Here is a 56,260-nt window from a genome sequence, read left to right on the forward strand (position 1 = left end):
GCAGGGCGGAGCGATCATGGAACTCGCGGGCTGGCACGAGGTCCGCACGGTCGAGACCGACGGCCCGTGGAGCATCGACCTGGTCGCGGCGCAGCTGAAAGCAGGTGTCTAGCCATGGCGCGGGAGAGCTACGCACTCGGGATCGGCGTCGGCGAGGACCATCGGGCGCTGGCCGACGCGGTGGCCGGATTCGTCGAGCGCACCATCACCGCCGACCTGGTGCGCGAGGCGGTCGAATCGACCGAATCGGGCAAACGGCTGCCCTTCTGGGATGCCCTGGTCGGGCAGGATCTGCTGAGTCTGCATGTCCCGGCGGAGTCGGGCGGGCAGGGCGCGGGACTGCTGACCCAAGCTGTCGCACTCGAGCCGATCGGCCGGGGCCTGCACACCGGATCGTACGTACCGACCGTGCTGGCGAGCGCGGTGCTCGCCGCGGACGGCGGCGCCTATGCCCTGGCGCAGCTGCCCGCGCTCCTCGACGGCTCGCGCACCGGCGCGGTCGCGCTGTCCGCCGACCTGACCGGGGAGCTGCGCGACAGCGCCCTGGTCGTTGACGGCACCGCCGATGGTGTCGTCGGCGCGGCATCGGCCGATGTCGTCCTGGCGCCGGTGACCGTCGACGGTGCGCAGCGCTGGGTCGCGTTCGACAGCGTCGAGCTGACCGTCACCGACCAGGACAACGTGGACGTCCTGCGCGCCACGGCACGGCTGGGGGCCGTCGCGATCACGATTCCCGCCGAGCGAGTGCTCGACATCCCCGCGACCCGCGTGCGCTCGATCGCCGCGGTGGTCTACGGCGCCGAGGCGATCGGGGTGATGTCGTGGTGTGTGACCACCGCGGCGGCCTACGCGCAGACCCGCGTGCAGTTCGGTCGTCCGATCGGGCAGTTCCAGGGTGTCAAGCACAAGTGCGCGCAGATGGGCATCGCGCTGGAGAAGGCGCGTGCCGTGGTGTGGGACGCCGCGTCCGCGCTCGATCGCGGTGACGCCGACGCCGACTACGCGGCCGCGATCGCGGCGCTCATCACCCCGGACGCGGTGGTGTCGGTGGCGCAGGACTGCATTCAGGTCCACGGCGGCATCGGCTTCACCTGGGAGCACGACGCCCACCTGTACTATCGGCGCGCGCTGGCGCTGCGTGGCCAGCTGGGGTCCCGGCACGACCGCGCGGAGGTCGTCGCCGGCTACGCGCTGTCGGGCGCGACGCTGTCGGGTGAGCTGGAACTGCCAGAGGAGGCCGAGCGGATCCGGGCCACGATCGCGGCCGAACTGGCAGGGATCGCCGCCATCACCGACGAGGACGCCCAGCTCGTCGCGCTCGGCGACGGCGGCTGGAACCTGCCACACCTGCCTCGCCCCTACGGCCGGTCGGCCTCGCCGCTCGAGCAGGTCGTGATCGCCCAGGAGATCAAGGCCTCGGGCATCCCGATGCCGCAGCTGTTGATGGGTACCTGGGCGGTCGGCGCGATCGTTCCGCACGGTGACGATCGGCAGCGCAGCGAACTGGTCGTTCCGACGCTGCGTGGCGAGCTGGTGTGGTGCCAGCTGTTCTCCGAACCCGGTGCGGGCTCGGACCTGGCGAGCCTGACCACCAAGGCGGTCAAGGTCGACGGCGGTTGGCAGGTGACCGGGCAGAAGATCTGGACCACGGTCGCGCAGTTCGCCGATTGGGCCATGTTGATCGCGCGCACCAACCCGGACAAACCCAAGCACGAGGGCATCACCTACTTCGTGCTCGACATGTCCACGCCGGGGATCACGGTGCGCCCGCTGCGCGAGATGACCGGATCGGCCCTGTTCAACGAGGTGTTCCTCGACGAGGTGTTCATCCCGGACGAGAACGTGGTCGGCGCGGTCGACGACGGCTGGCACGTGGCCCGCACGACCCTGGCCGGTGAGCGGGTGGCCTTGAGCCAGAAGATGGAGGCCTACGCCACCGACACCGACCTGCTGCGCTTCGCGATCGGCCGTGACCTTTCGCCGGTGGCTCGCTACCACGTCGGCGAGCTGATGGCCGAGAGCAGGGCGGTGGACGTGATCGGCGCGCGCGTCGTGCTCGCGCAACTGTCCGGCATCGACAGCTCGACCGCCTCCAGCGTCGGAAAGCTGCTGGGAATGGCACTGGGGCAAGCGATTTCGGAATTCGTCGTGGCCGAGCTCGGGGTGGCCGGGGTGGTCTCGGTGCCGGGTGAACGCAGCGACCACGCGATGGAACAGCTCATCGCGGGCCGGGCCACCACCATCTACGGCGGAACCACCGAGGTGCAGCTCAACGTGATCGGAGAGCGGATGCTCGGATTGCCGAGAGACGCGGCGGTGCAGGGGTGAGTGCCTGCCGCATCGCCCGGTGCGGATGCGGTCGGTCGACCCGGTGTGCCCGGTCGTCGATCGTGTAGCGTCGCGATGATGTCGAGCCCGAAATCCGCCCCGCGAGCCGAAGTCACGGACGGCCGGTCGCAGCGGTGGAACGGGCACAAGGCGGAGCGCCGCGACCGGATTCTGAACGCGGCGATCACCGCGATTCGCGAAGCCGGGGTCGACGTCGGTGTCAAGGAGATCGCCGAACGGGCGAACGTGCCACGGTCGGTGGTGTACCGCCTGTTCGGCGATCGTGACGACCTCGACGAGCAGGTTCGCACCCGCATCATCTCCGAACTCATGACCAGGTTGACGCCGGTGCTCGAGCCCGAAGGCACCGTCGGCGCCGCGGTCACCCGCGCCGTCGACACCTACATCGGCTGGATCGTCACCAATCCGCACCTGCACCAGTTCCTGGCGTCGGGCTCCACCAAGAAGAGCGTCGGCGGGTCTCGTTCGGTGTCCAACGCCAGGACCGCGGTGGCCGTGCAGACGACACAGCTGCTCGCCGCCGCGATGGCCCGCGCCGACGGGGCCGACGATATTGCGGAACCCCTCGCCTTCGCCCTCGTCGGGATGGTCGACAGTGCGGTGAATCGCTGGCTCAGCCGGGGGATGCGGCCGGTCTCCGCCGAAGCGCTGTCGCACTCGCTGCAACGCTGGATTCTGCATACGATCACGGTGGCGATGGCCGATATCGGCGTCGAGGTGCGGGCGCAGACACCGGTGACGGAGTTGTTCGGCTCGGCCACCGAGCCCCGGTGAGCAGGCGCGCACCCGGCAGCGTCCGTCAACGGAGATCGCCGAGCTCGGGGGCGGCCGAGGACGGATTGTCAACGCCTCGACGGTCATACCGGGCCTAGGTGACCCAGCTGTCGGGTGCGGGGAGTGGCCGGGTCAGCGTCCGGTGGGCCCGGAGAGACGGAACAGGTAGGCGTCGGCGGGGCGGAGGTATCGGGCACCGCGCCCGTCGGCGAGGAGCTCCTCGCGGGTGGGGTGGGGTGGGCGAGCGGGCTGGAAGTAGTGGTCGAGGTCGTCGGTGCTCAGCCGGTACGTGCCGGATCGGTGGTGGACGGCGGCGGCGAGTTCGAAGCGCGCGTTCAGGTGAGCGAGTCCGGCGTCGGCGTGGCTCCTGTTGACCAGGAGCCATCCGCCGGGACGCAGACAGCGCGCGACATGCTCGGAGATCGGTCCCGCATAGAGCGAGATGGCCAGATCCCACCGGCCTGCGAGCAGTTCGGCGAGGGTGCGCGTGGAGTCGCCGGGAACGAACGCGATCGCCGGTTCGGCGGTGTAGCGGCGGTGGGCACGGAGCAGCGACAACGGTCGGCCCGGGTCGGCGAAGGCCTTGCGGGCCCGCGCGTTCTCGTCGAGGTACGTCACATCGGACCACACGTAGGACGGGTGCGATGCCGGGGTACAGCACCCGTTGCGCGCCGGTGTGGGAGGCGACCGCGGTGTAGAGCGCGGTGCGGTCGCCGATGCGCAGGAGGTAGTCGGGGAAGGCGGTGGCGATACGGGGCACGAGGAGACCTCCATGGAGCGGACCCGACCGGCACCGACAGCGGGTGTCGGTCGCGGTGACCAACCCGCGGTCGGCGGGCGGCCGCGTTGGTGGTTGTCGGCGCGCACGCCATGACATTCTGGGAGCCGAGAACTGACCGAACGCCAGTCGATCCACAGGAGAGAACCAGTGCCCGCCGACAGGCCAAGCCCCACCGGCCGTTTCCAGCCCCCGGAAGTGCGCCGCCGCCAGATCCTCGACGCGGTCGCCGAACTGCTGCTCGAAGACGGGTACGACGCCCTGACCATCGGCAAGGCCGCCGCCCGCGCCGGGGTGGCCAAGGGCACGGTCTACCTGTACTTCACCTCGAAGCAGGAACTGCTCGCGGCACTACAGGCACGCATGTGGCGGCGCATGCTCACCGAACCCGCCGCACTGCTGGAGCGCACCGACCTGAGCTGGACCGACCGGCTCGACGCGCTGGTCGCCGAGTGGCTGGCCGCCGAACGCGACGATCACGAGCTCTATCACCTGCTGTTCCACGAACTGGGCGCCGCCGGTGGCGAGGAACCGATGCATGCCGCCCGCGACCTGCTGGTACGGCTGCTACGCGACGGCACCGCCGCCGGGGAGTTCGATGTCCCCGACCCCGACCTCACCGCCGACTTCCTCACCCACGCCTACATCGGCCCCTGCCACCACCGGCCGGACCAGGACGTCACCGCCGCGGTACAGACTTTGTTCCGGCGGGTCGTCGGTGCGGCGAACCGCCGTGACTGACTTCGAGAAAGCCGCGAGAGCAGATTCGTGACCGGGACTGCGGAACGCTTCGGTGATGGTCGCGATCAGGCAGGTCGGCCGAAGAACTCGGCTCGGGCGGCATCGACGCGGGCCTGAGCCTGAGCCGCGGTGTGGAAGCTGACCGCCGCCGAGCCGCCGCCGGCGAGGCCGAGGGCGAGCAGGCCGCCGAGTACCGAGAGCAGCTCGGGATCGGGAAGTGTGTCGGTATCACTGGTGGGCGCCACTTCGTGCACGGGGACGGCCGCTCCGCCGCCAGGGGCAGGCGCGGGGGGCGACTCACCCGGTCCGCCCGGAGACGAAGACCCGGGAGCCTCGGCGGATCCGCCGGGAGCGCCCCCACCCCCGGGCGAGTCGTCGCCCGGCGTTCCGTCCGGTTCCGCCGAATCGGGCTGCGCCGAATCGGGCTGCGCCGCATCCGGCTCCGACGGTCCGGCGGGCGCGGGGTTCTCTGGCGGGAGTTCCTGCGCTGGGGCCTGCGGGTTCGGTGGGTTGCCGGGGTTCTGGTTGCCTTGGTTGCCGCCGCCGTTGCCTTGGTTGCCGTTGCCGTTGCCTGGGTTGGTGTTGCCGTTGTTGCTTTGGTTGCCGCCGCCGTTGCCTTGGTTGCCGTTGCCGTTGCCTGGGTTGGAGTTCCCGTTGTTCCCGTTGTCGCCGCCGTGCCCATTGCCGCCAGGCGCCGCGACGAACCGGGTGTCCTTGCGGTGAACGAACGGATCGACACCGGGTGACTCGGTCGCGCTTGGACCACCTGCCACCGTGCCGCCCGGAACGATCGGCGCTGCGGCCGCCGGACCGCCGTAGCCGAGGAGCCCGAGGACACCCACGGCCCCGGCCACCGTGGCTGTTCGCCTGATCAGACCGGCTCTCACGTGCCCTCCGACTCTCCTCGAGAAGCTCAACTCACACCATGGCCGTCGGCTTTGGCGGCCGCCGCGTTACGTATCGCGGCGATCGGCCACTCGCCCTGAGCGGCTTTCCTCAGACCAGCTTCGCCTCGATCAGCAGCGTCCAGATCCGGGCCTGGTCGACGATCTCGACGCCGAGGGCGGCGGCCTTGCTCGTCTTGGCTTCGCCGACGCCCGCGCCGGTGATGAGCAGGTCGGTGCCGGCCGAGACCGAGGAGGTGGTGGTGGCGCCCGCCTGTTCGCACAGGCGCTGGAAGGCCGGCCGGGTGACCTTCTCGCCGGAGCGTGGGTCGCTGATGGCGCCGGTGATCACCACGGTCTTGCCTTCGAGGGGAGCGCCCGCGGCGACGACGGGCGGCAGATCTTCCGCGCGGACATCGAGATCGACTCCAGCGGCCCGCAGCCGGTCGAGTTCGGGGCGAAGGCGGGTGAGATGTTCGGTGAGCGACGCGGCGACCTTGGGGCCGATGTCCTCGACCGCGACCAGGCGTTCCACACCCGCGTCGGCGACCTCCTCCAGCGTGCCGAAGCCGGCCCTGGCCAACCGTGCGGCGGTGCCGTCGGAGGCCATCGGAATCGCCAGGCCGATGAGGGCGCGCCGCAGCCCGACCGCCCGGCTGGCATCGATCGAATCGATCATCCGCGTGGCGGAAACCTCACCGACGCGGTCGAATTCGAGGAGCTGTTCCTTGGTGAGGGTGTAGAAGTCCGAGGGGTGTTCCAGCATGCCGGCCTCGGCGAGACGTTCGATCCACACCGGACCGACGGCGTCGATGTCGGCGGCCGAGCGCGAGGCCCAGTGGATGAGCCTGCGCACGGTCTGTGCGGGGCAGGCGACATCGGTGCAGAACAGTTCCCGGCTGTTGCCCTGCTCGGTGACCGGTTGTGCGCAGGAAGGACAGACCGTCGGCGGCACGATCTCACGCTCCTGCCCGGTGCGCAGCGACGCGTCGAGCACACCGGCGACGAACGGGATCACGTCGCCCGCGCGGCGCACCAGCACCGTGTCACCCACCTTGATGTCGCGGGCGCGGATCACCTCCTGGTTGGCCAGCGTCGCCTTGGTCACCGTGGTGCCACCGACGAATACGGGCTCGAGCCAGGCGACCGGCACGATCTTGCCCGTCTTGCCGACATCCCAGACCACCTCGGCCAGCACGGTGGTCTTCTCCTCGGCGGCGAACTTGAACGCCAGCGCGCCACGCGGCGAGCTCGACCGGGTTCCGGCGGCGGCGTAGGCCTCGCGGTCGGCCAGCCGCAACACCGCGCCGTCGATGTCGTAGTCGAGGTCGTTGCGGGTCTGCTCGATGGCGGCGATCGCCGATTGCGCGGTGGCGGCGTCGGCGCAATGGGTCATGCGCGCGCCCACGATGCCGAGCGCGGCCAGCCCGTCGGCGAGGTCGACCGCCGCGCCGTCGTCGGCGGTGTCCAGGTCGAATCCGAAGAACTGCAGGCGCCGCTCGGCGACCGTCGACGGGTCCTTCGCCCGCAGCGTGCCCGCGGCGGCATTGCGCGGATTGATCAGTGGTTTGTCCGGATGCGCGGTGTTGTAGGCGGCGAAAGTCGAACGCAGCATCACCGCCTCGCCGCGCACCTCCACCCGGCCGGTGACATCGATCCGCGCGGGAACGCCATCGACCAGGGCGCGCACCAGCGGGGTCACGTCGTCACCGGTGGTGCCGTCACCACGGGTCACCGCCCGCGCGAGTCGGCCGTCCTCGTAGACCACCGCGAGCGAGAGCCCGTCGAGCTTGGGCATCACCACCACCGACTGGCCGGGGAAACGGTCGAAGAACGCCTCGACCTGCTCCGCAGTGGTGGCCTTCTCCAGCGAGAGCATCGGCCGCGAGTGCCGCACCGGAGCGTGCAGCGCCGCGGGCGCACCGACCTGATCGAGCGGATTCGGGTCCGGCGCGAGCTCGGGATTCGCCGTGATCAGTCCCCGCAGCTCGTCCTCGATCGCGTCGTAGTCGGCATCGGCGACCCGCGGTGAGCCCTGATAGTAGGCCTCGCGCAAGGCGACGACACGCTCGGCGAGTTCCTGGATACGTTCCCCTGTGTCCACGTCAGGAGACGCTACCGATACCCACCGACGAGATCGGCGAACGGCCGAGGAGAGTCGGTCTGCGCGTGACCGGAAAGGCCCGCCCGCGGAGCTGGAAGGGCACTCCATCCGCGAGCGGACCTGGTTACGGTGTTGGGACCGGCCGCCCACCGTGGGCGACGCTTCGACGATAGGGAAGTCGGAAGACGAGACAGGGGTCGCCGAGCCCAACGTTGCGCTAGTTCATATGACCGCGCCTCGAATGTTGTTCCGGCCGACAGCCGGGCTGCGCGGGCGACCGGATCGGGGAACCCTGGTCGTCCAGGCGACCGGCGAGGGTGCGCAGAGCCCGCCGGGCCCGCCTGCGCAGCACGACGGCGGCGGCGGCGACGACGGTCCAGCGCAGGAGGGGATTGCCTGCGCGACTGTACATTCGCCACCGGATCGTGCACCGGTCGGTCCCGCGCGCACTGATATCGATCACCATCCGCGGCCGGAGCAGCGGAAGCGCACCCTCGGTGACCAGGCGATGCGGCGCGGCCGCCGCGCACACCACCAGCGGAATCCGGCGGGTTCGCCCGCCAGGCAGAGCGACGGTTTCGAGGTATCGCTTGCCGACGGTCGCCGGGGGCAGCGCGTCGGTGCTGCTGACCGAGCGGACACCGGGGAACCAGTCGGCGAAGGTCTCCAGGTCGGCGATGTAGGCGAACGCGTCCGCGCTCGGACAGGGCGCGGTGACAGTGGCATCGGCCAAGAGGTACATCTCGTCTCCTTCGGATCAGGAGATCGAAGACTAGGGTGTAGACCGACGTCTACAGTCAAGGTGAAATCGAACATGCTGATCGGTGAGCTGGAAACCCGGACCGGTGTCGGACGCCACGCGCTGCGGTTCTACGAGCGACGCGGATTGCTCGGCCACATCGAGCGCACCGACGGCAACTACCGCGACTACCCCGAGGAGCTGGTCGACCAGGTGCGCCTGCTGCGCGCGATGCAGCGACTAGGCTTCTCCCTCACCGAGATCGGCGAGGTGCTCGTGGGCGTGCGCGCCCACGATATCGACTGCGCTGCGGGCGCGGCGCTACTGGCGACCAAACGCCACCAGGTGGAACAGCAGATCGCCGACTTGCGCGCGCTCGGTGCGCAACTCGCGCGCGAGCAGCGACGACTGGAGCGACGTGCCCGCGCGCACCGAGCATCCGCGCCGGGGGACATCAGGGCCTGATCGCCGGAGCGGACGCGCGCCGACGCGAGCTGGACCGGCTCGAGGAAGAACTGATCGGCTGCATCGGGTGCGGCTGTCGGTCCCTGAATACCTGCCGTGTCCTCGACCCGGACGATCGGCTCGCCGCGCAAGGATCGGGGCCGCGCAGGCGCCAGGACGACCACCAGTTCTGAATCTCGAGCCGCTCCGCTCGCCGACGTCAGCCTGCGACGAGTTCGCGATAGGCGTCGAGGATGCGGCGGATCGATGATGTCACCGGCAGGTCACCGTCGAGCGGCGCCCAGACGTACGCGGCATGGGCGGTGAGCTGGATCCGATCGGTGGCCGCGACGTCCACCGCGAAATGCAGGCGGCGGACCGGACGGGCGTCAGGGGACAGGTAGTCGAAGTCCCCGACATGGTGCCGAATCCCGGTGACCACCAGGCTTGTCTCCTCGTACACACCCCGGACGACCGCCTCGGCGAGGGACTCCCGCGGCCCCACGGTGGCACCGGGAAGTTTCAGCGTGGCTTTGATCGGGCCGCTGTCGTGTCGCGCGAGTAGTAGTACCTTTCCCTCGCGATCGATGATGGCACCGACTCTCGGAGCGGTACCGTCGACTTCGGCCCGGCGTGACAGTTCCGCGAACTCCAGCTCAGATACCAATGCACTCACCGACTTTCGACTTCGACACGGTTGATCCGCTGCCGCCGGATCCGGCGGCAGCGGTCGGTGACAACGCTACGTCCCCGGAGCCCGCGATGCGGGCGAATCGGGCGGCAGGTCGTCGGCCGGAATCATCATGACGGCCCACGGATCGCCCACGCCCGCAGCGTCGGTGGCCCGAGCGCGAGATTCGGCGTGGCAGGCCGGTGGGCCGGCTCGGTAGGTCGGCGAAGGAACTGTTGGTCCGCACTATGCCGGGGCCGGTTCTCGAGCACCCGTTCCAAACCTTGCGCCGTCGGGGCGAGCCGGCCTGGTCGCCGTGTGACCATGTGCCGGACTCGGCGTGGATGACGTGGATGGGACGGGGTGGCCGGAGCGTGAAGCATCGTGACCGAACCACCGTGGTCGAGGTCGAACTGCGGTGGCGGCCGGGGCCGTTGGTGTTCTGGCTGGCGGGGTGCGCGGGTGTGGCGCTGGCCGCGGCGGTCGCGCTCGGGCGATGGCAACTGGTGGTGTTCGCCGCGCCGATGCTCGGCGTGCTGGTCACCGCACCGTGGCAGCGGCATCCGACGACGCTGCAGGTCGACGGCGGCGGCACCGTGCGCTGTTTCGAGAACGAGGAGGTCACCTGCAGTATCGCCGCATTCGTCGAGCGGGGATACGGCCTGGTGCGCATGCATGCGCTGCCCGCGTTCGGGCTGGACCTGCGGATCGAGGAACAGCACGACTCCGGCGTCGCGCCGGCCGGGATGCGGGTGGCGATGCGGTCGGCGCGGTGGGGCCGCTTCCCGGTGGTGGCGCGGATCGTCGCGTCGAGCCCGGCGGGGCTCGCGATCGCTACGGCCGAGGTCGTCGCGGCGGAGATCTACGTCTATCCGATCGCCGATCCACAGCGAGTTCGGCTGCCGCGCATCGAACTTCCCGACCGCATCGGCACCCACCTGACCCGCAAGCACGGTCCCGGCGTGGAATACGCCGATATCCGCGCCTACGCGCCCGGTGATCAGGTGCGGACCGTGAACTGGCCGGTGAGCGCGCGGCGCGGCAGACTCTATGTGACCGAGCGGTTCACCAATCGTTCGGCCGAGGTGGTCGTGCTCGTCGACAACTATCAGCAGGCGCCGGGGCCCGCCTCGGCGGCATTGGAGCTGGCCGTCCGCGGCGCGGCGCAGATCGTGCAGTCCACCCTGCAGGCAGGCGACCGTACCGCTGTCGTCTGCCTCGGTAGTTCCCCGCGCTGGCTGCGGCCCGACATCGGGCGCAGACAGTTCTACCGGGTCGTGGATACCGTCCTCGATGTCGGGGACGAGCATGTGGCCACCACCGGTACCCTGGCCCCGCATGCCGCGGTGCCGATCGGGGCGATCGTCGTCGCGTTCTCCACGCTGCTCGACACCCAATTCGCGCTGGCCCTGATCGACCTGCGCAAACGCGGACACGTGGTGGTCGCGGTCGACGTGCTGCGTGGTTCCCCGTTCGCGAAGGACCTCGACCCGACCATGGCGCGCATGTGGCAACTCGAACGTGCCTCGATGTATCGCGATATGGGTTCGGTCGGAGTCGATATCGTCGCCTGGCCCGCGGAGACCCGGCTCGACCAGGCGATGCGCTTGATACCGGAGCATCGGCGCTCGGTACGCGTGCGCCGATAGCGGCAACCCGCGCGCTCAGGCGTCGCGCGGCCGCGCGACGCCTGCTTCCGGTCGTCGGTCGATTCGTGCCCGCCGGACGCCACCCGCGATCCGGGGACACCGTGCCGGTGTGCGTGCGAGAGTAGGGCGTGGGCAGGCAGGTGCCGGGGAACCTCCCGGTGGAAGTGACCAGCTTCGTCGGCCGCGACGACGATGTCGCGACGGCAAGGAAGCTGCTCGGCGGCACCAGGGTGCTCACGCTGACCGGTGTGGGTGGCGTCGGCAAGACCCGACTGAGCAGGCAGGTCGGCGCGGTCGTGCGGCGAGCCTTTCCCGACGGGGTGTGGCTGGTGGAACTGGCCCACGTCAGCGATCCCGACCTGGTCGCGTCGACCGTGGCACGCGAGCTCGGGCTGCGTGATGACACCAGTGAGCCGCTGGCCGCGCTCACCGGCTTCCTGGCCACCGCCGAGCTGCTGCTGATCCTGGACAACTGCGAGCATGTGATCGGCGCGTGCGCCGCGCTCGCGGACCGGATCGTGCCCGCGACCACCGGGTTGCGGATCCTCGCGACCAGCAGGGAACCGCTCGGGGTGGCGGGCGAGCAGATTCTGCCGGTGGCGCCGCTTCCGGTACCCGACCCGGAGCGCGCCGAACTCGACAGCCCGGCCACGCGGTTGCTCGTCGAGCGGGCCGTCGCGGCCGACCCGGCGTTCCGGTCGAGCTCGGACAACGCCGCGACCCTGGCCGCGATCTGCCGCAGGCTCGACGGCATCCCGCTCGCGCTGGAACTGGCGGCATTGCGGCTTCGGATGTTCACTCCGGAACAGGTCCTCGCCCGGCTCGACGATGCGATGGGCCTGCTCACCACGGGATTGCGCGCCGCGCCGCAGCGCCAGCAGACCTTGGCTTCGGCGATCCGCTGGAGCTATGACCTGTGCACCCCCGACGAACAGCGCCTGTGGGAACAGCTGTCGGTCTTCGCGGGCGGGGTCGACCTGGCCGCCGCCGAAGCCGTGTGCCGGGTCGGTGCACCGCACACCCTGCTGGACGCGCTGACCGGATTGGTCGACAAGTCCGTGCTGGCCTACCGGCCCGCTCGCGACGGGACCGGCCGCTACACGATGCTCGAACCGCTGCGTCAGTTCGGTCGAGATCGGCTGCGGGCGCGCGGGGACGAGCACACCGTCCGCGTCGCGCACCGCGACTACTTCTCCGGGCTCGCGCGCCGCGGACGCGACGAATACTGGAACGCCGAGGACACCCGCTGGTTCGGTGACGTCGCCCGCGAGCATGCCAATCTGCGTGCGGCACTGCACTTCGGCCTCGGCGACCCGGCGGGGGCGGGACGCACGCTCGAACTCGCGACCGACCTGTGGCCGTTCTGGGAACACTGCCATCTCCTGCTGGAGGGTTACCGCTGGCTGACCGAGGCGCTGGCGCTGAACCCGGAGCACACCGTGGACCGGGCCAGAGCGCTGGCCGCGTGCTCGGCGATCGCGGCCATGCGTTCGGAGACGACGACAGCCGCGGAGTTCGCCTCGGCCGCCGCGGAGATCGCCGCCGAAACCGGGTCGGTGCAGGTGCGGGCCGAAGCCGAGATGGCACGGGCTGTGTCGGTGTTCGGGTCGGGTGAGCCGCGCGGCGCGCTCGACATCGCCGTTGCGGTCTCGGAGCAGGCCCGCGCGTGCGCGCACCCGCGAGTGGAGATGGAGAGCCTGGCCTTCGCCGCCGTCTGCGCGCTGGCCCTGGACGACCCGCTCGCCGCCGCCCTCGCCGACCAGTTGATGGCGCTGACCACCGCACACGGCTCCCACCTGCTCGGCGGACTGGCGTACTGGGCGGTCGGTACCCAGCGGCAGCGCGACGGCGATCCGGCAGGCGCGGTGGCCGCCCTGCGACGATCGATCGAGCTGCTGCGGCGCTTCGACCGGTGTGCGTGGATCGCCACCAGTGTGGACGGGCTCGCCTGGGTGGCGGCAGCCGAGGGCGACCACGTGCGCGCCGCCCGGCTGATGGGCGCGGCGTCGGCCGTGCGCAGGGGCAGTTCGCAGCGCCTTGCGCACACGATGACCCAGCTCATCGGGCAGCGCGTCCGCGACGAGGTGCAGGCCGGACTCGGCGAGCAGGAGTTCGCTGCCCGGTTCGACGCGGGCGCCGCGCTGTCGGCCGCGGACGCCGTCGACGCCGCGATGGACATCGCGCCGTCCGCGGTCACCAGCGCCGAACCGGTCGGCCTCGACGTGCTGACCCGCCGGGAACGCGATGTGGCGCGACTGATCGGGCGCGGCTACGGCAACCGCCGGATCGCCCAGGAACTGGTGATCTCGATCCGCACCGCCGAGAGCCACGTCGACCACATCCTCACCAAGCTCGGTTTCACCTCCCGCACCCAGATCGCCGCCTGGATCACCCGTGCCGAGGGCAGGGCACGGACCGGGCACGGCGCGGCTTCCCCCGCGTAGCAGCGAATCCCGGTGACCGGAAACGGGATATCCGTAGTCCCCGCGCCCCCTCTCCGTAGTTTCCGGGATTCCCGCGTGGCGCGGCGGCGGCACAGTGATGCCCACAGCACAGCGAACAGCAGTGAGGTGAGCCATGACCGTCGACACCGCCGTCGAGTCACCGTCTTTACCGCATCCGGGCCGCACGCCGGCGTCGATGATCGAGCGGATGACCCTGATCCTGGACACCTTCGACGGACCGGCGCCGATGCGCACGCTGGTCGAAGTGGCCGAACGCACCGGGCTGCCGCGTTCGAGCGTGCACCGCATCATCGACCAGATGATCCGGCTGCGCTGGCTCGCGCACGCCCCCGGCGGTTATCGCCTCGGGACCAGGGCGCTGGAACTCGGCGGACTCGCCATCGAACACAACGAGATCAGGGACGTGATGGGGCCGCTGCTGCACGAGCTGTGCCGACGTACCGGCATGGTCGCCCACCTCGGCGTGCTCGACGGGCCCGAAGTGCTCGTCATCGACAAGGCCGTCGGTCGCGGCGCCGACTTCCTGCCCACCCGGCTCGGGGGCAGATTGCCCGCGCACTGCACCGCGGTCGGCAAGGCGCTGCTGGCCACCCTGTCGCCGGGCGTCGTCGAGCTGGCGTTCCCGGCGCGGTTGCCGCGGCGCACTCCGCAGACGATCGGTAGCCGCGCCGCGTTGCACCGCGAACTCGACCTGGTCCGCGGCCATCGTGGTGTCGCGATCGATCGGGCCGAATCGTTGGCCGATGTGGTGTGTGTCGCGGTGCCGATCCGGGCGGGCGGCCATGGCGGGATCGCCGCGCTGTCGTTGTCGGGCCGGGTGGGTGGCGAGAACCGGCCGGCGGCGAGCGAGTTGGCCCGGATCCTGGTCGAGGCCGCCGACGAGGCCGTGTGTGCGGTGAACACCGCTCTGCGGCGCCGCTGATCGGGTCCGGCGTACGGGTGGGCCGGTGCCGCGCGGGAGCACCGACCCACCCAGGTACTAGTCGACGAGGTTCTTGCGCAGCTTCACCAGCGTCCAGCCGTCGACGCCGAGACCGTCGGTGAGGAATTTGCCGAAGCTGCCGTATTGCTGTTCGAGCGCCCGCACGGCGGTGTCGAGGTATTCGGCGCGGACCTCCTGGAGCGGGATGAGCAGATCCGGGTTCTCCATGTACCCGGCCTGCCCGACCTGTTCGCGCAGCTTCGCGTCGGCGGCGGCACGGAACTCGTTGGAGCGCAAGTAGTCCTGGCGTGCGGTGTGTTCCGGCACGCCGACCGCGCGCAGCACGACGTAGGTGAGGAATCCGGTGCGGTCCTTCCCCGACGTGCAGTGGTAGAGCAGCGGACCGTCGGTGGCCGCGAGTTCGCGCACGGTGGTACCGAACGCGGCCCGTGACTCGGCACTCAGGAAACTGGTGTACACGCCGCGCATGATCTCCTCGGCACCACCGTCACCGAGCACTTCCTGCTGACGTTGCGGATCCCTGGACTGGATCACCTGCATCATCTGGGTGAACAGCCCGGTGTCGTCGATCGGCCGCGCGACAAGGGGGACACCGTCGGGCAATCGGTCGGCACCCATGAACTGCACCTCGCCCGGAGTGCGCAGATCCACCACGGAGGCCAGCTCGTGGCCCGCCATGGTGGCGACGTCGGAGTCGGTGAGTCCGGACAGGGCATCGGCGCGGATCGCCTTGCCGGACTTGACGGTCGCGCCGTCGTAGGTACGGAAGCCGCCGATATCGCGGACATTCACCGCGCCTTGCAGAGCGATATGCCCGCCCGCGTTCGGCGCCGCGACCGCGGGCGCCGCGGGCAACGCGGCCACGGCGGCCATCGCCAGCGAGATGAGCGCGGTCGAAATCGAAGAGACAACAGTGTGTTTCGTGCGAATTGCTTTCACGGACAGGACGGTATCGACGCGAGCGCGCGGGACGATCGCGACAATCGGCGACCGGGATCGGTGTTGACAGGCGGGGCCACGACTGTCTCGGACAGTGTCGGGCACCGTGAGCGGTGAGCGATCGCGTAGGAGTGGCGGTGAGGCGGAACTGGCGATCCCTTTCTCGGGACCATTGCCGCGTTCCGCACTCGGTGATAATGTCCAGACACATGTCCAGCTAGATGTCCAATCCGATCCTGTGGATGGGATGGACACCTCGGGTGGAGCGGAAAGACGTTGCCGCACCGGTGATCGACCGGAGAGGGAGTGCGCTGTGGCCGTGCACCGGGAGACGCTCGTCTCGTTCGACCCGTACGACTACGCCTTCCACGAGGATCCGTATCCCACCTACGCTCGGCTGCGTGCCGAAGCGCCGGTGTACCGGAACGACCCGATGGACTTCTGGGCACTGTCGCGGCACCGCGATGTGCGGGCCGCGTTGCGCGACAATGTCCGGCTGTCCAACAGCTGGGGTGTGTCCCTTGACCCCATGTCGTACCGGCCGGACGCGCACCTGGCGATGTCCTTCCTCGCCATGGATGATCCACGGCATGCCAGGATCAGGAAACTGGTGTCGACGGGTTTCACGCCGCGCCGGTTGGCCGAACTCACCGACCGGATCACCGAACTGACCGCGCGGCACTGGGATCGGTGCTTGCAACTGGGCGAGTTCGACTTCGTCCGCGACTTCGCCGGACTGCTGCCGATGGACGTGGTCTCGGAGATGCTCGGCGTGCCCGAGGCCGACCGCGCGTACCTGCGCAACCAGTCCGATCTGCTGGTGCACCGCGAGGAGGGCGTGTTCGACGTGCCGGAGCGCGCGGTGCACGCTTTCGTCGAATTGTCCCGCTACTACCGCGAACTGGTGGCCGACCGGCGCCGCAACCCCGGTGCGGACCTGGTGTCGGTGCTGATCGACGCCGAGATCCCCGACGACGTGAACGGCGGGACCACCCGGCTCTCGGACGAGGAGATCGTCGGCTTCCTCATCCTGATGGTGGTGGCGGGCAACGAGACGACGACCAAACTGCTCGGCAACGCCATGTACTGGGGACACCGTTTCCCTGACGAGGTCGCCAAGCCGCTCGGCGACCCGAGCGCGGTGCCGGACTGGACCGAAGAGACACTGCGCTACGACAATTCGACACAGCTGCTGCTGCGCCGCGTACTTGTCGATGTGGCGTTCGGCGACCAGGTGATTCCCGCGGGCGACCGTGTCCTGCTGCTGCTCGCCTCCGCCAACCGCGACGAGGATGTCTTCGACGATGCCGCCGCCTATCGGATCGGTCGCGACAGTGCCAAGACCCTGCTGAGTTTCGGTCTCGGCGTGCATTTCTGCCTCGGTGCCCACCTGGCGAGACTGGAGGCGAACCTCGGGCTCACCGCCATCGTCGAGTCCATCACCGGATACGACATCGACGTGGCGGCGGCCGAACGGGTGCATTCGGTGAACGTGCGAGGTTTCGCCGGCCTGCCGATGACCGTGCGGCCGCGCTGACACTCCGGCGCCGGACAATGCGGCGGGCCGGCGGCGCGACCGCGTGATCGCGCCGGCGCCGGACGCAGGTGGGCCTGTCAGTCCAGCGACATCAGCAGTGCCCTGGTGCGCTTGGCGCTGTCGCCGCCGGTGACCGGCACCGCGACGAAATCGGTGGCGCCCGCCGCGGCGATGGCCCGAACCCGTTCGGCGACTTCGTCTTCGGTGCCGATGATCGCCAGGTCCACCGGGCCGGCGGCGCCCTCGCGATCGAGCATGGCGCGGTAGGAGGGCAGGTCACCGTAGAACCCGAAAGTCTTGGCGACGCGGGCGCGGGCATCCTCGGGATCGTCGGTGACGCACACCGGCAGTGCGCACACGATGCGTGGTGCCGGCCTGCCCGCGGCCGCGGCCGCGGCGGTGATGGTCGGGGCGATGTGCTCGGCGACGGTGCGTGGCCCGGTCATCCACAGCGTGGTGCCCGCGGTCCGCTCGCCGGCCAGGCGCAGCATCCTTGGGCCGAGGGCGGCCAGCAGCACCGGGACCGGTTCCGGATTGGGTACGGTGAGCCCGATCCGCGCGGTGACGGTCTCGCCGCGGAATGCCACGCTCTCGCCGTCGAGCAGCGGCAGCAGCACCTCGAGATACTCGGCCATGTGCCGGGCGGGGCGAGTGAACTCGTAGCCGTAGACGTCCTCGATCACCCGCTGATGAGACAGGCCGACCCCGAGGGTGAGCCGACCCGGCCCGATCGCCAGCGCGGTGGTTCTGGCCTGCTGGGCCAGCACGGCGGGGTGCCGCGGATAGCTGGGCACGACGGCGGTGCCGAGCTCGATCCCAGGCACCTTGCTGCCGATCACGGTCAGCGCGGTGAGCGCGTCGAGGGCGAAGATCTGCGACAGCCACGCCGAGGTGAAGCCCTCGGCCTCGACTTCGGCGAGATCGTCGGCGAGCCGGTCCAGCGCGTCGGGGCCGGGACGGTCGGTGAGCATGATGCCGATACGCAAGGGTCCTCCATGGGTCGGCGCGGATCCGTCGATCACGCGGCGTCGTTCCAGTCTTACCGGGCCGGGCGTCTTACCGGGCCGGGCGGAAGTCAATCGAGCAGCAGGTGTACGGACTTCTCGATGCGGTCGGCCATTTCGGCGTAGGTGCCGTATCCCATGCCTGCCCGGACCAGGGCGCCGGCGTAGAGCATTTCGAAGGACTCGACGACGTCGGGGTCGGGCTCGGGACCCAGCGCCGTGGCGATCCGCCTGCGGATCTCGCGGCCGATCCGCACCCGCAGATGCGCGACATCGGGATCCTGGCCGAGCAAGGCGCTGGTGACCGCGCCGGCCAGCTCGGCCTCGTCGCCGACGAGCAGCGAGACCTGGCGCAGGGTGACCACGACCCGCTCGGCGGTCGGCTGGTCGTCGGTGAGCTCGACCTCGGGCAGCTGCAGCAGTCTGCGCCAGAAGACCTCGGCGACCAAGTGCTCCTTGGACGAGAAATAGGTGTAGGCCGTGGCCGGGCCGACACCGGCCGCCGCGGCCACCATCCGCACGGTGGATGCGGCGTAGCCCTCCCTGGTGATGACCTCCACCGCGGCCCTGGTCAACCGGTCGACGGTGTCGGCCTGCTTCTCGGTCAGGCGGCGACGGGTACCCTCGAGAATCGCGGAATCGGACGTCGTTTCGGACACCAGTCCATCCTAGGCGGGTGTCGGATTCACCGGCTATTTCAGCCGTCGCATGCGGGGTTCACCATCTTCGCGTAGCCGTTCGGCGACGGTGCGCACGGCATTGTCGAGCCGGGTGCCGTTGGGCCAGCCGACGTAGTGGCACAGGAACAGGGCGATCTCGTGCAGCTGTTCGGTGGTGAACTCGGCATTGTGCAGCGCCCCCTGGAGCTGGATCTCGGCGGTCTCGATCCGGCCCTGGGCGGTCAGGGCGCCGAGCAGCAGCAGTCGGCGGTCGCGGTCGGTGAGGCCGGGGCGGCTCCAGATCTCGGCGAAGAGGTGGTCGACGGTGGTGGCGAAATGCGCGGAATCGATCTCCGGTGGCCGCCAGCCGTATACCTCCTGCATCCGGTCGAGGCCGCGGGTGCGGGCGTCGTCGGTCATGCGGTGTTCCTTTCGATGTCGGTCGTGCCGGTCACGGCGAGGCCGAGACCGGCGGCCAGGTGCCGCGAACTCAGCTGGGCCAGTGGCAGTTCCACGCCGAGCCGCTCGCCCAAGCGCAGCGCGAGGGCGAGGTCCTTCGCGCCGAGATCGCGGACGTGCGCCATGATCGGCAGCCACGGATCGCCGGGTGTGAGCGGTGCGGTGCTGTCTCGCCACAGGATCGCGCCGGGTCCACCGGTCACCGCGTCGGAGTGCCGAACCACCTCGCCGAGCTTGCGCAGATCCAGGCCGGACTCCTCGGCCAGCCGCGCGGCCTCCGTCGCGGCGGTGAAGGCGACGAAGTGCACCAGATTGCGCGCCAGCTTCATCCGGGTGCCCGATCCCACCGGGCCCGTGTGCACCACCAGATCCGCCCAGCGGCGCAACGGCGCGTCGACCGCGGCGAACGCGGTGTCGGTGCCGCCGACCAGCACAGCCAGCCTGCCCTGTTTCGCGCCGGGCACGCCGCCGCTGACCGGTGCGTCGACGAGCTCGACATCATGTGCGCGGCACCGCTGTGCGAGGTCGACGGCGGTACTGTCGGCGATGGTCGAGTGTACGGCGACGACGGTGCCCGGCCGCGCGGTGCGCAGAATGCCGTCGGCGCCGGTGATCACCTCGTCGACCTGTGCGTCGTCGAGCACGGTCACCGAGATGATCGAGGCGGCGGCCGCGACCTCCGCGGGGGTGTCGGCGACCGTGGCACCGGCCGCGGCGAAGTCCGCGGTGGCCGCGGGGCGTGAGTCGCACACGACCAATCCGCCCGGCCAGTCGAGGAGTCTGCGCGCCATCGGCGCGCCCATGGTGCCGAGGCCGATGTAGCCGAGGCGCGGTGGGGGATCGGTGGCCCGGTTCATAGGAACTCCTGGGAGAGTGGTGAAGTCAGGCCGGGTAGGCGACGAGCTTGGTCTCGAGGTACTCCTCGAAGCCGGCCACGCCCATTTCCCTGCCGATGCCGGATTGCTTGTAGCCCCCGAACGGGGCGTCGACCGAATACCAGGTGCCGCCGTTGACCGACAGGGTGCCGGTGCGGATGCCGGCGACGACGGCCTCGACCCGGTCGGGGTCGGTGCCCCACACCGCACCGGACAGTCCATAGGGGGAGTCGTTGGCGACGCGGATCGCGTCGGCGTCGCCGTCGTAGGGCAGGATCACCAGCACCGGGCCGAAGATCTCCTCGCGCGCCACCACCGAAGTGGTCGGCAGACCGGCGATCAAGGTCGGTTCGACGAACCAGCCGTCGGGGCGATCGGCGGGCCGTCCACCGCCGACGAGGATCTGCCCGCCCGCACGGCGGGCCTGGTCGAGATATCCCTCGACCCGCTCACGCTGGCGCGCCGAGATGAGCGGACCACAGACGGTGCCAGGGTCGTCCGGGTCGCCGGGCCGGATACCGGCCATCGTCCTCGCCGTGATCGCCACGGCCTCGTCGTATCGGGCACGTGGCACGAGCAGCCGGGTGGACAACGCGCACCCCTGACCCGCGTGCACACACACCGAGAACGCCGCCATGGCGCAGGCTGCCCGCAGATCGGCGTCGTCGAGGACGACGAACGCCGACTTGCCGCCGAGTTCGAGCAAGACCTTCTTCACCGTGTCCGCCGCGGAGGCCATCACCGCCTTGCCGGTGTCGGTCGACCCGGTGAACGACACCAGATCCACCCGTGGATCCGCGGCCAGCCGGGCGCCGATCGCGTGATCCGAAGATGTCACCACATTGACGACGCCGGGCGGGATATCGGTGTGCTCGGCGGCCAGGATGCCGAGCGCCGCCGCGCACCACGGGGTGTCCGGTGCAGGCTTGAGCACAACGGTGTTGCCCGCGGCGAGTGCGGGCCCCAGCTTGGCCAGATTGATCTGGTGCGGGAAGTTCCACGGCGTGATCGCCCCGACCACGCCGACCGCCTCGCGCCGCAGCTGCCGCGCGGTGCGCATTCCCAACGGCTCGGCGATCGGTAGATCCGTTCGCCAGGAATAGGTTTCGGTGAGATCCGCGAACCAGCCCAGATCGCGGACCGGCCCGTCGAGCTGCGGTCCCGCGGTGAGCGTGCGCGGTGCGCCTGCCTCGGCGATGGTGATCTCCCGCAGCTGATCGAGGTGGTCGAGCATGGCGTCGCGCAACTGTCGGATGCCGCGGGCGCGCAGTGCCGGATCGGTGGACCAGCTCGTCTCGTCGAACGCCGTCCTGGCGGCGGCGACAGCCGCGTCCAGATCGGTGGCGGTCGCGTCGGCCGCCCAGCCGAGTCGCTCGCCGGTGGTGGGTGAGGTCGTGGCGAACACGCCGCCCGACCCGGGGACCAGCTTTCCATCGATGAGCAACGGGGTGCCGCCGCCAGGGCGCAAGTCGCTCGCCACCGCGTCTCCCTCCATGGCTGGACAGGTGTCTGGACTATAATTCACCACCGTTCGGATCGGCAAGGTGCAGTCGGCGCTCGCGGGTGTCACGCCGTGAGCCTGCAGGCGACCGCCCCCGCGGCGCGGACATCGGTGAGCAGCACCTGGGTTGTGTCGTCGAGATTGATGATCTGGTAGGTGAAGAAGTCGACCGGCAGTTTCCGGGTCGCGGGCAGGGTGCGCGAGGTGAGGGCCTGCGGCGACACGCACCGTGCGTATTCGAACGTGCACAATGTCGGCATCGATTACCCCCGTCCGCAAACTGACAGCTATGTTGTTTGCGCATGGTTCGGCAGGGCGATCGGTGAGGTGCGTGACGGTTCCGGAGGGGGGTGCGGATGGAGTCGGGGGAGAGGGTCCGTGGCCGATTGATCGCGCAGCCGCGACCGACGTTCTCGGATCGGCGCTTCGAGCGCTTGGTCGCACTGGCGGACGGCTTGTCGGCGGAGTCGTTCGCGATTCTGTTCGGGTTCGCCGAGAGGTTGCGCGCGGTAGAGGGGGCCGGTGTCGATCCACTGATGGAATAGTCGCTCGGCATGGTAGCTGTGACAGCATGTAGCGGCTTCTCTTGTGCGGTACTCGCGGTACCACTAAACTGGGTCGCAGTACCGTTCTGAGGAGACATCGATGACGCTGTCCACCGTCCGGGGCGCCGAGCCCGGCTATCAGGAAATCTTGCGCGAGCTGTCCGAGGGCTCGGTGAACCGGCATTTCGATCCGTATGTCGATATCGATTGGGATTCGCCGGAGTTCGCGGTGCATTCCGATGATCGGCGCTGGATCATGCCGGACGAGGATCCACTCGGCCGTCATCCCTGGTATAAGGCGCAGCCGGTGGAGAAGCGGATCGCGATGGGGATGTGGCGTCAGGCCGGGATCGCGAAGGTCGGGCTGGATTTCGAGCAGTTGCTGATCCGGGGGTTGATGCAGTATCTGATCTCGGTGCCCAACGGTGATCCGGAGTTCCGGTATGTCACCCACGAGGCGGCCGAAGAGTGCAATCACACGATGATGTTCCAGGAGATGATCAACCGGATCGGGTATCGCGATGTGGTGGGGATGGGTTCCATCGATCGCAAGCTGACGATGGTCATCTGGCCTGCGGTGAAGTATTTCCCCGAGTTGTTCTTCACGATGATCCTCGGTGGGGAGGAGCCGATCGATCATCTGCAGAAGTCGCTGTTGCGCGGGGGTGTGGATCTGCATCCGATGGTGAACCGGGTGATGCAGATCCATGTGGCCGAGGAAGCGCGGCACATCTCCTTCGCCCACGAATATCTGCGCAAGAACGTGCCGTCGATGCATCCGATCACCAAAACCGTTCTGTCGGTGGCCTTCCCGATCGCGATGCGGGTGATGCTGTCGATGATCGCGACCCCGCCGAAGGAGTTCGTGGACAAGTTCGGCATTCCGGCCGAGGTGATGCGGGAGGCGTACTGGGGCAGCCCCGAGTCGCAGACCACCATGCGCGACGTCTTCGCTGACGTGCGCGCGCTGGTCACCGATACCGGCCTGATGAATCCGGTCGCCAAGCTCACCTGGCGGCTGCTCGGCATCGACGGCCCGGTCTCGCGCTATCGCAGTGAGCCGGCCCGCCGCATCGCCTGACCACTGCCGATCCGCCGCGGACCGGTCGCCCGACCGGTCCGATCGAACCCTGGGAGTTTCCCCGTTGACCGCCGACCCCGCCGTGCCGCGCGCCGAGAGCTGGCCCGCACCCACCACCGCCCTGCTGCCCGAGGACGACCCGTTCTACCGGCCGCCGAGCGGCTACGCGCAGCGCGCGCACGGCACCGTCCTGCGGTGGCGGCCGGTCGAACTCGCCGCGTTCGGGCTGATCCCACTGCGGGCGACCGCGTGGCAGCTGCTGTACCGCACGAGCGATCTGAACGGAGCGCCCGACGCCGCGGTGACCACGGTGATCGCCCCCGCCGACGGCGTGGTGCCCGGCACCCCGCTGCTGTCGTTCCAGTGCGCCATCGACGCGGTGTCCTCGCGCGGGTTCCCTTCCTACGGCCTGCAACGCCGATCGCGCGCGATCGGCACCTTCGCCCACGTGGAACTGCTCTGCTTCGCCGACGCCCTCACCAGGGGCTGGGCTATCTCGATCCCCGATCACGAGGGCATGCTCGGCGCGTGGGGTGCGCCGCGTGAGCCCGGGTACCGCACGCTCGACGGCGTGCGGGCCGCACTGTCCTTCGTGCCGCTGGGGCTGCGGCCGGGGGCACAGGTGGGCCTGTGGGGCTACTCCGGTGGCGGGCTGGCCACCTCGTGGGCCGCGGAGACGGCCCCCACCTACGCGCCGGAACTCGACATCGTCGGCGGCGTGCTCGGCTCACCGGTGGGCGACCTGCTCGCGACCTTCCACCGGCTCAACGGCGGCGTACACGCGGGCCTGCCGACACTGGTGATCGCCGCCCTGCGCCGGGTGTATCCGGCCTTGGACGCCGTGCTCGGCACCCATGTCGACGAGGCGGGTCTGGCGGTGCTCGACCGGGCCGCGAAGGCGACCACCGGCGCCACGGTCCTGCGGCTGGCGCGCTACAACGTAGAACGGCACACGAAGATGCCGCTCGCCGAACTGCTCGCGCTCGAGGAGATGGCGGCGGTGTTCGCCGATGCCGAACTCGGCACCTCGGGCCCTTCGGTGCCGCTGCTCGTGGTGCAGGCGGTACACGACCAGATCATTGCCAGCGCCGACATCGATGCGCTGGTCGAGCGCTACCGGGCGCACGGCGCGCACGTCACCTACCTGCGCGACCGGCTCAGCGAGCACCTCACGCTGCTGGCACTGTCGACGCCGCTGAGCCTGAACTGGCTCGCCGACCGCTTCGCCGGTGTCGCACCGACACCGGCGCAGACCCGCACCGTGTGGAGCGTGCTCGGGCTGCCCGCGGGCAGGCGCGGACTCGCCGAACTGGCCCGCGCCGCCTTCCGGGTCCTGTTCGCCCGTCCGCTGTCGGGCCCTGACCGCGGCCCGGCACGCGTCGGCGGTGCCGCGACCACCCGGCACGCGGCCTGACCCACTGCGCGGCAGTCCGCTGGTCGCGGTGGACTCTCCCCGCTCGGAGTCCACCGCGACCAGTACCTGCCACGGAACTCAGCCGCTGACCGCGGGTGCGGTGCCGTGGAGCTTGCGCAGTTCGTGTTTGACCACCTTGCCGCCGGCATTGCGCGGCAAGGATTCGACGATCACCAGGTCCTTGGGGTGCTTGTAGCGGGCGAGGTGGGCGTTGAGATGCGGTTCCAGTTCGGGCAGTTCCAGCGCGCCGTCGCCTTCGACAGCGACGACCGCGATCGGGACCTCACCCCACTTGTCGTCGGCGCGGCCGATCACCGCGGCCTCCCTGATCCTCGGGTGGGCGAACAGCGCGTTCTCCACCTCGGCGCAGTAGATGTTCTCGCCGCCGGAGATGATCATGTCCTTCTTGCGGTCGACGACATAGACGAAGCCCTCCTCGTCGACGCGCACCAGATCACCGGAGTGGAACCAGCCACCCGCGAACGCGTCGGCGGTGGCCTGCGGGTTGTTCCAGTACTCGCGCATCAGTGTCGGTCCGCGATAGACGATCTCGCCGATCTCGCCGGGGGCCACATCGTTCATCTCGTCGTCGACGATGCGGGTGGCGATGGTCGGGATCGGCTTGCCGACCGAGCCCAGCTTGCGGATGGCGTCCTCGCCGTCGAGCACGCAGGTGATCGGTGACATCTCGGTCTGCCCGAACACCGCCACATTCAGGGCGTCGGGGAAGGTCTCGGCCATCGCGCGCAGCACCGTGTCGGAGGCGGGCGCGGCACCCCAGCTGATCACCCGCAACCGCAGATCCCGTTGCGGCACCGAGGGATCCGCGCAGACGACCTGCCACTGCGCGGGAACGAGGAACACCGAGGTGGCACGTTCGCGTTCCCAGGCGTCGAGTACCTCGGTGGCGTCGAAGGCCTTGAGCGGGTGGATCACCGTCAGCGAGCCGAGCACGAAACACGAGGCGATCGAGCCCAATCCGGCGATGTGGAACAGCGGCGACGCGCAGAAGGCGATGTCGTCGGCGCTGTAGCGCATGGCCCGGATACAGGTGAGCGCCTGCGCGTTCATATTGAGGTGGGTGAGCACCGCGCCCTTGGGGTTTCCGGTGGTACCGGAGGTGTACATGATCAGCGCGGCGGTGTCCTCCGGCACGTCGATCGGCTCGTGCGGCGCACTGTCCTCGGCGAGCAGATCGTCGTAGCCGAGCATGCCTTCGCAGCTGCCGACCCCGACCACCACCCGCAGGTCGAGGCCGCCGGTCTGCTCGGCGACCGCGCCGACCAGCGGGGCGAACATCGCCTCGGTGACGATGGCGCGTGCCCCGCTGTCGGTGACCAGGTAGGCGATCTCGGGCGGGGTGAGCCGGAAGTTCACCGGGACCGCGATGGCGCCGAGGGTGTTGATGGCGAACACCGATTCGATGTACTCGGTGTTGTTGAGCATCAGGATCAGTACCCGGTCGCCCTGGCCGACGCCGCGGCGGGCCAGGGCGTCGGCGAGCTTGCCGACCCGCTCGTGCAACTCGCGCCAGCTGGTGGTCTTGCCGAGGTAGCGCAGCGCGGGCGCGTCGGGGATCGCGGTGGCGTGGATCGCGATCTGGTTCATCCAGTGATTGCGTCGGGAGCGCATCGGTTCTGCGGCAGTGGACATCGTCGTCTCCTCTAGGCCGGGTCGGCGATCGGGGTCGGCGCGCCCGTGAAGTTGGGTGCGCGGCGGGTGAGCATCGCGGTCATCCCCTCGAGGAAGTCGGCGGAGGTGAGCAGTTCCACCTGGCCCTCTTTCTCTCTGGCGAGCGCGGCGTCGAGTTCGGTCAGGGTCGCGGCGTTGACGGCGGCCTTGGTCAGCTGCAGGGCGCGGCGCGGGCCCGCCGCGAGCTTGGTGGCGATGCCGGTTACCTGCTCGCTCAGGTCGGCGTCGGGCACGCAGCCGGTGATCAGCCCGGCCGCGGCGGCCGCGGCGGCGGGCAGCCTGCCACCGAGCAGGGCCAGTTCGGCGGCGCGGACCCGGCCCATGGCCGCGGCGACGACCGCCGTCGCTCCGCCGTCGGGCATCAGCCCGATGGAGGTGAACGGCAGCAGCAGGTAGGCGCTGTCGGCGGCGTAGATCAGGTCGGCGGCCAGCGCGATGGAGGCGCCCACTCCGGCGGCGGGTCCGTTGACCTCGGCGATCACCGGCAGCGGTGCGTCCAGGATCGCGCGGATCACGCCGTTGGCGGTGTCCATCACCACCTCCGGGGTGGCCTCGTTGCCGCCGGACGCGGCCGCCGCGGCGAGATCGGCGCCGGTGCAGAACGCGGTGCCCGCGCCGGTCAGCACGATCACCCTGAGGTCGGTTCTGGTGGTGGCGGCGGTGATCGCGGCGGACAGCTCGGCCATGGTGGCCAGGTCGATCGCGTTCATCCTGGCCTGGCGATCGATGGTGATCCGCAGGATGCCGCGGGCTTCGTCGATGTGCAGGCTCTCGCTCATGCCTGCGCCTCGCCGGCGCTCGGCTCCGGCACGAGCGAGTGCTCGGCTGTGCCCATCTGCCGCTCGCTACGCTCGCTCATCACGCCACCGCCGTCACGACCGAGCGCGCCAGGCGATCGCCGATGAGCGCCTCGGCCTCGGCGACCATCCGCGACACCAGCGCGGCGCAGGTGGGGATGTCGTGGATCAGGCCCTGGCACTGGCCGACGCTCCAGATCCCCGCGTCCGGATCGCCGTCCTCGTAGACCTTGCGGCCGCGGGCGCCCGCGACGAGCTCGCGCACATCGGCGAAGGTGCCGCCGCCGCGCTCGATCTCGACGACCTGGCGGCTGACGGCGTTGTCGGCCACCCTGGCGGTGTTGTTCATCGTGCGGAAGATCAGCTTGGTGTCGAGCTCGGTGTTGGCCACGATCTGCTCCTTGACCGCGTGCGCGATCGGGGACTCGACGGTGCACAGGAACCGGGTGCCCATGTTCACCCCGTCCGCGCCGAGGGCCAGCGCGGCGACCAGGCCGCGGGCGTCGGCGATACCGCCGGAGGCGATCATCGGTATCTCCAGTTCGCGCGCCGCCGCCGGGATCAGCACCAGACCGGGGGTGTCGTTCTCGCCGGGATGGCCCGCGCACTCGAATCCGTCGATGCTCACCGCGTCCACGCCGACCTGCTGGGCCTTGAGCGCGTGCTTGACGCTGGTGCACTTGTGCAGCACCTTGATTCCCGCGTCCTTGAGGAACGGCAGATGGGTGGCCGGGTTGCCGCCGGCGATCTCCACGATCGGGACTCGAGCGTCGATGATGGCCTGCCGGTATTCCTCGTAGGGCGGCGGCGTGATCGACGGCAGGATCGTCAGGTTCACCCCGATCGGCTTGTCGGTGAGGTCCCTGGCCTTGGCGATCTCCTCGCGCAGGGCCTGCGGCGTGGGCTGGGTGAGCCCGGTGATGATGCCGAGACCGCCCGCGTTCGACACTGCGGCGGCGAGTTCGGCGCGGCCGACCCACATCATCCCGCCCTGCACGATGGGGTGCTCGACCCCGAAAGCCTCGGTGAACCGGGTGCGCAACATCGCGCCCTCCCTTTCGGATCCGATGTCCCCGCCGGGCGGCAGCCCTTTGCAACTGGCGAGAACCGTGATTAACTTAGTGAGAATTGTGATTAACTTAACGGCGGTCGGCGCGAGCTGTCAACAGTTCGAACGGCGCGCCGCGCGCCGCGAGTGCCCGACCCGGACACGACAGTTGCCGAGCGAGGCGAAGGAAGGTCGAGAATGACCGAAACCCCCACTACCGCACACATTTCTGTGCCAGAGTTGGTCACTGTCGACCCGGCGGACGGCGCGCGGGTCGGCAGCTGGCCGATCGACGACGCCGCCGCGGTCGGCGCGGCCGTCGAGCGTGCCCGAACGGCCGCACAGGTCTGGCGTGAACTCGGGTTCACCGAGCGGAAGCGGGCCTTACAACGCTGGGCCGGATACCTGATCGGTCACGTCGACGAGTTCTGCGCGCTGATCCACGCCGAGAACGGCAAGACCGTCGACGACGCCTATCTCGAGGTGGTCACCGCCGTCGAGCACCTGGAGTGGGCCGCGGTCAACGCCGCCAAGATCCTCGGGCCCAAGAAAGTCTGGCCCGGCCTGATGATGGCCAATCACGAGGCGGTGATCGAACAGCGCCCGCACGGCGTGGTCGGAGTGATCGGGCCGTGGAACTATCCGGTCTACACCCCCAACGGTTCGATCGCGTACGCACTGGCCGCGGGCAACACCGTGGTCTTCAAGCCCAGCGAGCTCACCACCGGGGTCGGGCACTGGTACGTCGACGCCTTCACCAAGGCCAATCCCGCACTCCCGGCAGGCATTCTGGGCGCGGTCACGGGGCCGGGGGAGACCGGGCGCGCGCTCGTGGAGGCCGGGGTCGACATGGTGGCCTTCACCGGGTCGACGGCCACGGGTAAGAAGATCATGGCCGCGGCCGCGCGACGGCTCACCCCGGTGGTGCTCGAATGCGGCGGCAAGGACGCCGCGATCGTGGCCGAGGACGCCGATGTCGCGGCCGCCGCGGACGCGATCGCCTGGTCGGCGATGTCGAACTCCGGGCAGACCTGCGTCGGCACCGAACGCTGCTACGTGGTCGAGTCGGTGTTCGACGAGTTCCTCGCCGAGCTCACCACGCGGGTCGCCGACCTCGCGCCCGGCTCGGCGGCAGGCGCGGCCTACGGGCCGATGACCATGCCCAGCCAGGTCGACGTGGTCACCGCGCACGTGCGCGACGCGCTGGACAAGGGCGCGACCGCCGTGGTCGGCGGGCTCGACGCGATCCGGGCGCCGTTCGTGAGCCCGATCGTGCTCGTCGACGCGCCCGAGGATTCGGACGCGGTCCGTGAGGAGACCTTCGGACCCACCCTCACCGTGCGCAAGGTGCGCGATGTCGCCGAGGCCATCCGGCTCACCAACGCGGGCAAGTACGGGCTGGCGTCGTCGGTGTTCTCGCGCAAGCGCGGCATGGAGATCGCGCGTGCCCTGCGCGCGGGCGCGACCTCGGTGAACAGCCCGGCCGCCTACGCGGCCATCCCCGCCCTGCCGTTCGGCGGGGTGGGGGAGTCCGGGGTCGGGCGGATCCACGGTGCCGCAGGCCTGCTCGGCTTCACCCGCCCGCACTCGATCGCACGGCAGCGCTTCGCGATTCCCGGCATGGCGTTGCAGTCCTTCGCCCGCACGGAGTCGACGATGTCGCTGATCCGCAAGGTCACCGCGCGCCGCTTCGGCCGCGCGAAATAGGTTTCCCACCGAGAAGACGGAAAGCAGAGGAATACGACATGGGCGTCGAATTCAGCCCGGAACAGAAGGATTTCGCCGCGGCGGTCGCCGCGTTCGCCAAGCGCGAGGCCGGCACCAGGGAGCAGCGTGACGCGCTCACCGACCACGACACCGAGCAGCACAACCCTGACGTCTACGCGAAGATGGCCGAACTCGGCTGGCTCGGCCTGACCGTGCCGGAGGAGTACGGCGGGTCGGATGCGTCGATGGTCGACATGTGCATCCTGCTCGAGGAATCGGCGCGCGGCATGCTGCCGATCGGCGCGATCGGCCCCACTCTGATCACCGGCGGTGCCTACGCCAAGTTCGGCACCGAGGCGCAGAAGGAGGACGTGCTGCGCGGCATCGTGCGTGGTGCGTCGCAGTCGATCTCGATGTCGGAGCCCGAGGCGGGCTCGGATGTGGGCAACCTGTCGACCAAGGCGGTGAAGACCGGCGACGGCTGGGTGATCAACGGCCAGAAGACCTGGTGCTCCAACGCCCACATCTCCGAGAACATCCTGCTCGTTGCCCGCACCTCCCGCGAAGGCGGCAAGCACGAGGGCATGACGATGTTCCACGTGCCGGCGAACACGCCGGGTCTGCAGATCAGCCAGATCGAACTGATGGGCAATCAGCGCGAGACCAACGACCTGTACTTCACCGACTGTGTGCTGCCGGAGGACGCGGTGGTCGGCGAGGAGGGCAACGGCTGGCGCCAGCTGATGACCGGACTCAACTTCGAGCGGCTCATCCTGTCGGCGATGAGCCTCGGCGCGGCCGAACGCGCTTTCGAGGACACCCTGGCGTTCGTGACCCAGCGCAAGCAGTTCGGCAGGCCGATCGGTACCTTCCAGGCGCTGCGGCACCGGCTGGCCGATCTGGCCACCGAGATCGAGTGCACCAAGCTGCTGGTGTACAGCGTGGCGAAGGAAGCCGACGCGCACCCCGACCGGATGCTGGCCCGCGAGGCGTCGATGGCCAAGCTCAAGGCCACCGAGACCGCCAAGCGGGTGGCGCTGGAGGGCATGCAGATGATGGGCGGCTACGGCTACGCCCGCGAGTTCGACATGGAGAAGCACGTGCGCGGTGCGCTGGTGTCCACCATCTTCGGTGGCACCAGCGAGATCCAGCGCGACATCATCGGCAAGACCTACGGGCTGTAGCCGATCGGGTTCGCCGCCACCTCCTCGTCGGCGATGTGGGTGGCGGCGAAACCTGGTCACGGATGCCCGAACAGGGTGGTCCGATGCAGGCTGATCACCCGGTTCTGCGGTGCGATGCCGTCGTCACCGAAGGCCCGGCCGAGGTCGACGACCAGGGCGAAGCCGGCGTGCACGAGGATGCGCGCCTCGCTCTCGGACAGCTCGGGACGCACCTGCGCCAGCAGCTTGGTCCATTCGGCGACCACGACCTGCTGGATGTGCTGCAGGGTGACCCGGTCCTCGGCGGCGACATTGCCGAACTCCGCGTAGTAGACGTAGGTCAGGGCCCGCTCGGCGAAGGACCCGGCCACGTACATGTCGATCAGGCGGCCGAGCGCCTCGGCGGGGGAGGCCGACTCGGCGACGGTGGGGCCGATCGCCCCGGAGACGATGTCGGCGGCGCGCCGGAACGCGGCGGCGAGCAGGTCGCTCTTGCTGCGGTAGTACCGGTACACCGCCGACGCCGTCGCCAGGTCGGCGGCGGTCGCGATGTCCTCCACACTGACGTTCTGATACCCGCGCTCGTGGAACAGTTCCACCGAGCGCGACAGCAGCACCTCGTGCATGAACGGTGCCACGGTGCTCGGTTCCGGCGGTACCGGATTGGGCAGCGGCGCGGGCAGTGCGCTGTCGACCAATGCGCGGCAGACCGACTTCAGCAGCGGCGCAAGCGATTTCACCGGCAGTGTGGCGTGGTGATCACCGATGCTGCTGACCACGCTGAACACCGCGAACGCGCGCACCGCGACATCGTTGCGGGCCAGGTCCGGGTGCACGTCGGCCACGAGCGTGCCGAGTAGTTGTACGGCGTGGGCGAACCGGTCGTCGAGTGTCCGCCGGTCCGCGTCGTCGAGGTAGCGGCGCTCCCAGCGCACCAGCCGCACCGTCGATCGGTGCGCGATGGTGCGCTCGATGATCGCGTCGATCACGTGGTCGCAGCGCTGCCGCGGCGTCCAGTCGGCCGCGCCCTCCGGCAGATCGACCGCGCCGACGGTGACGTCGGCCAGCCGGAACAGCTCCTCCCGGAACAGCGCGTACTTGCTGGAGAAGTGGCGATACAGCGCGGTCGAGCTGATGTCGAGCCTGCGGGCGATATCGTCCATGCTCACGCCGTGGTAGCCGTACGCGCCGAAGGCGGCCGCCGATTCGGCCGCGATCTGGGCACGCCGATTCTTCGGCCTGCGCCGGATCGGGCGTTCCGGTGCGGGCGAGGTCGCGTCGTCTGCCTGTTTGCTCGTCGTCCTACCCTTTGCTGCGCGCGGGGAACGGGTGTTCCCGGAGATTTCGCCCGTCATGCTATCGCCCGAGCTCGCGGGCTCGTCATCGCGGATTCGGTCACTGGGCGGGCACCGCGGGTAGGGGCGAGTTCACGGTGTCGACCAGCCAGCGGCCATCGACCCGCTGCAGTCCGAGCACCATCGACAGCTGTCCGGGTTTGGCCTTGTGCTCGGTGCCGAGGCTCGAGATGGTCGTCCCGATCACCACGATCGCCTCGGCGGTCGTCTCGTCGCCGGTACGCAGCGCGCACTGGGTGTCGGTGGATTTCGAGACGACCTCACCCTGGGTGAGCGCGTCGCGCAGTTCGGTGCTGGTGGATTCGAACTGCGTTTTCCAGTCGCCGGCCGCGCCGTCGAGCACCGCGGCGAAGTAGGTGTCGAGGTCGGCGCTGTCGTAGTCGGCCAGCACCGGGCCGTATCGGCAGGCGGCTTCCCTGGCCTGCTGCTGGGCCGCGAGCAGATCTGCGCTGTCCTTGTTCTGCAGGAACAGCACGATCGAGGTCGCCACCGAGGCGCCGAGGGCCATCGCCGCCGCGCCACGCAGCGCGAGGGTCTTCCGGTCGGCCGTCTGCCATCTCGCCACGATCGAGCGGGCCGGTCCGTCGGTGGTGGCTGTCTCGGAATCCGTGGTGCTGGTGGAGGTTTCGTCGTTGCTCATGGTGCGTCGGGCTCCTTGCTATCTCGGGGCGGGTACCGCGGGCTGGGACAGTTCGTCGCCGGTGACTCCCGGCGGCGGCCCGGCGCCGTTGTCGGGGCCGGGGGGTCGCGGCGCGTTGGCCGAGCCGCGGATCTGCAGCGCCGGGTTGTCGGTGACGCAGTAGTTGTAGAGCCGCACCCTGGTGTCGGTGGTCGGGGTGGTCGGCACGATCGGGACGGTGTCGTAGTCGCAGGTCGGGCGCGGCCACGGGTCGACGAGGGTGAAGAAGGCGTTGTCGTGGGCGGGCACCCCGACCGCCTCGGCGAAGCGGCTCAGCGTCGGGAACAGCAGCTCGATCGCGGGCTGACGCAGTTTCGCCGCCCGGGTGATCGCGACGAAGTTGGTCACCAGGTCGGTGACCGGATCGTGGGTGCGCGACAGGAACCCGCCGAGGGTGGCGAGCCTGCCTGGCCCCTGTTCCAGGAGGTGCCGCAGCTCGGCGTCGGCGGCGCTGAACTGCTGGAACAGCGCGCTACCCGCGGCGGTGATGGTGCCGAGGTCGGGTTGGGCGTGCTGGGTGGTCGCGGCGATCACCTGCAGATTGCGCAGCAGCTGCTCGGTCTGGGGGAGCAGGTCGGTGAGTCCGGCCATGGCGCGGCTGAGGCCGGAGATCATATTGCGCAGGCCGTCCGGGCCACCGGCCAGTGCCTTGTCGAGCTCGTCGACGATCACATTGAGCCGCTCGGGATTCATCCCGCCGACCATCCCCGCCATGTTCCCGAGCACCGACTGCACCTGCACCGGCACCGTGGTGTCGGTGCGGGCGACGACCGCGCCGTCGCGCAGGTAGGGGCCGGTGTCGGAGTCGGGGCGGAAGTCGAGGTACTGCTCACCCGCGGCCGACAACCGGGCCACCGCCACCGTGCCGCCGACCGGAATGCTGGTTCCCTCGTCGATCTCGGCCACCGCCGCGATGCCGGTACCGTCGACGCGCACGTCACCGACCCGCCCCACCCGGACACCGCGGAAGGTCACGTCACTGCCCACCGTGAGGCCGCCGGAGGTGGCCAGCTCGACCGTGACGGCGTATCGCGTGCTGGTCGGGTCGAGCCGCAGGACCGCACCACCCAGATACAGGCTGCCCAGTGCCATGACCACCACGAGCCCGGCATTGGCGACCGCGATGCGCCGGCGAACCAGCCACTGCCACAACGGAGAATTCATCGCGGGCCCTCCTGCGGCGGCTGTTGCGGGGTGCTGTTGAGACGACCGGTGACCTTGGCGATCACATCGGTGAGGCTGCCGACGAAGGCCGGGATGTCGGTGCCGTCGGGCCAGCGGCTGCCCGCCGGATCGGTGATCGCGCCGATGTCGAGGTAGGACAACACGGCGCCGACGGAGAGGTTCGGGCCGCGCATGCTGTCCATCACCGACGGATAGATCGCGTGGAAGCCGTCGAGCGCGCCGGGGAGGTCATCGCCCATCCCGACGAATCCCGCCATCAGGTCCTGGATGCTCTGGAACAGGCTGACGAACTGCGGCCCGTTCGTGCGGCTGAAATCACCGAGCGCGTCCATGGTGACCGCCACCTTGTCGATCAGATCGACGATGGCCTGGTTGTTCTCGGCGAACAGCCCGATCAGCTGCGGGAAGCTGTCCGCGGCGGCACCGAGTTCGGTTTTGCGCCTGGACAATTCGCCAGTGAGTACGGACAGCCCGTGCAGCGTCGCGTCCAGGTCGCCGGTGCGTTCGTTGAGCGCGGTGATCACGGCGGTCATCTCGCCGATCAGGTGCTGCAGTTGCGGCGCCTTGCCCGCGAAGATCGAGTCGAGTTCGGCGGTCACCCTGGCGGCCTGATTGAGCCCGCCACCGTTGATCAGCATCGACACCGACATCATCAGCTGTTCCACCGAGGCCGCCGACGCCGTGTGTTCGGTGCCGATGGTCGCGCCATCGCGCAGCGGCGGTCCGGCGGCCGCCGCCGTGGGCAGGGTCATCGCCACGAAGATGTCGCCGAGCGGGGTCGCTTGCCGCAGCTCGACGGTGGTGCCCGCGGGGAGCTGGATGTCGGCCCGGATCAGCATTTCGACATCGGCGAGGAACGAGGTGGTGGAAATGTCGGTGACCACCCCGATATCGGTGCCGCCGATCCGCACGTGGGCGCGGTCGGGCAGATTGAGCGCGTCCCGGAAGGTGGCGTGGATGGTGTAGCCGGGGCCGCCGATGCCGGGTTCGGGCATCGGCAGTTCGGCCACGGTCGCGGCGCAGCCGCTGGCGGAAACGGCGACGGCGGCGGCACAGCAGGCCGCGCCGATGGCGGTGCGCAGCGTCATCGCGTCAGTCCCAACAGTGCGGCGGTGAGCCCGAAATCCGGGCCCATATCGGAGATCTTGCCGGTGCGGCAGCCGTCGAGACGCATCTGGACGCGTTCGCAGAACACCGCGATGGCCTCGCTGTCGAGCACGATCTTGTCGAGCAGTCCGTGCAGGCGCAGCGCCTGGTGTTCCCGGCTGATCGCGTTGTCGAAGTTCTGGAACATCAGCGGCCCGACATCGACGATCTCGGTGAGATTGCGGGCATTGGCCCGCATCTGGGCGGCGATGGCGACGAACTTGGTGAGTGCCCCCGCGAGCTGGTCCTCGTTCTCGCCGACGACCGAGGAGGTGTTGGTGATGAACGCGTCGAGCTGGGCGAGCACCGCCTGCAGGCCGGGAGACTGCTCGCCGAACAGCGCGACGAGTTCGGTGAGCCTGCCGCTGAAATCGCGGACCGTCTGGTCGTTCTCGGCGATGATCTGCGTGATCTCCCCGAGTTTCACGATGGTGTTGGCGATCTGGTCCTTGTTGGCGATGGTGACTTCGAAGGCCGCCGACAGCTCGTCGAGTGTCTCGCGCAGCCGGTCGCCGTTGCCGTCGAGCAGCGGGTAAAGCACCCGGCTCGCCATCGGCCCGTCTTCGCTGTTGCCCTTGAGCGCCTCGCCCAGCTGATCGAAGTTGGCCAGGATGCGATCCAGTTCGACCGGCGTCCTGGTCCGGGCCAGCGGGATGTGCGCGCCGTCGGCGAGTTCGGGTCCGGAGCCTGGGTAGGCGGGGGCGAGTTCGACATGGCGGTTGGTGATCAGCTGCGGGGAGATCAGCGCGGCCATGGCGTCGGCGGGGATCGGCACGTCCCGGTCCACCGACATCACCACCTCGACGAAGCTGCCGCGCGGTGTCACCGAATCGACGACCCCGACCGGCACGCCAAGGATCGCGACCTCGTTACCCGGGTACAGCCCGGCCACGGACTCGAAATCGGCGCTGATGCGTTTGCGTTCGCTCAGTACCCGGTCACCGACCCCGGTGACGCTGTCGGGCAGCAGCGCACAGCCCGAAGCCAGGAACGCGGCAAGACAGAGCGCCGCCAGCTTGCTCATCGGTCGGATTCCCATCAGTTGCACCCCTGTACGGCCTGGGCGAAGCACAGCCAGTTGTCCGGCAGAATCCACGGCGCCCAGATCTCGCCGTAGGGGCCGTTGCCGAGCAGATTGTTGAACTGGCGCAAGGTGACCGGTGTGATCTCGTAGAGCCGGTCCAGGTTCTCCTTGTTCTTCGTCAGCCCGTCCGACATCGTGTTGAGGTCGGCGATGAGGGGGCCGAGCTCACCGTTGTTCTCGATGCCCATCTCCTGCAGCAGCCGCGACATCTCGGCGACATTGTCGAGCAGCTGGGTGAGCAGGGTCTGGCGCTGCTGGACGGCGGCGCCGATGGCCTCGCCCCTGGTGAGCAGCAGCAGGACACTGTTGCGGTTGTCCGAGACCAGCTGGGAGACCTGGTCCATATTCTTCAGCAGGGCGTCGACCTCGTCGCGTCTGGCGTTGATCACCTGGGCGAGAGCGCCGATGCTGTCGAGCGCCTGCACCGCCATCGGCGGTGAGTCACCCAGCTGCGCGCTGAACACATCCAGCGCGGTGCGCAGCTTGTCGGGGTCGATGCGTTCGATCCGCTCGAACGAGGAGGTGTAGGTGGGGTCCTGGATGACCTTGCTCAGGTTGTAGGGCACCGAGGTGTTCTCCAGGCCGATCCGATTGCCGGGCAGGCCTTTTCCGTCGCCGGGGGTCAGCTCGATGTGCAGCCTGCCCAGAATGGTCGACATCTTGATCGCCGCGCGGGCGTCGGCCCCGAGCCGGATGTCGTGGCGAATCCGCAGCGCCACGTCCACCCGGTCGCCCGCCAGGGTCACCGCCCGCACCGCACCGATCTCGATCCCGGCGATATCGACGGTCGCGCCCGGCCGCAGGCCCGCGGCCTGGGCGAACTCGGCGTGCACGGTGACCTCGCCCAGCCGGATCTGGCTGAGCAGGCTGGACGCGCCGAGCAGGATCAGCACCGACGCGCCGGCGAGCAGGCCGAGGCGCAGATGCCGGTTGCGTCGCAGGAATCCTGGAAAACGTGGTCTGATCATCGACACACCCCCGATTGCGAGTTGCCGCCGACCTGGGAGAACAGGCCTTCGGGTAGGAGAACGCCCCACAGCGAGACGTCGAGGCGGCAGATATAGGCGTTGCCGTAGGTGCCGTACTGGGTGAACCGGGCGACGCCGTTGAGGAAGTCGGGCATCTCCACCGCCATCCGGTCCAGCGCGGCGCCGTTGGTGAGCAGCATCAGCACGCCGGTGGTCGCGTTCTGCTGCGCCTGGGCCATCCCCGGCTTGACCGCGCCGATCAGCGAGACCAGTGAATCGGTGGCGCCGGCGACCCGCTCCACCGAACTCTTCAACGATTCGCCCTCGGCGTACAGGCCGTCCATCAGGGCGCGAGTCTGGGTGATGAGGGTTTCCAGCTCGCCGCTGCGATTGGCCAGCCCGGCCAGTACCGAGCTGAGATTGCTCAGCACATCGCCGAGGATCTGATCCCGTTCGCCGAAGGTGGCGGCCAGTTGCGCGGCCTGGGTGATCAACGCCGACAGCGACACCTCGTTGCCTTGCAGCGCCTGGATCAGTGTCTCCGACAGCGAATTGATCTGGTCCGGCTGTAGCACACTGAACAGCGGCTCGAACCCCGACAGCAGCGAGGAGACATCGAAGGACGGTTCGGTCCGGTCCAGCGGAATCTGCGCGCCGGGCGGGATCACCGCGCCGCCGCCGTCACCCGGCACCAGCGCGACATAGCGCTGACCGATCAGGTTCTGGTACCGCACCAGGGCCTCGGTGGTGTCGGTCAGTTGCTGGCGGGCCTCGATGCGGAAGTCGACCCGCGCGCGGTAATCGTCGGTGAAGTCGATCTCGTCGACCCGGCCCACCCGCACCCCGGCCATGCGCACGTCGTCGCCGACGCGCAGGCCGAGGACATCGGTGAACACCGCCGAATAGCTCGAGGTATTGCCGGGAACGCTGCGTTGCAGCGTCGACCAGATCGTGGCGGTGAGCACGGTCGCCAGCACCGCGAACAGGCTGAAGCCGAGCAGTGCCTTGGTGGATTTCACTGTCACACACCACCTTCGGTGTCGGGAACCACCGCGGCGTCGCCGAGGATCGACCCGAGCAGCAGGAACTGACTGAATGTCGGGGTGCCGCCGACCAGCGCGGAGACCGCGGCGATTCCGGTCAGCCGCGGCTGCGTGGCCGGACCGGCGGCGGGTGCCGGGTCGACCGCGGCGGCCGGGGCGGTGATCCCGGGGATGGCGGGGAGACCGGGAATCGCGGGAAGTCCCGGCAGGGTCGGCAAGGTGATCGCCGGCAAGGCGGGGACCTGGAGTGTCGGTGCCACCGGCCGCGGGCCTGCGGCGTCGAGCCATCCGGGCAGCATCGAGGCCGGATACTCCTGCGGCGGTGCTACTTCGGGCACGGTGGGGCCACCGCAGCGCGGGCCCGTCATGGTGCCGTAGTGCGGGCAGTCCGCGGCGGTGTACTGCTGGAACGGGGTGAACGTCACGTCCATCCGCCAGGTCATCTGCTTGCGCGGACCGAAGGTGAACACCTGCTGCAACTTCCGGAACGAGGTGTTGAGGTTGGCCGCCGTCGCCGCCAGCGCGCCGGGGTCCTCGGCGATGCCGCCGAGCAGCCCGTCCAGGCCCGCGACCAGCTCCTTGCCCGAATCCGGGTTCGCCGCGAACAGCGCGTTCACCGAGTCCACGGTGCCGTTGCCCTGCACCAGCAGCTCGACCAGCTGGGCCCGGTGCTCGTTGAGGGTGCGCGCGGAGTCGACCGAATCGGCGAGCACGCCGACCAGTTCCGGTGCCGACTGGCTCAGCGCGGTCGTCGCCCTGCCGAGATCGCCGAGCAGGGTGCCGATCTCGGGGATCGCGTGCACCGTGGTGAGCCAGGTATCGAGCCGTTCGACGGTGGACCCTGGCACGCGCGCGTTCGGGTCCAGTGCCGCCGAGAGGGTGGCCAGCACCCGGCCCAGCTTCTCCGGCTGGATCGTCGAGAGCACCTCGCGCAGGGTGTTGAGGGTGCTCTGCAACTGGATCGTGGCCTCGCTGGTGTCCTCGGCGATGGTGGCGCCCGCGCGCAGGGTCGAGGTGGCGGCGCCGTTGTCCACCAGCTGGATCGAGGAGACTCCGAAGATGTTGTCGGGCACGACCCTGGCGGTCACCGTGTCCGGGATCGTCTCCGCCAGACCGGGTTTCAATTCGAAGGTGGCGTACTGGCGCTCGCCGGCGGCCACCACCTCCACCGCGCCGACCGCGCCGACGATCATGCCGCGGAACTTGACGTCGGCGCGCTGGGGTAGCCCGTCGCCGGTGCTGGTCAGCTCGGCGCCGACCACCACGGTCTTTTCGAATTCGCCGTTGTAGCGCAGTGCCAGCAGATACAGCGCGACCACGAACGCGGTGATCACCGCCACCCCCGCGAGGGTGAGCTGCGCGGGCTTGGGCCCGCGGCCGCTGGGATCGAGAATCATCCGATCGACCTATCCCGAGATTCGGAATCCGGGGTCGATGCCCCAGATCGCAAGGGTGAGAAACAGATTGGTGAAGACCATTACGACGATGACCATCTTGATCGCGCGCCCGGCCGCCACCCCGACCCCTTCGGGTCCGCCGGTGGCGACGTAGCCGTAGTAGCACTGGATGAAGGCCGCGATCAGCACGAAGACGATCACCTTGAGCAGGGAGAAGAACACGTCCCCGCCCAGCAGGAACTGGAAGAAGTAGTGGTCGTAGGTGCCCGCGGTGGTTCCGCCGAGGAACAGCACCGACAGCTTGGTTGCGATGTAGGCCACCGCGAGACCGAGGGTGTAGAGCGGGACGATGGTGATCGTCGCCGCGATCATCCTGGTGGTCACCAGGTAGGGCAGCGGCCTGATGGCGATCGACTCGAGCGCGTCGATCTCCTCGGAGATCCGCATCGAGCCGAGCTGGGCGGTGAACCGGCACCCGGATTGGATGGCGAAGGCGAGAGTGCCCAGGATCGGTGCGATCTCGCGGGTGGTGGCGAAACCGGAGATCGCCCCGGTGAGCGGGCCCATGGTGAGCAGGTTGAGCGCGGTATAGGACTCGACGCCCACGGTGATCCCGCCGAACGCGCACAGCACGATCACCACGCCGACCGTGCCACCGCCCACGATCAGCGAACCGTTGCCCCAGCCGACATCGGCGACCAGCCGCGCGACTTCCTTGCGGTAGTGCCGCAGGGTGAACGGGATGGCCAGCAGCGCCTGGAAGAACACGATGGCCTGGTGGCCGATGCGCTCATTGGCCTGGACCGGGAGCTTGGCGGTCTCGGTGAGCGCGCGCACCGGGCGCAGCGCGGGTGGAACGTATTCGGCAGCCATCTCAGACCACCTTCGCGGGGAAGAAGATGTTGTAGAGCTGGGTCACGATGATGTTGGTGGCGAACAGCATCAGCGCCGAGGTGACCACCGCCGAGTTGACCGAGTTGGCCACCCCGCCAGGCCCGCCTTTGGTGTGCAGCCCGATATCGCAGGCGATGATCGCGGTGAGCGCACCGAAGATCGCCGCTTTGAAGAGAGCGACCAGCAGATCGTTGGCGACGGCGAACGAGGCGAACGAGGCGATGAACGACCCTGGCGTGCCGTGCTGGGCGTACACGTTGAACAGATAGGCGGTGGCGAAGCCGACGAAGACGATGAACCCGCACAGCAGCATGCTGACCAGCACCGCGGCCGCCAGGCGTGGCGCGACCAGCCTGCGGACCGGATCCACCCCCATCACCTTCATCGCATCGATCTCCTCCCGGATGGTGCGCGAGCCGAGGTCGGCGCAGATCGCCGAACCGACCGCGCCCGCGATCATCAGCGAGGTCACCAGCGGCGCGCCCTGCCGGATGATGCCGAGCCCGGCCACCGCGCCGATGAAGGTGGTGGCGCCGACCTGGTTGACCAGCGCGCCGACCTGGATCGAGACCACCACGGCGACCGGGATGGCGACGAAGACCGTTGGCAGGGCGGAGACATTGGCCATGAACGCACACTGCTTGACGAACTCCTGGAACGGGAATCGCCTGCGCACCAGCGACCAGAACAACGCGGCGATCGCGGCCCGGCCGAGCAGGACCTGGCGGCCGAGTGTCTCGACCGACTGTTGGGGGTGCCGTCGCCAGAGCCCGGTGGCACTGTCGATGATCCGTCCGAGTTCGGACGGTTCGGTGGCCGGTTGCGGCGTCACGCTGCACCGATCCTTTCTTGCTTCGGGGGTGGTGCGCGCCGGCTAGAGCGTGCTCAGCCAGTGGTGGAGCAGGGCGATCAGGCCGACGGCGGCCGCGATGCCCAGCGCGAGTACGCAGAGAACGGCGAGCCACATGCCGAACCGGAGCAGCGGATTCACCCGGGTGCGGCCGCCCAGAATCTTGATGACGATCACCACGAGATCGATGACCCAGACCAGCGCCATCATCAGGTCATCGTCACGTTCGCGAAGATGAGCACGGGCCAGCAGACGATCGACCCGAGGAACGAGACCACCAGGTCGACGCCGTGCAGATCGCCGAGATGGCTGGTGTGGGTGAGGGTCCAGACAACCCCGACGAGTCCATAGGGGATGCCGAGAATGATGAGGGTGCCGAGGAATTCGGACACCTTCATCTCATAGCTGAGAAACCTGTCCAGTCGTCGCAGCATCGCGGTTACCGGTGTTCCTTCCTGCGGGACCGTCCGGCGGCACGGCGGGTGCCGATGCGCGCTGACAGTCGAATCATGTTGCCGGGCATTCTCGGGGAAGGGTGCTTGACATCCAGTCGATCCGCCCCGTTTACCCGTGACCGCCGTGTGATGATCGGGATCATCCGCGGCGGGCACTCGGTAAGTTACTACAGATTCTCGCTGATGTGACGAGAATTACGGGTAACATAGCCCGGTATCGCCGCGCTGTCCATCGAGCGATGCCGTGGTCGAGAGCCTGGTTGTCAGGCGCGAGAATTGTCAGTAACTTAGCGCCCAAGGTCGCCGACCGGCGGCGACCGTGCAGGAGGAACACGATGTCCGCAGTCATCGTCGATGTGGTTCGCACTCCCTCGGGACGTGGTAAGGCGGGCGGCGGGCTGTCGTCGGTGCACCCGGCCACGCTGCTGGCCGAGGTGCTTGCCGAGTTGCTCGCGCGGACCGGCATCGACCCGGCGCTGGTCGACGATGTGATCGGCGGCTGCGTCACCCAGAGCGGCGAGCAGGCCAACAACATCTCCCGCACCGCGGTGCTCGCGGCGGGTCTGCCCGAATCGGTGCCTGCCACCACCGTCGACCGGCAGTGCGGGTCGAGCCAGCAGGCCGTGCATTTCGCAGCCCAGGGCGTGCTCGCAGGTGCCTACGACATCGCGATCGCCTGCGGCGTGGAATCGATGAGCCGGGCGCCGATGTTCTCCAACACCCAGGGCAAGGATTCGCTGCGCGGCCCGCTCGCCGCGCGCTACCCGGACGGGCTGATCGGCCAGGGCGTCGCCGCCGAAATTCTCGCCGCGCGCTGGAAATTCGACCGCGCAAGCCTCGACGAGTTCGCCGCCCGCTCGCATCGGCTGGCGGCCGCCACCGCCGAGTCGGGTGGGTTCGACGCCGAGCTGGTTGCCGCGGGCGAACTCACCGCGGACGAGACGATCCGGCCGGGCACCACCGTGGCCGGGCTGGCGGACCTGCGCCCCGCATTCACCGATCCGGCTATGGCGCAGCGCTTTCCGGAGATCGACTGGTCGGTGACGGCGGGCAATTCCTCGCCGCTCACCGACGGCGCGTCGGCCGCGCTGATCATGAGCGAGTCGATGGCGACCCGGCTGGGTCTGCGCCCGCGTGCCCGCTTCCACTCCTTCGCGGTCGTCGGTGACGACCCGACCCTGATGCTCACCGCGGTGGTCCCGGCGACACGCAAGGCGCTCGAGCGGGTGTCGCTGACCGTCGACGATATCGACACCTTCGAGGTGAACGAAGCGTTCGCGCCCGTACCGCTGGTCTGGCAGCACGAACTCGGCGCCGACCCGGACCGGGTGAATCCGCGCGGTGGTGCGATCGCCCTCGGCCACCCGCTCGGCGCGTCGGGCACGCGGCTGCTGGCCACCATGGTCAATCACCTGGAACAGACCGGCGGGCGCTACGGCCTGCAGACGATGTGCGAGGCAGGCGGACTGGCCAACGCGACCATCATCGAACGGCTGTGACGCGCGATCTCCAGCGGAAGGAACACGATGACCACGGCAACCAGACCAGGCGACCCCGAAGGCCCTGCGCCACAGTGGCGATCCGCGCGCGATCGGGACCCGGCCGCACCGGAACTGACTCTCGACCGGGTGCGCATCCACATTCCCGACACCTACCGGTCACTCCGGAAGAAGCCGGCCCAGCTCGCCGACGCGCTGGACTTCTGGATGTTCGCGGGCGCGGCGGCGAATGTGGCGATGCAGTTCGCGCACCAGGGCGTCGCGGCGGGTGTGATGGAGAGTCAGGTCGAATCCGGCGCGCTGATGGTGCATCCGTGGAAGCGGTTGCGCACGACCTCGGCCTATCTCGCCACCGCGGTGCTCGGCACCGACGAGGACAAGAAGGCCATGCGCGAGGCGGTCAACGTCGCGCACCGCCAAGTGCGGTCACGCCCTGACTCGAAGGTGAAGTACAACGCCTTCGACCGCCATCTGCAGATGTATGTCGCCGCGGCCATCTACATCGGCTTCGAAGACGCCCATCAGTTGTTGCACGGCAAGATGACCGCCGAGGAACTGGAGGCGTTCTATCAGGGCGCCGACACCTTCGGCACCACCCTCCAGGTGCACCCGGACATGTGGCCCAAGACCCGCGCGGACTTCGACGCCTACTGGCTCGAAGCGTGCAAGGGCGTGGTGTGCGACGACGACTTCCGCGCCTACATCGACGATCTGCTGCATCTGCGGATGGTCCACTGGTCGCTGCGGATCGTGGCGGGCGGACTGCTGCAATTCCTGACCGCCGGATTCCTGCCACCGCATTTCCGCGAGCAGATGGGGGTGGCGTGGAGTGCGTCGGATCAGCGCCGGTTCGAGCATCTGTTCCTGTTCGTGGGGTTCGTGAACCGGTTCATTCCCAAGTTCATCCGCTTCGCGGGCACCCACGCCATGATCCGCGACGTGCGCCGCCGCATCCGCAAACAGAAGGCCCTCATCTGAGGCCACGCGGTACCGATGTCGTGCACTCGCCGTGCCGGGGGCGGCGAGTGCACGAACCGGGGCTCAGCCGAGCACGGCCATGGCGTCGACCTCGAACAGCATGCCGGGCAGGGCCAGCGCCGCGACCCCGAGCAGGGTCTGCGCGGGCGGGCGATCGCCCCAGATCTCGGCGATCTTGGCACCCAGAATCGCCAGCTTGGCCTCGTCGTGGTCGACGATGAAGGTGCGCAGCTGCGCCACCTGCGGGTAGTCGGCTCCGGCCGAGCGCAGCGCGATACCGAGGTTGGCGAAGGCGCGGTCGACCTGACCGGCGAAATCCGCTGTGGTGGTATGGCCCGCACCGTCGGAGTCGTACTGACCGGCGATGAGCACCAGCTCACCACTGACCCGCGCGACATGGCTGTAGCCGAACCCGGTCGGGTCGTGCAGCTGCGACGGGTTGCTGATCACCACGGACATGGGGGAACTCCTCTGCGTAGACGGGCGTGCGCAGAGAAGACGACGGCGCGGCGGCGAGTGTGACATCGCCGCCGCGCCGGCCGGGAATCAGCTGGTGACCGTGCTGTCCGCCGCGTCGGGCCGCACTGCCGGATGGGCCGGCCGGGGCAGGGTCCAGGTGGCAACGACCGATAGGGTCGCCACGGCGAAGCAGGCCAGGGTGTACCAGAGATTGCCGATCGGGTCACCGTTGCTCGTCCTGCCGTCGACCGCGTCGAAGAAGGCGGGCAGGGCGGTGAGCCAGAGCCCGGCCATGACCACCAGATAGACGATCGTGAACCGCTGGACGAACGGGTTCGTGTACTCCGGACCCGGTGCGCCCCTGCGCAGTTCGGACCACTGGCGCACCATGACCACCGCGGCGACCACCGACAGCGCGAGCAGCTCGAGCCCGTAGATCACCCCGCGCACCGTGTCGCTGCTGTAGCCGAGCGCCGTCGCGGGCAGCGGCAGCAGGAAGGTGCCCACCGAGGCGAGCAGGCCGATCACCACGGTGCGCCAGACCAGTTCGATCCCGGTGAACTCGCGTCCCTGATCGACGTGGCGGCCGACGAAGTACTGCACGCACCAGGCCAGCGACATCGGCCACAGTGCGGCGAACACCACCACACTGCCCATCGGCACCGAATCGAACATCGGCTGATTGAGCGGATTGTCCACCGACCACTCCCACCAGCGCAGCTGCGGGCCGAGGTGGTCGAAGATCTCGTAGAACGCGTGGTGCACGAACCCGACGCAGGCGGCGCCGACGAGCACGCCGTAGCGGCGGAAGATGCCCAGCATCCGGACGATGCCGAAGGCCATCGTGGCCATCAGCGGATAGATCGCCACGATGTAGAGGGGCAGTCGTCCCCACAGGAAGTCGACGGTGAACACGTTGTGCGCGAACATCGTGTCGACGTGGTCCTCGATGCCGAACGCGGCCGGGAAGTACAGCGGCGGCTCGATCACGAACAGGTAGGCCGTCGCGCCGAACCACAGGACCAGGTCGGTAGGGTCACCGAGGCGCCGCAGCCGGGCGATCGCGAACCACAGCGCGAGTACCGCGCCGACGACGATGGTGACCTCGAGAACCGGCAGTGTCCAGTTCTCCAGGGCGAACGGGTTGCGGAACTCGACCAGCCCACCGGCTTCCGCGCAGGAGAACCCGAGCTGGGTGGCCAGGTCGGCGAAAGTGGGGGCGCAGTGCTCAGCCATCGGTCAGTTCTCCCTGGCGCCGGCGGATTCGGCGGTGTACCACCGGGTCACGTCGTAGCCCTCGTCGTAGCGACGGAACCACTCGTCGGCCAGCGCGGGCAGATTCTCGTGCGCGGGATTGTGCCGGGGCAGCTGGCTGCGGATGATGCCGGCCAGCGCGACCAGCTGCTCACCTGTCCCGAGATCGTCGAACGCGCGGGGCATGGAGCCGTTGTCGGCGGGACGCAAACCCGGTAGCCATTTGCGTAGCGTCTGCCCGCGCCGGTAGTTGGCGAACATCGACAGCGCGTCGACCTGCCGTTCCGCCAGCGGCACATGCTCGTTGAAGCCGGCGCAGGCCACCCGGATCACCTGCAGTACATGCCGGAAGATCGACGGCGCCACCCGCATCCGGTACAGCTCGCTGCCGACGACGGAATTGAAGATGATCAGCGCGGAACTGCGGTGCTCGACCTCCTCGACGAAATGCCAGATGAACAGCGAGGCCACCCGGTCGTCACCGGGCGCGAACAACGAAGCGTCGTTGTCGAGCATCAGCTTGAACACCGGCGTGAAGGTCGCCTCGAGGTCGGCGGTGTAGGCCAGCCGGTACTTCACCGGAGTGCTTGCGGTGAGCTTGTCGAATTCGGCGATCACGGCGTCGAGGGTCTGCTGCAGACCGGGATAGCGGCGGATCAGCGCCTTCACGTGCTGGCGGTGGGCCGTGGAGTGCTGGCCCTCCTGCCGCATGAACGCGTCGGCCTCCTCGGCCACCTCGGGGTCGGTGATCTGCGGTTTCGCCTGGGTGATCAGCTGCACGATCATCTTCTCGAAGCCGATCGCCAGGAACGAGACGGCATTGGCCATCGAGGAGAAGGCCGGGTTCTGCGGATTCCACAGAAACGGCACGTCGTAATCGGAGAAGGCGAAGTCCATCTTGCGGACATGAAGGTCGGTCACGGTGGAGTACCTCGTTGTATCGGGCGTGCGCCTGCCGCTCGGGTGATGAGGCAATCATACGAATGTGCCGTCATGTGTATGATCACTTTCGCGGAATTCGCCGTGACCTGGGGTTGTGCTAGCGTCCACCCGGTGGCGCGCAGACGTGGATGGGGTGGCAGTCCGCCGGCGGACGACGCGGAGGCGACCCGCAGGATCATCGCCACCGCCGTCGAGCTGATCGGCCGAACCGGCGCGGAGATCAGCATCGCCGACGTCGCCGAATCACTCGGCGTCATCCGCCAGACCGTCTACCGGTACTTCCCCAGCGCCGACGCCCTGATGACCGCGGCCGCCATCGCCTCCGTCGACGGCTTCCTCGACCGGCTCACCGCCCACGTCACCGGCCTGCACGACCCGGCCGAAGCGATGATCGAAGCCGTCGTCTACACCCTCACCGAAGTCCGCCGCACCCCCCACCTCGGCATCCTGCTGTCGAGCTCCTACTCCAACGCCCACCCCGACAGCCTCACCTCCGACGAGGCCCAAGCCTTCGGCATGACGATGATCCGCCGCTTCGACGTCGACTGGACTGCTTACGGTTACGACGAGGCGGCCCTGCGCGACCTCGTCGAATACGCGCTACGGACGATGCAGTCCTTCTTCTTGTCTCCGGGTGATCCGCCACGGTCCGACGACGAGTTGCGCCGGTATCTGTGGCGGTGGATGGGGACTGCGATCAGTGCGCAGGCCGCGAGCGGTCGGGTGATCTCGCGTGGCTGCGGATAGTCGCCCTCGCTGATGGTCCGGGGTGCATCGGATCGGGACAGCGCGCTTTCGTAGCGCCGACCTCGGCTCAGTCGGGGAGCAGTCGAGACAACGCCCGGATTCGTTGCCACAGTGCAGCCTTGGGGATCGTGGTGATCTCCAAGGCTCGCATGCACTGGTCGAGCCGGGCCGGCCGGTCCCGCAGGCTCTGAACCGCTTTGGACAGATCCCGGACGATGCTGTCGCCGTATGCCGCGGCGGCTTTGGCAGTCGCCATCCGTAAGACATCACGGGATGGCGACATCATCGCCAAATCGATGAGGTCGCGACTGTAGACGGAGGTGTCGGCCCAGCGATCGGAATTGGCGAGCAACTTGCTGGCGGCCATGTCGACCGGAGTCAGCGTCGCGACCCCGCACAGCTGGTCCGCACTGCTGGGGGCATCCAACACGATCCGGCCTTCGAGGACGATCTCGAATTTGATCGCGACATCATCGACTCGGACAGCAGTCCGAATGCCGTATCTATCGGCCACCAACTCACGGGCCGAGCTCAAAACCGCTCCCTGCCGTGCCAACGCCGTTATCCCGGCCTGCCCGGTCACGCGCTGGCGTAGCGCGCGGTAGCCGTCGCGATCGGAGACCAGGAAGTCGATATCGACCGATTCTCGATACTCACCGAACCGCAGCGCCATGGCGGTCCCACCACCGAAGAGACACCCATTGCTGCGAAGCAGCTCGGCGTCGAGGGCTTGCAGGACCGTGGCGATGTGGCGGTGGTGCTCGCGCTCAAACAAGCAGCAGCCCTCCACCGACGGTATCGACCAGGTAGTCGACGAAATCCTTCTCCCGCGCGTCCATCGCCGCGTGATCGACATGACGCCAGTTGCGCTCGTACAGGTTGAGCGCCTCTTTCGGTGTGACCTCGGTCGAGGCCGCGAGTTGCCAGGTGATCGCGCGTAGTTGCGGATAGTCGCCGATGCGGATGGTCGAGGTGCCATCGGATCGGGATGGTGTGCCCGGCGCCTCCTGGACCTGGCGAGGTCCTGGCGGCCCGAGGTCGAGGCGAAGACCCAGTGCCGAGATCGCGTTCAGGTACGCGCCCATGGTGACCGAGGGTTCGCCGCGCTCGATTCGATACAGGGTGACGCGGGATACGCCGGCGGCTTCGGCAGCCGCTGTGGCGCTGATGCCGAGATTCTGGCGTCGCGCACGCAGGATCCCGCCGAGTTCCGCGAGGTCGGCGCGGGCGGGATCCCCCAAAACGGGACTTGCGGCAGGCATAGTGCTTCTCATTCTAGACACACTGGCCGGGCTGCCGGTCGATACTTCCGTCCGCGCCGCAGCTCGCAAACCTGGCGCGGATCGGCAGCGGGGGCGGAAGGTGGGCGGTGGTCAAGTCCAGTTGCCGACGACAGGGAAGCCGTAGTCGGTATGAACTTGTGACAACCCGGACCGTATTCGCGGCGGCGGGCGGTCACCTCACTCGAAACAGGTGAGACCCGCCCGCCGCGCCGAGATCGGCCAGGGCGGTGTCGAGAGCGGGGCCGGTGTGCGGGTGCGCAACGCTGCGCAGGATCAGCCTGCGCGGGCGGGGACAGTCGGGGGTGGTGGTGTCGGTGTCGATCGGCACGATGCGGGTGGGTGCGCCCAGATGATCACGCACGCGGGTCATCAGGTCGTAGCGGCTGAGAATATCGGGGCCGGCGAGGTGGATCACGCCGCGGTGGTCGAGGACTTCGAGTAGGAGCGGGGCCAGGCTGGGAAGGTAGAGCGGGGTGCCGATGATGTCGGTGCGCGCTTCGATGACCGGCTCGGTGAAGCGGGCCAGGAACTTGTTCGAGCGCGGGCTGCGGCCGTACATGAGGGGAAGGCGGATCACCAGGTGGCGGTCGCGTTCGAGGACGCGCTGCTCGGCCGCGGACTTCGTGCAGCCGTAGGCATTGATCGGGGAGGGCGGGGAGGTCTCGTCGTAGGCGTCGCAGTGCCGTCGAAGACATTGTCGGTGGACAGGTACACCAGTTTCGCGCCCGCGTCGTCGACGGCGTCTAGCAGGGTGGGCACGGGAGCGACGTTGGCCGCGTAGGCTGCTTCCGGATCTCGTTGCGCCGCGGCCAGATCCACGATTCCGGCGGCGTGGACCACCACGTCGACCCGGTCGGTGACCAGCGCGCGCACCGCGGCGGGATCGGCGGGATCGAGCGCGACGAGGCCGGGCGCGCCCCGGCTCGTCCCGATGACGTCGTGTTCGGCGGCCAGGTGCGCGTGCAGCGCGCTGCCGACGAAACCGGAGGCGCCCAGGACGATGATTCGCATCGGCTACTCCTTACGGCCGGTGAAGACCAGGGACGTGCCGAGCCCGATCATGACCAGCCCGCCCGTACCGCCGATAGCCGCCAGCCGGTGGGGCGCGCGGGCGAACCAATCCCTGGCCGCCCCGGCCGCCAGCGCCCACACCGAATCGAGCAGGACCCCGAACAGGGGGATGCAGGCACCGAGGACCATCATCTGGGCCACCACGGAACCTGTTGCGGGATCCGCGAACTGGGGGAGCAGGGCCGCGATGAACACGATGGTCTTCGGGTTGGTCAGGCCGACGACGAAGCCGTCGCGCACGGCGGCGCCAGCGCCGCGGCCGCCCCCGCCCGCGCCCGCCGTCAGATCGGCGGCGATGTCGTGGCGATGCCGTAGGGCCTGCACGCCGAGCCAGACGAGATAGCAGGCACCGGCCAGCTTGACCGCGGTGAAGATCGTCGCCGAGGCCAGCACCACGGCACCGAGGCCCACCGCGACCGCCACGACCTGCCCGTAGACGCCGGCCGCGTTGCCGAGCAAGGTCAGCAGCGCGGCGCGACGGCCGACGGTGATCGCCCGGCCGATGGTGAACAGCACGCTCGGGCCGGGGATCAGCACCAGGACGAACGCGAGACCGGCGAAGGCCAGCAGGCTGTGCGCGGAGACCATCAACGCAGCCTAACGGTCAGCGGGCCTGCCAGCGGGGCGTGCGTTTCTCGGCGAAGGCCAGGGTGCCCTCCCGCACGTCCGCGGTGCGGGCGACGCCCATGATCTCGCGGTGGGTGAGGTCCCAGGCGGCATCGTCGTCGATCCTGCCGTCGACCAGGCCCAGCGCGACACGTTTGCTCGCCTGCACGGCCAGCGGTGCGTTGGCCGCGATCCGCTCGGCCAGGGCGAGCGCCGCGTCGAGTACCTGCTCGGCCGGCACGACCCGGTTGACCAGGCCGACTTCGAGTGCCCGCGCCGCCGTGACCGGCTCGCCGGTGAGGATCATCTCCATGGCCACCTTGCGCGGTAGCTGCTCGGGCAGCCGGAAGGCGCCACCGGCGGCCGCGAACAGGCCGCGCGCCACCTCGGGCAGGCCGAAGGTGGCGGTTTCGGCGGCGACCGCCAGATCGCTGGCCAGCACGAGTTCGGTCCCGCCGCCGAGCGCGAAACCGTTCACCGCGGCGATCGTCGGCTTGCTGATCGGGTGGCGGACATAGCCGGCCAGACCCCAGTCCTCGTGTCCGGGCGCGAAGATGTTCTCGCCGCGGCCGATCGCCTTCAGATCGGCGCCCGCGCAGAACGCGCGCTCGCCGGCCCCGGTGAGCACTACGGCGCGGATCTCGGGATCGGTGTCGGCCCGCACGAGCGCCTCCCCGACGCCGGTGCTGACCGCCGCGTCGACGGCGTTCATGGCCTGTGGCCGGTTGATCACGACGACCAGCACATGGTCGCGTCGCTCGACCAGGACTGCGCTCACGATGGACTCCTCGAAGCTCCGCCTGTCGGCCTCGATGCGCGACAGGTCCCTTCGAGAGGTATCACGTCGCACGCGCGGCGTCGTAGGCTGCGCGAGAACTCGGGGAAAAATATCTCGATCGGTTGTCGATCGGTGCGCGCGTCGTTCGACCTAGGGATGAAACAACCATCACCGACAGGAGACACACCATGAAGTACATGCTGATCATGCGCAGCAACGACGAGGCGATGGCGTCGTTCGCCGACGTCGACTTCGACGAGATGCTCGAAACGATGGGGCGCTTCAACGACGAACTGATCCGCGCGGGCGTGCTCGTGGCCGCCGAAGGCCTCGACGACGCGGCCGAAAGCGTCGTCGTCGACTACGGGTCGGAGACCCCGGTGGTCACCGACGGACCGTACGGGGAGACCAAGGAACTGTTCGGCGGGTTCTACATTCTCAATGTCGCCTCCAAGGAGGAGGCGGTGGAATGGGCCAAGCGGATGCCGATGACCGGTCCCGGCATCAAGACCGAGATCCGCCGGGTGCCCTCGATCGACGAGTTCCCGCAGGACAACGAGTGGATCAAGCGGGAGAAGGCCTGGCGTGAGGCCACCGGCCAGGTCTGAACCCGGATGACGCACCAGGGCAGGGAAGCCGTCGCCGCGGTCTGGCGGATCGAATCGGCGCGGATCGTCGGCGCGCTCGCGCGCTACACCGGCGATTTCGCGCTGGCCGAGGACCTGGCGCAGGAGGCGCTGGCCGAAGCGCTGGTGACCTGGCCACGCGACGGCGTGCCACGGCAACCCGCCGCCTGGCTGCTCACCGTCGGGCGGCGGCGCGCTATCGACGCGTTCCGCCGCCGCGCGGCCCTCGACGACCGATACGCCACCCTTGCCGGCACGCTCGCCGAGGGCGGCGTGCTGACCGGCGGTGACGGCACCGCACCGGTGGCCGAGCAGGTGCTGTGGGATCCGGACCAGATCGACGACGACGTCCTCGCGTTGATCTTCATCGCCTGCCACCCGGTGCTGTCCAGACAGGCGCGGCTGGCCATGACCCTGCGGGTGGTCGGCGGTCTCACCAGCGACGAGATCGCCAGAGCGTGCCTGGTGCCGACCGCGACGGTGCAGGCCAGGATCACCAGGGCCAAGAAGACGCTCGGTGCGGCCTCGGTCGCCTTCGCCGTGCCGCCCGAAGCGGAACGGCGGGCCCGGCTCGGCTCGGTGCTCGGCGTGATCTACCTGATGTTCACCGAAGGCTCGACGGCCAGCAGCGGCGCGGAACTCATCCGCGTCGACCTGGCCGGTGAGGCCCTGCGGCTCGCGCGGGTGCTGTCTCGGCTGATGCCTACCGAACCCGAAGTGTTCGGGGTGCTCGCCCTGCTCGAGCTCACCGCGGCCCGGTTCCCTGCGCGGATCGGACCCGACGGGGAGTCGGTGCTGCTCGAGCAGCAGGACCGGCGCCGCTGGGATCGGTCGGCGATTCAGCGGGGCCGCGCCGCGCTGGCCAAGGCCGCCGAGGTCGGGCGCGGGCTCGGTGCCTACGGCCTGCAGGCCGCGATCGCGGAATGCCACGCGGTGGCCGCGTCGGTACCCGAGACCGACTGGGAACGCATCGTGGTGCTCTACGAGGCGCTGGGCCGGCTCGCCCCCTCGCCGATAGTGGAGCTGAACCGGGCGGTGGCGGTGTCGATGGCCCGTGGACCCGCGGCCGCGCTGCCGATCGTCGACGGGCTGGCCGCCGACGGCGCGCTGGCCGGGTCGGCGCTGCTGCCGACCGTGCGCGGCGAACTGCTCACCCGGCTCGGGCGCGCCGGCGAAGCGCGCGTAGCGCTGGGGGAAGCCGTCGCGCTCTGCGGCAACGAACGCGAAAAGGTCGTCCTCGACCGGAAACTGCGGGCGCTCGGCGAGTGAAGGCGTGTCGACGATGTTCCGACCGGCAGAGTTCGTACCCGGCCCGCGGGAGGCGTGCGGCTCTCGCGAACGCACGCTCCGGCGGGCAAGCGCACTCCGTCGGCATCAACGCGCGACATCGGCGCAGGGACGAAGATCGCGGCGGGTCCGGCCTCAACCCGCGGCGGCCCGGCGGAAGACCGCGAGCGCTTCCTCGCCGAGATGCGGCCCGCTCACCTCGACCGGCACGTCCGCCGTCGCGACGAGGTCGGCACAGGCGAGAGTGAAGCTCGGTGAGCCGGGCAGAATCTGCCCGAATTCGGCTGCCGCGGCGGCGAATACGATCCGTCCCACATGGGCCCACACCATCGCCGCCGCGCACATCGGGCACGGCTCGCCGCTGGCGTACACGGTGGAGCCGCGCAGGGCGTCGGCCTTGCCCGCGGCCGTGGCCGCCAGGATCGCGACCAGCTCGGCATGGGTGGTGACATCGCCGGAGGTGGTCACCGCATTGGCACCTTCGGCGAGGACGGTACCGTCCCGGTCGACGGCGACGGCGCCGAACGGGCGGTCGCCGCGGGCCGTGGCCACCTCGGCGAGCTCGATGGCGCGGCGCAGATGGGTGCGGTCGATCTCGGTGAGTGTGGTCATGCGCTGAGGTCCACTTCCGTTCCGATGCCGTTGGCGCGAGCCTTGTCGATGAGCAGCCGGGCGGCGGCCAGATCCTGCAGGCCGATCCCGACGGAGTTGAACAGGGTGATGTCGGTATCGCCGGTCCTGCCCGCGGCCCGGCCCGTGATCACCTCGCCCAGCTCGGTGCGCACCGCCGCCTCGGTGATCGCACCCTCGGCGAGGGCGAGCAGCGTGTCACCGGACTTGGTGAGCGTGGTCGGCACCGAGTCTACGACCACCAGCGCCCGCCGCATCGCCTCCCCGTCGACCTCGCGGTGGTCGGCGCGGGGCGGGGCGCCGACCGCGTTGACGTGCAGTCCGGGGCCGAACCAGGCGCCGCGCACGAGCGGTTCCCGCGAGGGGGTCAGCGTGCACAGGATGTCGGCCTCGGCGGTCACCGCGGCCACCGACGGCATGGCGCGCACGTCGATACCGAGGTCGGCGACCGCGGCCCGGAACCGGTCGAGGGTGGCCTCGGTGCGCGACCACACCAGCACGGTATCCAGCGCACGGACCGCGGCGACGGCCCTGGTGTGCTCGACGGCGAGCGCGCCTGCCCCGATCAGGCCGAGCACCGAACTGTCCTGGCGGGAAAGATGTTTGGTCGCCACCGCGCTGGCGGCGGCCGTGCGCACCGCGGTGACCAGCCTGCCGTCGATCAGCGCCTCACAGGCACCGTCGGCCGCGGAGGTCACCACGATCACCGAACGTTGCACCGGCAGCCCACGCCCGGCGTTGGCGGGCAGGTCGGCCAGCAGTTTCACCGCGGCGGCTCCGGTGGATTCGGCGGCGGCGACCATCGGCACGAACGCGGCACCCCCCAGGCTCAGCGCCGGTGGCGCGGGCACCAGTGCGGTACCGAGGGCGAGGTCGGCGTGGGCGCGTTCGACCGCGGCGAGTACCTCGCCACGGTCGAGGACGGCGGTCACATCGGAATGCGACAGGATCAGAGTCAACGCAGCAGCTCCTAGGAAAAGCGGGACAGGTCAGGCGGTTCGGGCGAAGGCGACGGTCAGGTCGCGCGGTGAGCGGCTGTTGCCGACCAGGCCGCTGACGGCGACGATCGCGATCAGGTAGGGCAGCATCACCAGCACCGCGAACGGCACGTGGATACCGAGGGCGGGCAGGGCGAACTGCAGCGCCTGCGCGATGCCGAAGAACACCGATGCCCAGATCACCCCGAGCGCGCGCCAGCGGCCCGCGATCACGGCGACCACGGCCAGATAGCCGATTCCGCCGGTCATGTTGTCGCTGAACGAATGCACTTCCGACAGGGCGAGCTGGGCACCGCCGAGCCCGGCCGCGAACGCGGCGAGCAGCACACAGCAGGCGCGGACCGCGCGTACCGGCAACCCGGTGCGATCGGCGGCTACGGCGTCCTCGCCGATCGCGTCGATCACCAGCCCCAGTTTCGTGCGGCGGGAGAACACCACGGCCAGCGCCGCGACCACCGCCAGACACAGGTAGCCGAGCGCGGTCTGCCCGAAGAGGGCGGGGCCGAGCACGGGGATGCGGTGCAGCACCGGAATCGGCAGCGGGTCGAATCCGGCGATGCCGTGGCCCTTGCCGTCGGCGAGCAGCAGCCGCGCGCCGTAGGTGGTGGCGCCGAGGGCGAGCGCATTGCTCGCGATGCCGACCACGATCTGGTCGGCGCGCAGTGGGATGCTCCAGATCGCTTGCAGCGCACCGAATACCAGGGCGGCGAGGACCGCGGTGAGCGCGCCGAGCACCGGCGACCCGGTGGTGACGGTGCCGAGCACCCCGGCGAACGCGCCGGTGAGCATCATCGCCTCCAGGCTCAGATTCAGCACGCCCGCGCGCTCGCTGACCAGTTCGCCGCTGGCCGCGACCAAAATGGGCAGGGTGAAGCCGATCCCGCTGGTGGCGATGTCGGTGACGGTGTCGATGCTCATCGTCGGGCTCCTGCCAGATCGGTGGTGTCGGTGCCCGCCTGAGCGGAATCCGGTTGTGGCGCAGGCGGTGCGGACCGGGGGCTGCGCCTGGTCCACAGCGCGGCGCCGGCGATGAACACGATCATCAGCGACTCGACGACGGCGATGGTCGAGGCGGGCACCTCGGC

55 protein-coding genes and 2 pseudogenes (2 of these 57 running past the window's edge) are annotated in these 56,260 nt (G+C 69.4%); 18 read left to right on the top strand and 39 right to left on the bottom strand.

The window, feature by feature from the left end; genetic code table 11:
• The 3 genes from ACFOW8_RS23705 to ACFOW8_RS23715 all read left to right on the top strand — a co-directional run.
• A protein-coding gene (locus ACFOW8_RS23705; protein WP_378553657.1) for an SDR family oxidoreductase crosses the window boundary here: on the top strand, window positions 1-112 show its 3' portion. Its footprint begins 767 nt before the window's first position; the window shows 112 of its 879 coding nt (coding positions 768-879); its start codon lies off the left edge, out of view; the stop codon is at window positions 110-112.
• A gap of 2 nt (window positions 113-114) precedes the next feature.
• Complete coding sequence (locus tag ACFOW8_RS23710; RefSeq protein WP_378553658.1) at window positions 115-2,328, top strand: acyl-CoA dehydrogenase; 2,214 nt, start codon at window positions 115-117, stop codon at window positions 2,326-2,328.
• A gap of 78 nt (window positions 2,329-2,406) precedes the next feature.
• Window positions 2,407-3,123 (top strand): TetR/AcrR family transcriptional regulator, encoded by a 717-nt coding sequence (locus ACFOW8_RS23715; RefSeq protein WP_378553659.1) that lies wholly within the window; start codon window positions 2,407-2,409, stop codon window positions 3,121-3,123.
• Between the two features lie 132 nt (window positions 3,124-3,255).
• Here ACFOW8_RS23715 and ACFOW8_RS23720 read toward each other — a convergent pair whose 3' ends face one another.
• Window positions 3,256-3,741 (bottom strand): hypothetical protein, encoded by a 486-nt coding sequence (locus ACFOW8_RS23720; RefSeq protein ID WP_378553660.1) that lies wholly within the window; start codon window positions 3,739-3,741, stop codon window positions 3,256-3,258.
• 310 nt (window positions 3,742-4,051) lie between these two features.
• Between ACFOW8_RS23720 and ACFOW8_RS23725 the strand changes: the two genes are divergently transcribed.
• Window positions 4,052-4,642, top strand: coding sequence for a TetR/AcrR family transcriptional regulator (locus ACFOW8_RS23725; RefSeq protein ID WP_378553662.1), 591 nt, complete (start codon window positions 4,052-4,054; stop codon window positions 4,640-4,642).
• Between the two features lie 65 nt (window positions 4,643-4,707).
• On the opposite strand, the gene ACFOW8_RS23730 is transcribed toward ACFOW8_RS23725, so the two are convergent.
• From ACFOW8_RS23730 to ACFOW8_RS23740, 3 genes are all read right to left on the bottom strand, one after another.
• Window positions 4,708-5,529 carry a hypothetical protein gene (locus tag ACFOW8_RS23730; protein ID WP_378553663.1) on the bottom strand — a complete coding sequence of 274 codons (822 nt, stop codon included), beginning with the start codon at window positions 5,527-5,529 and terminating at the stop codon, window positions 4,708-4,710.
• A gap of 109 nt (window positions 5,530-5,638) precedes the next feature.
• Window positions 5,639-7,630: an NAD-dependent DNA ligase LigA gene (ligA, locus tag ACFOW8_RS23735; RefSeq protein WP_378553664.1), complete on the bottom strand. Its 1,992-nt coding sequence runs from the start codon at window positions 7,628-7,630 to the stop codon at window positions 5,639-5,641.
• A 217-nt stretch (window positions 7,631-7,847) separates the two neighbouring features.
• The gene (locus ACFOW8_RS23740; RefSeq protein ID WP_378553665.1) at window positions 7,848-8,372 is read right to left on the bottom strand and encodes an SRPBCC family protein; all 525 of its coding nucleotides are present in this window, start codon (window positions 8,370-8,372) and stop codon (window positions 7,848-7,850) included.
• A 72-nt stretch (window positions 8,373-8,444) separates the two neighbouring features.
• Here ACFOW8_RS23740 and ACFOW8_RS23745 point away from each other — a divergent pair, with 72 nt between their 5' ends.
• Complete coding sequence (locus ACFOW8_RS23745) at window positions 8,445-8,834, top strand: MerR family transcriptional regulator (RefSeq protein ID WP_378553666.1); 390 nt, start codon at window positions 8,445-8,447, stop codon at window positions 8,832-8,834.
• A gap of 199 nt (window positions 8,835-9,033) precedes the next feature.
• On the opposite strand, the gene ACFOW8_RS23750 is transcribed toward ACFOW8_RS23745, so the two are convergent.
• Window positions 9,034-9,489: an NUDIX hydrolase gene (locus ACFOW8_RS23750; RefSeq protein ID WP_378553667.1), complete on the bottom strand. Its 456-nt coding sequence runs from the start codon at window positions 9,487-9,489 to the stop codon at window positions 9,034-9,036.
• Between the two features lie 368 nt (window positions 9,490-9,857).
• Here ACFOW8_RS23750 and ACFOW8_RS23755 point away from each other — a divergent pair, with 368 nt between their 5' ends.
• From ACFOW8_RS23755 to ACFOW8_RS23765, 3 genes are all read left to right on the top strand, one after another.
• Entirely contained in the window at window positions 9,858-11,132 is a 1,275-nt protein-coding gene (locus ACFOW8_RS23755) for a DUF58 domain-containing protein (protein WP_378553668.1), read from the top strand.
• 158 nt (window positions 11,133-11,290) lie between these two features.
• Window positions 11,291-13,576: an ATP-binding protein gene (locus tag ACFOW8_RS23760; RefSeq protein ID WP_378553669.1), complete on the top strand. Its 2,286-nt coding sequence runs from the start codon at window positions 11,291-11,293 to the stop codon at window positions 13,574-13,576.
• Between the two features lie 133 nt (window positions 13,577-13,709).
• Window positions 13,710-14,519: an IclR family transcriptional regulator gene (locus tag ACFOW8_RS23765; RefSeq protein ID WP_378553670.1), complete on the top strand. Its 810-nt coding sequence runs from the start codon at window positions 13,710-13,712 to the stop codon at window positions 14,517-14,519.
• 57 nt (window positions 14,520-14,576) lie between these two features.
• Here the strand turns inward: ACFOW8_RS23765 and ACFOW8_RS23770 are convergent, their stop codons facing one another.
• Window positions 14,577-15,479, bottom strand: coding sequence for a tyrosine-protein phosphatase (locus tag ACFOW8_RS23770; RefSeq protein WP_378553671.1), 903 nt, complete (start codon window positions 15,477-15,479; stop codon window positions 14,577-14,579).
• Window positions 15,480-15,798: 319 nt separating this feature from the next.
• On the opposite strand from ACFOW8_RS23770, the gene ACFOW8_RS23775 reads away from it, so the two are divergent.
• Entirely contained in the window at window positions 15,799-17,016 is a 1,218-nt protein-coding gene (locus tag ACFOW8_RS23775; protein WP_378554650.1) for a cytochrome P450, read from the top strand.
• A 77-nt stretch (window positions 17,017-17,093) separates the two neighbouring features.
• On the opposite strand, the gene ACFOW8_RS23780 is transcribed toward ACFOW8_RS23775, so the two are convergent.
• The 6 genes and pseudogenes from ACFOW8_RS23780 to ACFOW8_RS23805 form a co-directional block, all read right to left on the bottom strand.
• Window positions 17,094-18,002 (bottom strand): TIGR03564 family F420-dependent LLM class oxidoreductase, encoded by a 909-nt coding sequence (locus ACFOW8_RS23780; RefSeq protein ID WP_378553672.1) that lies wholly within the window; start codon window positions 18,000-18,002, stop codon window positions 17,094-17,096.
• An 89-nt stretch (window positions 18,003-18,091) separates the two neighbouring features.
• Complete coding sequence (locus ACFOW8_RS23785; RefSeq protein ID WP_378553673.1) at window positions 18,092-18,679, bottom strand: TetR family transcriptional regulator; 588 nt, start codon at window positions 18,677-18,679, stop codon at window positions 18,092-18,094.
• Window positions 18,680-18,712: 33 nt separating this feature from the next.
• Window positions 18,713-19,099 (bottom strand): carboxymuconolactone decarboxylase family protein, encoded by a 387-nt coding sequence (locus ACFOW8_RS23790; RefSeq protein ID WP_378553674.1) that lies wholly within the window; start codon window positions 19,097-19,099, stop codon window positions 18,713-18,715.
• Window positions 19,096-19,995, bottom strand: a complete 900-nt coding sequence (locus tag ACFOW8_RS23795; RefSeq protein WP_378553675.1) for an NAD(P)-dependent oxidoreductase — start codon at window positions 19,993-19,995, stop codon at window positions 19,096-19,098. Before ACFOW8_RS23795 ends, ACFOW8_RS23790 begins: the two co-directional genes overlap by 4 nt.
• A 25-nt stretch (window positions 19,996-20,020) precedes the next feature.
• Window positions 20,021-21,493 carry an aldehyde dehydrogenase gene (locus tag ACFOW8_RS23800; protein WP_378553676.1) on the bottom strand — a complete coding sequence of 491 codons (1,473 nt, stop codon included), beginning with the start codon at window positions 21,491-21,493 and terminating at the stop codon, window positions 20,021-20,023.
• A 95-nt stretch (window positions 21,494-21,588) separates the two neighbouring features.
• Window positions 21,589-21,765 (bottom strand): annotated as a pseudogene (locus ACFOW8_RS23805) (DUF6670 family protein); the annotation flags it as partial.
• 394 nt (window positions 21,766-22,159) lie between these two features.
• Between ACFOW8_RS23805 and ACFOW8_RS23810 the strand changes: the two are divergent.
• Both ACFOW8_RS23810 and ACFOW8_RS23815 read left to right on the top strand, forming a co-directional pair.
• Complete coding sequence (locus tag ACFOW8_RS23810; protein WP_378553677.1) at window positions 22,160-23,140, top strand: AurF N-oxygenase family protein; 981 nt, start codon at window positions 22,160-22,162, stop codon at window positions 23,138-23,140.
• Window positions 23,141-23,204: 64 nt separating this feature from the next.
• Window positions 23,205-24,554 carry a lipase family protein gene (locus tag ACFOW8_RS23815; RefSeq protein ID WP_378553678.1) on the top strand — a complete coding sequence of 450 codons (1,350 nt, stop codon included), beginning with the start codon at window positions 23,205-23,207 and terminating at the stop codon, window positions 24,552-24,554.
• Between the two features lie 78 nt (window positions 24,555-24,632).
• On the opposite strand, the gene fadD5 is transcribed toward ACFOW8_RS23815, so the two are convergent.
• The 3 genes from fadD5 to ACFOW8_RS23830 all read right to left on the bottom strand — a co-directional run bounded on the left by fadD5 (window position 24,633) and on the right by ACFOW8_RS23830 (window position 28,088).
• Complete coding sequence (gene fadD5 / locus ACFOW8_RS23820; protein ID WP_378553679.1) at window positions 24,633-26,207, bottom strand: fatty-acid--CoA ligase FadD5; 1,575 nt, start codon at window positions 26,205-26,207, stop codon at window positions 24,633-24,635.
• Window positions 26,208-26,218: 11 nt separating this feature from the next.
• Window positions 26,219-27,025, bottom strand: coding sequence for an enoyl-CoA hydratase-related protein (locus ACFOW8_RS23825; RefSeq protein ID WP_378553680.1), 807 nt, complete (start codon window positions 27,023-27,025; stop codon window positions 26,219-26,221).
• 79 nt (window positions 27,026-27,104) lie between these two features.
• Window positions 27,105-28,088 (bottom strand): NAD(P)H-dependent flavin oxidoreductase, encoded by a 984-nt coding sequence (locus tag ACFOW8_RS23830; RefSeq protein ID WP_378553681.1) that lies wholly within the window; start codon window positions 28,086-28,088, stop codon window positions 27,105-27,107.
• A 201-nt stretch (window positions 28,089-28,289) separates the two neighbouring features.
• On the opposite strand from ACFOW8_RS23830, the gene ACFOW8_RS23835 reads away from it, so the two are divergent.
• Together ACFOW8_RS23835 and ACFOW8_RS23840 are read left to right on the top strand one after the other, a co-directional pair.
• A complete protein-coding gene (locus ACFOW8_RS23835) occupies window positions 28,290-29,798 on the top strand; it encodes an aldehyde dehydrogenase family protein (RefSeq protein WP_378553682.1) in 1,509 nt (502 codons plus the stop codon).
• Window positions 29,799-29,836: 38 nt separating this feature from the next.
• Complete coding sequence (locus ACFOW8_RS23840; RefSeq protein ID WP_378553684.1) at window positions 29,837-30,982, top strand: acyl-CoA dehydrogenase family protein; 1,146 nt, start codon at window positions 29,837-29,839, stop codon at window positions 30,980-30,982.
• A 56-nt stretch (window positions 30,983-31,038) separates the two neighbouring features.
• On the opposite strand, the gene ACFOW8_RS23845 is transcribed toward ACFOW8_RS23840, so the two are convergent.
• From ACFOW8_RS23845 to ACFOW8_RS23900, 12 genes are all read right to left on the bottom strand, one after another.
• Window positions 31,039-32,316 (bottom strand): TetR/AcrR family transcriptional regulator, encoded by a 1,278-nt coding sequence (locus ACFOW8_RS23845; protein WP_378553685.1) that lies wholly within the window; start codon window positions 32,314-32,316, stop codon window positions 31,039-31,041.
• 40 nt (window positions 32,317-32,356) lie between these two features.
• The gene (locus tag ACFOW8_RS23850) at window positions 32,357-32,956 is read right to left on the bottom strand and encodes a hypothetical protein (protein WP_378553686.1); all 600 of its coding nucleotides are present in this window, start codon (window positions 32,954-32,956) and stop codon (window positions 32,357-32,359) included.
• Between the two features lie 18 nt (window positions 32,957-32,974).
• Window positions 32,975-34,159 (bottom strand): MCE family protein, encoded by a 1,185-nt coding sequence (locus ACFOW8_RS23855; protein ID WP_378553687.1) that lies wholly within the window; start codon window positions 34,157-34,159, stop codon window positions 32,975-32,977.
• Entirely contained in the window at window positions 34,156-35,268 is a 1,113-nt protein-coding gene (locus tag ACFOW8_RS23860; protein WP_378553688.1) for an MCE family protein, read from the bottom strand. The genes ACFOW8_RS23855 and ACFOW8_RS23860 overlap by 4 nt, the downstream gene beginning before the upstream one ends.
• A complete protein-coding gene (locus tag ACFOW8_RS23865; protein WP_378553689.1) occupies window positions 35,265-36,350 on the bottom strand; it encodes an MCE family protein in 1,086 nt (361 codons plus the stop codon). The genes ACFOW8_RS23860 and ACFOW8_RS23865 overlap by 4 nt, the downstream gene beginning before the upstream one ends.
• A 14-nt stretch (window positions 36,351-36,364) precedes the next feature.
• Complete coding sequence (locus ACFOW8_RS23870) at window positions 36,365-37,378, bottom strand: MCE family protein (protein WP_378553690.1); 1,014 nt, start codon at window positions 37,376-37,378, stop codon at window positions 36,365-36,367.
• Window positions 37,375-38,397, bottom strand: a complete 1,023-nt coding sequence (locus ACFOW8_RS23875; RefSeq protein WP_378554651.1) for an MlaD family protein — start codon at window positions 38,395-38,397, stop codon at window positions 37,375-37,377. Before ACFOW8_RS23875 ends, ACFOW8_RS23870 begins: the two co-directional genes overlap by 4 nt.
• A gap of 2 nt (window positions 38,398-38,399) precedes the next feature.
• The gene (locus tag ACFOW8_RS23880) at window positions 38,400-39,818 is read right to left on the bottom strand and encodes an MCE family protein (RefSeq protein WP_378553691.1); all 1,419 of its coding nucleotides are present in this window, start codon (window positions 39,816-39,818) and stop codon (window positions 38,400-38,402) included.
• Between the two features lie 9 nt (window positions 39,819-39,827).
• A complete protein-coding gene (locus ACFOW8_RS23885) occupies window positions 39,828-40,691 on the bottom strand; it encodes an ABC transporter permease (protein WP_378553692.1) in 864 nt (287 codons plus the stop codon).
• A gap of 1 nt (window position 40,692) precedes the next feature.
• Window positions 40,693-41,502, bottom strand: coding sequence for an MlaE family ABC transporter permease (locus ACFOW8_RS23890; protein WP_378554652.1), 810 nt, complete (start codon window positions 41,500-41,502; stop codon window positions 40,693-40,695).
• 84 nt (window positions 41,503-41,586) lie between these two features.
• Window positions 41,587-41,772, bottom strand: coding sequence for a hypothetical protein (locus ACFOW8_RS23895; RefSeq protein WP_378553694.1), 186 nt, complete (start codon window positions 41,770-41,772; stop codon window positions 41,587-41,589).
• A complete protein-coding gene (locus ACFOW8_RS23900) occupies window positions 41,772-41,996 on the bottom strand; it encodes a hypothetical protein (RefSeq protein ID WP_378553695.1) in 225 nt (74 codons plus the stop codon). Before ACFOW8_RS23900 ends, ACFOW8_RS23895 begins: the two co-directional genes overlap by 1 nt.
• Window positions 41,997-42,352: 356 nt before the next feature.
• On the opposite strand from ACFOW8_RS23900, the gene ACFOW8_RS23905 reads away from it, so the two are divergent.
• Both ACFOW8_RS23905 and ACFOW8_RS23910 read left to right on the top strand, forming a co-directional pair.
• Entirely contained in the window at window positions 42,353-43,516 is a 1,164-nt protein-coding gene (locus ACFOW8_RS23905) for a thiolase family protein (RefSeq protein ID WP_378553696.1), read from the top strand.
• Between the two features lie 27 nt (window positions 43,517-43,543).
• Window positions 43,544-44,494, top strand: a complete 951-nt coding sequence (locus ACFOW8_RS23910; RefSeq protein WP_378553697.1) for an oxygenase MpaB family protein — start codon at window positions 43,544-43,546, stop codon at window positions 44,492-44,494.
• Between the two features lie 63 nt (window positions 44,495-44,557).
• Here ACFOW8_RS23910 and ACFOW8_RS23915 read toward each other — a convergent pair whose 3' ends face one another.
• The 3 genes from ACFOW8_RS23915 to ACFOW8_RS23925 all read right to left on the bottom strand — a co-directional run bounded on the left by ACFOW8_RS23915 (window position 44,558) and on the right by ACFOW8_RS23925 (window position 47,128).
• Entirely contained in the window at window positions 44,558-44,953 is a 396-nt protein-coding gene (locus tag ACFOW8_RS23915; protein WP_378553698.1) for a RidA family protein, read from the bottom strand.
• An 87-nt stretch (window positions 44,954-45,040) separates the two neighbouring features.
• Complete coding sequence (locus tag ACFOW8_RS23920) at window positions 45,041-46,189, bottom strand: hypothetical protein (RefSeq protein WP_378553699.1); 1,149 nt, start codon at window positions 46,187-46,189, stop codon at window positions 45,041-45,043.
• Window positions 46,190-46,192: 3 nt separating this feature from the next.
• A complete protein-coding gene (locus ACFOW8_RS23925; RefSeq protein WP_378553700.1) occupies window positions 46,193-47,128 on the bottom strand; it encodes a metal-dependent hydrolase in 936 nt (311 codons plus the stop codon).
• 132 nt (window positions 47,129-47,260) lie between these two features.
• Here ACFOW8_RS23925 and ACFOW8_RS23930 point away from each other — a divergent pair, with 132 nt between their 5' ends.
• Window positions 47,261-47,896, top strand: coding sequence for a TetR/AcrR family transcriptional regulator (locus tag ACFOW8_RS23930; RefSeq protein ID WP_378553701.1), 636 nt, complete (start codon window positions 47,261-47,263; stop codon window positions 47,894-47,896).
• Between the two features lie 67 nt (window positions 47,897-47,963).
• Here the strand turns inward: ACFOW8_RS23930 and ACFOW8_RS23935 are convergent, their stop codons facing one another.
• From ACFOW8_RS23935 to ACFOW8_RS23955, 5 genes and pseudogenes are all read right to left on the bottom strand, one after another.
• Entirely contained in the window at window positions 47,964-48,671 is a 708-nt protein-coding gene (locus tag ACFOW8_RS23935) for a nucleotidyl transferase AbiEii/AbiGii toxin family protein (protein ID WP_378553702.1), read from the bottom strand.
• The gene (locus tag ACFOW8_RS23940; protein ID WP_378553703.1) at window positions 48,664-49,158 is read right to left on the bottom strand and encodes a helix-turn-helix domain-containing protein; all 495 of its coding nucleotides are present in this window, start codon (window positions 49,156-49,158) and stop codon (window positions 48,664-48,666) included. Before ACFOW8_RS23940 ends, ACFOW8_RS23935 begins: the two co-directional genes overlap by 8 nt.
• A 193-nt stretch (window positions 49,159-49,351) precedes the next feature.
• A pseudogene (locus ACFOW8_RS23945) lies at window positions 49,352-50,190 on the bottom strand (SDR family oxidoreductase).
• 3 nt (window positions 50,191-50,193) lie between these two features.
• Window positions 50,194-50,838 (bottom strand): LysE family translocator, encoded by a 645-nt coding sequence (locus ACFOW8_RS23950; protein WP_378553704.1) that lies wholly within the window; start codon window positions 50,836-50,838, stop codon window positions 50,194-50,196.
• 16 nt (window positions 50,839-50,854) lie between these two features.
• Complete coding sequence (locus ACFOW8_RS23955) at window positions 50,855-51,637, bottom strand: crotonase/enoyl-CoA hydratase family protein (RefSeq protein ID WP_378554653.1); 783 nt, start codon at window positions 51,635-51,637, stop codon at window positions 50,855-50,857.
• A 185-nt stretch (window positions 51,638-51,822) separates the two neighbouring features.
• Here ACFOW8_RS23955 and ACFOW8_RS23960 point away from each other — a divergent pair, with 185 nt between their 5' ends.
• Complete coding sequence (locus ACFOW8_RS23960; protein WP_378553705.1) at window positions 51,823-52,242, top strand: YciI family protein; 420 nt, start codon at window positions 51,823-51,825, stop codon at window positions 52,240-52,242.
• 6 nt (window positions 52,243-52,248) lie between these two features.
• A complete protein-coding gene (locus ACFOW8_RS23965; RefSeq protein WP_378553706.1) occupies window positions 52,249-53,529 on the top strand; it encodes an RNA polymerase sigma factor in 1,281 nt (426 codons plus the stop codon).
• Window positions 53,530-53,682: 153 nt separating this feature from the next.
• Here the strand turns inward: ACFOW8_RS23965 and ACFOW8_RS23970 are convergent, their stop codons facing one another.
• The 4 genes in view from ACFOW8_RS23970 to ACFOW8_RS23985 are tightly spaced (at most 30 nt apart) and all read right to left on the bottom strand, a layout consistent with a single transcriptional unit that may run on beyond the window.
• Complete coding sequence (locus tag ACFOW8_RS23970) at window positions 53,683-54,159, bottom strand: nucleoside deaminase (RefSeq protein ID WP_378553707.1); 477 nt, start codon at window positions 54,157-54,159, stop codon at window positions 53,683-53,685.
• The gene (locus ACFOW8_RS23975; protein ID WP_378553709.1) at window positions 54,156-55,136 is read right to left on the bottom strand and encodes an ornithine cyclodeaminase family protein; all 981 of its coding nucleotides are present in this window, start codon (window positions 55,134-55,136) and stop codon (window positions 54,156-54,158) included. The genes ACFOW8_RS23970 and ACFOW8_RS23975 overlap by 4 nt, the downstream gene beginning before the upstream one ends.
• A 30-nt stretch (window positions 55,137-55,166) precedes the next feature.
• Window positions 55,167-56,093: an ABC transporter permease gene (locus ACFOW8_RS23980; RefSeq protein WP_378553710.1), complete on the bottom strand. Its 927-nt coding sequence runs from the start codon at window positions 56,091-56,093 to the stop codon at window positions 55,167-55,169.
• Window positions 56,090-56,260 carry the end of an ABC transporter permease gene (locus tag ACFOW8_RS23985; RefSeq protein WP_378553711.1) on the bottom strand. 990 nt of this gene lie beyond the right edge of the window, so 171 of the gene's 1,161 nt are visible here — the last part of the coding sequence; its start codon lies off the right edge, out of view — the gene reads right to left on this strand; the stop codon is at window positions 56,090-56,092. The genes ACFOW8_RS23980 and ACFOW8_RS23985 overlap by 4 nt, the downstream gene beginning before the upstream one ends.

The sequence above is a fragment of the Nocardia rhizosphaerae genome, assembly GCF_042650365.1.
Taxonomy (GTDB): Bacteria; Actinomycetota; Actinomycetes; order Mycobacteriales; family Mycobacteriaceae; genus Nocardia; species Nocardia rhizosphaerae.

What these genes read in the sequence shown, in the direction of transcription:
- ACFOW8_RS23710 (WP_378553658.1), top strand. Translation starts at nt 115, where the DNA reads ATGGCGCGGGAGAGCTACGCACTCGGGATCGGCGTCGGCGAGGACCAT.
- ACFOW8_RS23715 (WP_378553659.1), top strand. Translation starts at nt 2,407, where the DNA reads ATGTCGAGCCCGAAATCCGCCCCGCGAGCCGAAGTCACGGACGGCCGG.
- ACFOW8_RS23740 (WP_378553665.1), bottom strand. Translation starts at nt 8,372, where the DNA reads ATGTACCTCTTGGCCGATGCCACTGTCACCGCGCCCTGTCCGAGCGCG.
- ACFOW8_RS23745 (WP_378553666.1), top strand. Translation starts at nt 8,445, where the DNA reads ATGCTGATCGGTGAGCTGGAAACCCGGACCGGTGTCGGACGCCACGCG.
- ACFOW8_RS23765 (WP_378553670.1), top strand. Translation starts at nt 13,710, where the DNA reads ATGACCGTCGACACCGCCGTCGAGTCACCGTCTTTACCGCATCCGGGC.
- ACFOW8_RS23790 (WP_378553674.1), bottom strand. Translation starts at nt 19,099, where the DNA reads ATGACCGACGACGCCCGCACCCGCGGCCTCGACCGGATGCAGGAGGTA.
- ACFOW8_RS23795 (WP_378553675.1), bottom strand. Translation starts at nt 19,995, where the DNA reads ATGAACCGGGCCACCGATCCCCCACCGCGCCTCGGCTACATCGGCCTC.
- ACFOW8_RS23810 (WP_378553677.1), top strand. Translation starts at nt 22,160, where the DNA reads ATGACGCTGTCCACCGTCCGGGGCGCCGAGCCCGGCTATCAGGAAATC.
- fadD5 (WP_378553679.1), bottom strand. Translation starts at nt 26,207, where the DNA reads ATGTCCACTGCCGCAGAACCGATGCGCTCCCGACGCAATCACTGGATG.
- ACFOW8_RS23825 (WP_378553680.1), bottom strand. Translation starts at nt 27,025, where the DNA reads ATGAGCGAGAGCCTGCACATCGACGAAGCCCGCGGCATCCTGCGGATC.
- ACFOW8_RS23830 (WP_378553681.1), bottom strand. Translation starts at nt 28,088, where the DNA reads ATGTTGCGCACCCGGTTCACCGAGGCTTTCGGGGTCGAGCACCCCATC.
- ACFOW8_RS23835 (WP_378553682.1), top strand. Translation starts at nt 28,290, where the DNA reads ATGACCGAAACCCCCACTACCGCACACATTTCTGTGCCAGAGTTGGTC.
- ACFOW8_RS23840 (WP_378553684.1), top strand. Translation starts at nt 29,837, where the DNA reads ATGGGCGTCGAATTCAGCCCGGAACAGAAGGATTTCGCCGCGGCGGTC.
- ACFOW8_RS23845 (WP_378553685.1), bottom strand. Translation starts at nt 32,316, where the DNA reads ATGACGGGCGAAATCTCCGGGAACACCCGTTCCCCGCGCGCAGCAAAG.
- ACFOW8_RS23850 (WP_378553686.1), bottom strand. Translation starts at nt 32,956, where the DNA reads ATGAGCAACGACGAAACCTCCACCAGCACCACGGATTCCGAGACAGCC.
- ACFOW8_RS23855 (WP_378553687.1), bottom strand. Translation starts at nt 34,159, where the DNA reads ATGAATTCTCCGTTGTGGCAGTGGCTGGTTCGCCGGCGCATCGCGGTC.
- ACFOW8_RS23860 (WP_378553688.1), bottom strand. Translation starts at nt 35,268, where the DNA reads ATGACGCTGCGCACCGCCATCGGCGCGGCCTGCTGTGCCGCCGCCGTC.
- ACFOW8_RS23865 (WP_378553689.1), bottom strand. Translation starts at nt 36,350, where the DNA reads ATGAGCAAGCTGGCGGCGCTCTGTCTTGCCGCGTTCCTGGCTTCGGGC.
- ACFOW8_RS23870 (WP_378553690.1), bottom strand. Translation starts at nt 37,378, where the DNA reads ATGATCAGACCACGTTTTCCAGGATTCCTGCGACGCAACCGGCATCTG.
- ACFOW8_RS23880 (WP_378553691.1), bottom strand. Translation starts at nt 39,818, where the DNA reads ATGATTCTCGATCCCAGCGGCCGCGGGCCCAAGCCCGCGCAGCTCACC.
- ACFOW8_RS23885 (WP_378553692.1), bottom strand. Translation starts at nt 40,691, where the DNA reads ATGGCTGCCGAATACGTTCCACCCGCGCTGCGCCCGGTGCGCGCGCTC.
- ACFOW8_RS23895 (WP_378553694.1), bottom strand. Translation starts at nt 41,772, where the DNA reads ATGATGGCGCTGGTCTGGGTCATCGATCTCGTGGTGATCGTCATCAAG.
- ACFOW8_RS23900 (WP_378553695.1), bottom strand. Translation starts at nt 41,996, where the DNA reads ATGCTGCGACGACTGGACAGGTTTCTCAGCTATGAGATGAAGGTGTCC.
- ACFOW8_RS23905 (WP_378553696.1), top strand. Translation starts at nt 42,353, where the DNA reads ATGTCCGCAGTCATCGTCGATGTGGTTCGCACTCCCTCGGGACGTGGT.
- ACFOW8_RS23910 (WP_378553697.1), top strand. Translation starts at nt 43,544, where the DNA reads ATGACCACGGCAACCAGACCAGGCGACCCCGAAGGCCCTGCGCCACAG.
- ACFOW8_RS23915 (WP_378553698.1), bottom strand. Translation starts at nt 44,953, where the DNA reads ATGTCCGTGGTGATCAGCAACCCGTCGCAGCTGCACGACCCGACCGGG.
- ACFOW8_RS23920 (WP_378553699.1), bottom strand. Translation starts at nt 46,189, where the DNA reads ATGGCTGAGCACTGCGCCCCCACTTTCGCCGACCTGGCCACCCAGCTC.
- ACFOW8_RS23940 (WP_378553703.1), bottom strand. Translation starts at nt 49,158, where the DNA reads ATGCCTGCCGCAAGTCCCGTTTTGGGGGATCCCGCCCGCGCCGACCTC.
- ACFOW8_RS23950 (WP_378553704.1), bottom strand. Translation starts at nt 50,838, where the DNA reads ATGGTCTCCGCGCACAGCCTGCTGGCCTTCGCCGGTCTCGCGTTCGTC.
- ACFOW8_RS23960 (WP_378553705.1), top strand. Translation starts at nt 51,823, where the DNA reads ATGAAGTACATGCTGATCATGCGCAGCAACGACGAGGCGATGGCGTCG.
- ACFOW8_RS23965 (WP_378553706.1), top strand. Translation starts at nt 52,249, where the DNA reads ATGACGCACCAGGGCAGGGAAGCCGTCGCCGCGGTCTGGCGGATCGAA.
- ACFOW8_RS23970 (WP_378553707.1), bottom strand. Translation starts at nt 54,159, where the DNA reads ATGACCACACTCACCGAGATCGACCGCACCCATCTGCGCCGCGCCATC.
- ACFOW8_RS23980 (WP_378553710.1), bottom strand. Translation starts at nt 56,093, where the DNA reads ATGAGCATCGACACCGTCACCGACATCGCCACCAGCGGGATCGGCTTC.